Genomic DNA, 55417 nt, shown 5'->3' with positions numbered 1-55417 from the left:
TGGGGCGAGGCATGGGGATGCTTCGCTCCACCGCCCACCCCTTGTCGCGACAGGAATCGAAGCGCGACACGCCCGGGTTTGCGTAAGTGAAATCAGGCATGGCAGAATAGACAGGTTCCACATTCCGCTGGTGCACTATGTGCGCTCGACGGATCACCATCATGGCAGTGCATAGGCGGCGTCCTCTCCTCGGAGAAGGATGCAGGGTTCTAGGCCGCGGGTGGCAGAACAGCTACCACCTCCTCACGGAGGTGCTGTCGTGCGTTGAAAGACGTGCGAAAGGCGTGAACAGCGCCGTCATGCGTCCAATGCCCCTGAGCCACCCGGCCCAGGTTGGTAAGACGCTTTATAGAGAGTGAACAGACAATGGCGGGACAGAAAATCCGCATTCGCCTGAAGTCGTATGACCATGAGGTCATCGACTCGTCGGCACGCAAGATCGTCGACACCGTGACCCGTGCGGGCGCGACTGTCGTCGGACCAGTGCCGCTGCCGACCGAGAAGAACGTCGTGTGCGTTATTCGGTCGCCCCACAAGTACAAGGACAGCCGCGAGCACTTCGAGATGCGCACCCACAAGCGTCTGATCGACATCGTCGACCCGACGCCCAAGGCTGTCGACTCGCTGATGCGTCTCGACCTTCCTGCTGACGTCAACATCGAGATCAAGCTCTAAGGATCGACATGGCTGACATCAACGCAAAGATTTCCAAGGGACTGCTGGGCACCAAGCTCGGTATGACCCAGGTGTGGAACGCGGATGGCAAGATCATCCCCGTCACCGTCATCGAGCTGGCACCCAACGTGGTCACTCAGATCCGTACCCCCGAGAAGGACGGCTACAACGCTGTTCAGATCGCGGCTGGTCAGATCGACCCCCGCAAGGTGAACAAGCCGCTCTCCGCTCACTTCGAGGCTGCCGGCGTTACGCCGCGCCGCCACCTCACCGAGATCCGCACGTCGGATGCTGCTGAGTACTCGCTTGGTCAGGAGCTCACAGTTGACGGTGTGTTCGAAGCAGGCCAGCTGGTCGACGTAGTCGGCACCAGCAAGGGCAAGGGCTTCGCCGGTGTCATGAAGCGTCACAACTTCAAGGGCGCCCCGGCATCGCACGGTGCACACCGCAACCACCGTAAGCCCGGCTCCATCGGCGCATCGTCGACTCCGAGCCGCGTCTTCAAGGGCATGCGCATGGCTGGCCGTATGGGTGGCGAGCGCGTGACCGTCCTCAACCTGACGGTGCACGCCATCGACGCCGAGAAGGGACTCATGCTCGTCAAGGGCGCCGTCCCCGGTGCTCGTGGCCGCCTCGTCTACGTCCGCAACGCAGTGAAGGGTGCCTGAACATGGCTGACTCGACTCTCGCGCTCGACGTTGTCTCGATCGATGGCAAGAAGGCTGGCTCCATCGAGCTGCCCGCCTCGATCTTCGACGTCAAGACGAACATCCCGCTGATCCACCAGGTCGTCGTCGCGCAGCTCGCGGCGGCTCGCCAGGGAACCCACTCGACCAAGCGTCGCGGTGAGGTCTCCGGTGCAGGCCGCAAGCCCTTCAAGCAGAAGGGCACGGGTAACGCCCGTCAGGGTTCTATCCGCGCGCCGCACATGACCGGTGGTGGCATTGTCCACGGCCCGAAGCCTCGCGACTACTCGCAGCGCACACCCAAGAAGATGATCGCCGCAGCCCTCCGGGGTTCGCTCAGCGACCGCTTCCGCGGTGACCGCCTGCACGTCATCGAGTCGTTCGGCATCGACGGCGCACCTTCGACCAAGAACGCCGCGAAGTTCCTCGCGACCGTTGTTACGTCCAAGCGCGTCCTCATCGTGATCGCACGCGATGACAACACGACGGTCAAGAGCATTCGCAACCTTGACCACGTGCACGTCATCACGTACGACCAGCTCAACGCGTACGACGTTCTCGTCTCTGACGACATCGTCTTCATCCAGGCCGCACTCGAGGGCTTCATCGCCTCGAAGACCGGTACAACCGAGGAGGTCTCGGCATGACCGAGCAGGCAAGCGCCCTCCAGCCGGCGTTCAACAAGGACCCCCGCGACATCATCCTGAAGCCGGTCGTCTCTGAGAAGAGCTACTCGCTGATCGACGAAGGCAAGTACACCTTCCTCGTCGACCCGCGTGCTACGAAGACCGAGATCAAGCTCGCCATCGAGAAGATCTTCGGCGTCAAGGTTGCGGGTGTCAACACGATCAACCGCGTCGGCAAGACCCGTCGCACCCGCTTCGGCACGGGAAAGCGCAAGGACACCAAGCGCGCCATCGTGACCCTGAAGACGGGCACAATCGACATCTTCACGGCAATCGGCTGATCCGGGGGATAAGGACAATAATGGCTATTCGCAAGTACAAGCCCACGACCCCCGGTCGCCGTGGCTCGTCAGTGGCTGACTTCGCTGAGATCACACGATCGACGCCTGAGAAGTCGCTGCTGCGCCCACTGTCAAAGACCGGTGGACGTAACAACCAGGGCCGCATCACGACCCGTCACATCGGTGGTGGCCACAAGCGCCAGTACCGCGTCATTGACTTCAAGCGCAATGACAAGGACGGCGTCAACGCCAAGGTCGCTCACATCGAGTACGACCCCAACCGCACCGCACGCATCGCACTGCTGCACTACTTCGACGGCGAGAAGCGATACATCATCGCGCCGAACAAGCTGAACCAGGGCGACGTCATCGAGTCGGGTGCTGGCGCTGACATCAAGCCCGGCAACAACCTGCCTCTGAAGAACATCCCGACCGGAACGGTGATCCACGCGATCGAACTCCGTCCCGGTGGCGGTGCCAAGATGGCTCGTTCTGCTGGTGCATCCGTTCGTCTCGTTGCCAAGGAAGGCATCTACGCGCAGCTTCGTCTGCCGTCTGGTGAAATCCGCAACGTCGACGCACGCTGCCGCGCAACGATCGGCGAGGTCGGCAACGCCGAGCAGTCGAACATCAACTGGGGCAAGGCTGGCCGTAACCGCTGGAAGGGCATCCGCCCGACCGTCCGTGGTGTCGCCATGAACCCGGTTGATCACCCGCACGGTGGTGGTGAGGGTAAGACCTCCGGTGGACGTCACCCTGTTTCCCCTTGGGGTCAGGCAGAGGGTCGTACCCGTCACGCCAACAAGGAAAGCGACAAGTACATCGTTCGTCGTCGCACCGCGTCTAAGAAGCGTAAGTAGGAGTAGAGAAGATGCCACGGAGTCTCAAGAAGGGCCCCTTCGTCGACGAGCACCTGCTTCGCAAGGTTGTCGTGCAGAACGAAGCTGGTTCCAAGAACGTCATCAAGACCTGGTCACGTCGGTCCATGATCATCCCGGCCATGCTGGGTCACACGATCGCGGTCCACGACGGTCGCAAGCACATCCCCGTGTTTGTCACCGAGACCATGGTCGGTCACAAACTGGGCGAGTTCTCGCCCACCCGCACCTTCCGCGGCCATGAGAAGGACGACAAGAAGGGCCGTCGCCGCTAACGCGGGGACGATAGAGGAGAGAGAAATGGTGGAGTCCATCGCACGCGTGCGACACATCCGCGTGACCCCTCAGAAGGCTCGTCGTGTCGTCGCGCTCATCAAGGGAAAGCAGGCCGAAGAGGCCCTCGCAATCCTGAAGTTCGCAGCGCAGAGCGCCAGCGAGCCGATCTACAAGCTTGTCGCGTCGGCCATGGCCAACGCACAGGTGAAGGCAGATCGTGACGGCGAGTACCTCGACGCGGCCGACCTGTACGTGGCTAACGCTTACGTAGACGAGGGTGCAACGCTCAAGCGTTTCCGCCCCCGTGCACAGGGTCGCGCTTTCCAGATCAAGAAGCGCACGAGCCACATCACGGTCGTGCTCTCGACCCCGGAGGTTGCTACGGCAACCGAGGGCGACAGCAAGAAGAAGGCGAGCAAGTAATGGGACAGAAGGTAAACCCGTACGGCTTCCGCCTCGGAATCACTACGGATCACGTGTCACGTTGGTTCTCAGATTCGACGAAGAAGGGCCAGCGCTACTCTGACTACGTCGCAGAAGACATCAAGATTCGTCTTCTGCTGCAGAAGCAGCTTGACCGCGCCGGCGTTTCGAACATCGAGATCGAGCGCACCCGTGACCGCGTCCGCGTCGACATTCACACCGCCCGTCCGGGCATCGTGATCGGTCGTCGTGGCGCCGAAGCAGAGCGCATCCGTACTGACCTCGAGAAGCTCTCAGGTAAGCAGATCCAGCTGAACATCCTCGAGGTCAAGAACCCCGAGGCTGACGCTCAGCTCGTCGCACAGGGCATCGCCGAGCAGCTTTCTGCTCGTGTGGCGTTCCGTCGTGCGATGCGCAAGGGCCTCCAGGGCGCACAGCGCGCTGGAGTCAAGGGCATCCGTATCCAGGTCTCCGGCCGCCTCGGCGGCGCCGAGATGAGCCGTTCGGAGTTCTACCGCGAAGGCCGTGTGCCGCTGCACACGCTTCGCGCGAACATCGACTACGGCTTCTACGAGGCAAAGACCACCTTCGGCCGCATCGGCGTGAAGGTCTGGATCTACAAGGGTGACCTCACCGCTAAGGAGCTTGCTCGCGAGCAGGCTAACGCACCGAAGTCCCGTGGCCGCGATGACCGTGGCGGCGACCGCCGTCGCGCTCCGCGCAACGAGGCTCCTGTTGCAGAAGGAGCGTCGGCATAATGCTCATCCCCCGTAAGGTCAAGTTCCGCAAGCAGCATCACCCGGGTCGTTCCGGTCAGGCTACTGGTGGCACGAAGGTCTCCTTCGGAGAGTTCGGCATCCAGGCACTGACTCCCGCTTATGTGACCAACCGTCAGATCGAGGCAGCTCGTATCGCGGTTACCCGTCACATGAAGCGCGGTGGAAAGGTGTGGATCAACATCTACCCGGACCGTCCGCTCACGAAGAAGCCTGCTGAAACCCGCATGGGTTCCGGTAAGGGTTCGCCCGAGTGGTGGGTCTCGAACGTCAAGCCGGGCCGCGTCCTCTTCGAGGTCGCCGGTGTCTCCGAGGAAATCGCTCGCGAGGCCCTGACCCGAGCAATTCACAAACTGCCGCTCAAGGCACGAATCATCAAGCGCGAGGAGGGCGACGCGTAATGGCGATCGGAACCAAAGAGCTCGCTCCTACGGAGCTAGACACGTATGAAGACCAGCGCCTCGTTGAGGAGCTGCGCAAGGCCAAGGAGGAGCTTTTCAACCTCCGTTTCCAGTCGGCCACCGGCCAGCTGGAAAGCCACGGCCGCATTCGCGCCGTCAAGCGCGACATCGCACGCCTGTACACCGTGATCCGCGAACGTGAGCTGGGCATCCGTGCGACGCCTGCTCCGGTCGAGGCCCCGGCCAAGAAGGCGTCCAAGTCGAAGGCGAAGAAGACCGAGGATGCCTCGGCTGACGCTGAAGGGAAGGCTGAGTAATGGCCACCAAGAAGGAAGCGGAAGCTCCCGTCTCGCACGATGTGCGCGATGAGAACGCTCGCGGTTACCGCAAGACGCAGCGTGGCTACGTCACCAGCGACAAGATGGACAAGACCATCGTCGTTGAGGTCGAAGACCGCGTAAAGCACCCCCTGTACGGCAAGGTCATCCGCCGCACAGAGAAGCGCAAGGTGCACGACGAGACCAACTCGGCGGGCATTGGCGACCTCGTTGTCATCACCGAGACTCGTCCGCTCAGCGCCACGAAGCGCTGGCGTCTGGTCGAAATCGTCGAGAAGGCCAAGTAAGCCTCCCGGCTTACTTAAGGAGCAATAGTGATTCAGCAAGAATCCCGCGTCAAGGTCGCCGACAACACCGGTGCGAAGGAACTCCTCACGATCCGCGTTCTCGGTGGCTCACGCCGCCGTTACGCAGGTCTGGGTGACACCATCGTGGCCACGGTCAAGGACGCGATCCCCGGCGGAAACGTGAAGAAGGGCGACGTCGTCAAGGCGGTCATCGTCCGTACCAAGAAGGAAGTTCGTCGTGCGGACGGCTCCTACATCAAGTTCGACGAGAACGCTGCCGTCCTTCTGAAGACTGACGGGGAGCCTCGCGGCACCCGCATCTTCGGACCGGTCTGCCGCGAACTTCGTGACAAGAAGTTCATGAAGATCGTCTCGCTGGCGCCGGAGGTTATTTAATTATGGCGAACATCAAGAAGGGTGACCTGGTTCAGGTCATCACTGGCCGTAAGCAGGCCAAGGGCGGAGACCGGGGCAAGCAGGGCAAGGTCCTCGAGATCTTCTCTGACCGCAACCGCGTCATCGTCGAAGGCGTGAACTACGTCACCAAGCACAGCCGCGTCGGCCAGACGCAGCGCGGCACCAAGACGGGTGGCATCGAGACGATCGAAGCCCCCATCCACATCTCGAATGTCGCACTTGTCGACCCTTCGACCAAGAAGCCGACTCGCGTCGGTCACCGGGTCGAGGAGCAGACCAAGGACGGCGTCAAGCGCACCGTCCGCGTGCGTTACGCGAAGACGTCAGGTAAGGACCTCTGATGAGCACCGACACTGCCGCGCCGGCTGGCAAGATCCAGCCGCGCTTGAAGCAGAAGTACCGGGCCGAAATCCTGCAGAAGATGCAGGAAGAATTCGGCTACACCAACGTGATGCAGATCCCCCGGCTGGTCAAGGTCGTCGTCAACACCGGTGTCGGTGAAGCGGCTCGCGACAGCAAGGTGATCGACGGCGCGGTTGAGGATCTCACGAAGATCACCGGCCAGAAGCCGATCGTCACGAAGGCCCGCAAGTCCATCGCGCAGTTCAAGCTGCGTGAAGGTCAGCCCATCGGTGCGCACGTCACCCTCCGTGGAGATCGTGCGTGGGAGTTCATCGACCGCCTTGTCTCGCTCGCACTGCCCCGTATCCGCGACTTCCGCGGTCTTTCGGGCACGCAGTTCGACGGTCACGGTAACTACACCTTCGGTATCCAGGAGCAGAGCGTGTTCCACGAGATCGATCAGGACAAGATCGACCGCGTTCGCGGCTTCGACATCACCGTCGTCACCACGGCCAAGACGGATGACGAGGGTCGTGCACTTCTGCGTCACCTCGGCTTCCCGTTCAAGCCCGAAGACGCCAAGGCGTGACACTGTGGACCCCCGCCCGTCGGGCGGGGGTCCTGTGTGCGCTTACAATTGAAGATTGCATCTCATAGAAGGTCGTCTGTCGTGTAACGGCAGCCGAAACCTCGTGAACAAAGGAATATAAATATGACAATGACAGACCCGGTCGCAGATATGCTGACCCGTCTGCGCAACGCGAACTCGGCACACCACGATTCCGTGTCCCTGCCGTCGAGCAAGCTCAAGACGCACATCGCTCAGATCCTCGAGCAGCAGGGTTTCATCGCCGGCTACGAGGTCACCGACGCTCGCGTCGGTGAGACGCTGACCATCACGCTGAAGTACGGCCCCACCCGCGAGCGTTCGATCGTGGGCATCAAGCGCGTATCGAAGCCCGGACTGCGCGTTTACGCAAAGTCCACGGAGCTCCCCACGGTCCTTGGCGGCCTTGGTGTGGCCATCCTGTCCACTTCCTCCGGACTCCTCACGGACCGTCAGGCTTCGCAGAAGGGCGTAGGCGGAGAAGTTCTCGCCTACGTGTGGTAATTCGAAATGTCGCGTATTGGACGACTTCCCATCGAGATTCCTGCGGGCGTGACCATTGCGGTCAACGGCCGTGCAGTCGCGGTGAAGGGCCCCAAGGGTGAGCTCACCCTGAACCTGGCCAGCCCCATCGAGGTCGCGGTCGAGGACAACCAGGTGGTTGTTTCCCGTCCCGACGACGAGCGTGAGTCACGGTCGCTTCACGGCCTGACCCGCACGCTCATCAACAACAACATCATCGGCGTGACCCAGGGTTACACCAAGGGCCTTGAGGTCGTTGGTACCGGTTACCGCGTGCAGCAGAAGGGCGGCTCGGTTGAGTTCGCGCTTGGCTTCTCGCACCCGGTTGTCGTTGCGCCGCCCGCCGGCATCACTTTCGCGGTCGAGGGCAACAACAAGCTCGTCGTGAGTGGTATCGACAAGCAGGCTGTCGGTGAGGCAGCTGCCAACATCCGCAAGATTCGTAAGCCTGAGCCGTACAAGGGCAAGGGTGTGCGTTACGCCGGCGAGATCGTGCGTCGCAAGGCCGGAAAGAGTGGTAAGTAACCATGGCTGTCAAAACAAAATCTGACGCCCGTGCGCGTCGTCACGCCCGCCTTCGCAAGAAGGTCGTCGGCACTGAGGCGCGTCCGCGTCTGGTCGTCAACCGTTCGGCCCGCCACGTCTTCGTCCAGCTGGTCGACGACAGCAAGGGTCTCACCGTTGCATCGGCATCCACACTCGAGACCGAGCTGCGCTCGTTCGACGGTGACAAGACCGCTAAGGCCCGCAAGGTTGGCGAGCTTCTCGCAGACCGTGCGAAGGCTGCCGGATTCTCAGAGGTCGTCTTCGACCGCGGTGGCAACCGTTATGCAGGTCGCGTTGCGGCCATCGCAGACGGCGCCCGCGAAGGAGGGCTCGCACTGTGAGTGACAACAAGGAGAAAGAAGTGACCGAAACGGCTACTGCCGCTCCCGAAACGGCTGCTGCTGAGGTTGCCGCTGTCGTCTCCGAGACGGCTGCCGGCACGACCCAGGCAGAGCCCGCGCGCGAAAACCGCCGCGGCGGTGGCCGTGGCGATGGACGCAACCAGGGTGGACGCGACCGCAACTCGCGCGACCGTGGCGAGAACCAGTTCATGGAGCGCGTTGTCACCATCAACCGCGTCTCGAAGGTCGTGAAGGGTGGTCGTCGCTTCAGCTTCACCGCTCTCGTGGTCGTCGGTGACGGCAACGGTCTGGTCGGCGTTGGCTACGGCAAGGCTCGTGAGGTGCCGCTGGCTATCGCCAAGGGTGTCGAAGAGGCCAAGCGGAACTTCTTCCGCGTGCCCCGCGTCGCCACCACGATCCCGCACCCCGTGCAGGGTGAGGCCGCAGCTGGCGTCGTTCTGCTGCGTCCGGCTGCTGCCGGTACCGGTGTTATCGCCGGTGGTCCGGTTCGCGCCGTACTCGAGTGCGCTGGCATCCACGATGTCCTCTCGAAGTCGCTTGGCTCGTCGAACACGATCAACATCGTGCACGCGACCGTTGCGGCGCTCAAGAGCCTCGAAGAGCCTCGTGCAGTCGCGGCTCGCCGCGGCCTGCCGTACGACGCCGTTGTTCCGGACATCATCCTCCGTAACGAGGCAAAGGCCGCAGCTGCGGCTGCTGCGAAGGTAGGTGCCTGATGGCCGCGCGTCTGAAGGTCACCCAGATCAAGTCCAAGGTGAGCGAGAAGCAGAACCAGCGTGACACGCTGCGCAGCCTCGGTCTTAAGCGGATCGGCGACAGCACCGTCCGCCCCGACGACGCGCAGGTGCGCGGCTACGTCAAGACCGTCGCACACCTCGTCCAGGTTGAGGAGATCGACTAATGGCTGAGAAGAACGACACCGTCGAGGCTGAAAAGGCCCCGAAGAAGGTTGCCGCTCCCAAGGCTGCTGCCGCGAAGAAGGCTCCGGCTAAGGCCGCTGACAAGGCTCCGGCCAAGGCAGCTGCGAAGAAGCCGGCCGCCAAGAAGGCTGCTCCGAAGGCGGACGCTCCGGCATCCCGTCCCGGTGTACTCAAGGTCCACCACCTGCGTCCGACCCCCGGCGCCAACACTGCGAAGACTCGTGTCGGTCGCGGTGAAGGTTCCAAGGGTAAGACTGCTGGTCGCGGTACCAAGGGTACGAGGGCACGCAACACCGTTCGTGTCGGCTTTGAGGGTGGGCAGATGCCTCTGCACATGCGCACCCCGAAGCTGCGCGGGTTCAAGAACCCGTTCCGCGTCGAGTACCAGGTTGTGAACCTGGAAAAGCTCGCGGAACTGTACCCCTCGGGCGGCGACGTCACCATTGTCGACTTGGTCGCCAAGGGTGCTGTTCGCAAGAACGAGAAGGTCAAGGTTCTCGGAAACGGCGACATCGCCGTGAAGCTCACCGTCACGGTTGACAAGGTCTCTGGCTCTGCCGAGCAGAAGATCGTGGCTGCGGGCGGATCCGTCAAGTAACCACGTCAGAGAGGGGTCGGAGATTCTCCGGCCCCTCTCTGCGTTACGCTGGTCTTTCGGCCGCCCATTGCGGGTTGGCAACCCTTTTCAGGAGGAACGCCCTTGTTTAGCGCTATCGCGCGGATCTTCCGCACACCCGACCTGCGTCGGAAGATCGGTTTTACACTGGCGATCATCGCCATTTACCGGCTTGGTTCGCATGTCCCGTCTCCGTTCGTGCATTTTCCGAACGTCGAGGAGTGTCTGCGCGTCAGCGCGGGTACCGACGGACTGCTGAGTCTGGTCAACCTGTTCTCAGGTGGAGCCCTGCTTCAGCTCTCGATCTTCGCGCTGGGCGTCATGCCCTACATCACGGCGACGATCATCACCCAGCTGCTGCGCGTGGTCATCCCGCACTTTGAGGCGCTGCACAAGGAGGGCCAGGCCGGTCAGGGCAAGCTCACCCAGTACACGCGGTACCTCACCATCGCTCTCGCGCTGCTGCAGTCGACGACGCTCGTCACCGTGGCACGCAGCGGTCAACTCTTCGGCACCACAGATGTCGCGGCCTGCCAGCAGCTGCTGACCAATGACGTCTGGTGGGCACAGCTGCTCATCATCATGACGATGACCGCCGGCACCGGCCTGATCATGTGGTTCGCCGAGCTCGTCACCGAGCGTGGCATCGGCAACGGCATGTCGCTGCTGATCTTCACGTCCATCGCTGCGACGTTCCCGTCGGCAATGTGGGCCATCTTCGAGTCGAACGGCTTCGAAGTCTTTCTCTTGGTCCTCGCGGTCGGCATCGTCGTCACTGGGCTTGTGGTCTTCGTCGAGCAATCGCAGCGACGTGTCCCCGTGCAGTACGCCAAGCGCATGGTCGGCAGGCGCACCTACGGCGGCACGAACACCTACATCCCGATCAAGGTGAACATGGCGGGTGTGATCCCGATCATCTTCGCGTCGTCGCTGCTGTACATCCCGATGCTCATCGCGCAGTTCAACACTCCGCAGGACGGCTCAACGCCGGCCGCATGGGTCGTCTGGGTCTCGCAGAACCTCACCACCGGTGACCAGCCGCTCTACATGGCGATCTACTTCTTGCTGATCGTCGGCTTCACCTACTTCTACGTCGCGATCACGTTCAACCCTGTTGAGGTCGCCGACAACATGAAGAAGTACGGCGGGTTCATCCCCGGTATCCGTGCCGGGCGTCCGACGGCCGAGTACCTCGACTTCGTCATCACCCGCATCACGTTCCCAGGGTCCATCTACCTGGGTCTGGTTGCGCTCATCCCGCTCATCGCTCTCGCGACTGTCGGAGCGAACCAGAACTTCCCGTTCGGTGGTGCCTCAATCCTCATCATCGTCGGTGTGGGTCTTGAGACCGTCAAGCAGATCGACGCACAGCTTCAGCAACGTCACTACGAAGGGCTTCTCCGTTGACAGCATCCGCACGACTCCTCATCGTTGGCCCGCAGGGCTCCGGCAAAGGCACGCAGGGCGTGCGCATTGCTTCGGCCTTCGGCATCCCGGTGGTTTCCACTGGTGACATCTTCCGCGCGAACATCAAGGGCGGCACTGAACTGGGCCGCCAGGTCACCGAGATCCTCGATCGCGGCGACCTCGTGCCGGACGAGCTGACGAGTGAGATCGTGCGCGACCGGCTGTCGCAGGACGATGCGGCGAAGGGCTTCCTGCTCGACGGATACCCGCGTAACGCTGTCCAGGTCGGACACCTCGACGAGTTCCTCACCGCTCGCGGCGAGGCTCTGGACGCAGTCATCCTGCTGGATGTTCCGCGTGCGGAGAGCATGACGCGTCTGACGCTGCGTGCCGAGGAGCAGGGCCGCTCGGACGACACCGAGGAAGCCATCGCGCACCGCCTCGACATCTACGAGAACGAGACCGCTCCGATCCTCGCTGTGTACCGTGAGCGCGGCATCGTCGATGCCGTCAACGGTGTGGGCTCGCTCGACGAGATCACCGTGCGCATTTCCGCGGCGCTGGGCGCCCGCGGACTGCACGCTGCGCTCTGACATGTTCCGCCGCTCTATCTACAAGACGCCAGCGCAGCTGCGGTCGATGGTCGAACCCGGCCTCATCACCGCTGCATCGTTGGATGCTGCTGCCGCTGTCATTCGGGCTGGAGTGACGACGGCTGAGGTGGATGCTGCGGCATTCGCCGCTGTGGTTGCTCGCGGCGCGGAGTCGAACTTTAAGCTCGTGCGTGGATACCACCACACCACCTGCATCTCCGTGAACGACGAGGTTGTCCACGGCATCCCCGGCTCCCGCGTGCTGGAGGCCGGGGACATTGTCTCGGTCGACAGTGGTGCGCAGTTCCAGGGGTGGAACGGCGACAGTGCTCGGACATTTATTGTGCCTGGTTCTGACTCTGTCGATTCTGTGGTTCTCGCGCGGCGCGAGGAGCTTTCGCGAGTGACCGAGGGCTCGATGTGGGCGGGAATTGCCGCCATGGCATCCGTTGGTTATATCGGCGATATCGGCGCAGCGATCCAGGAATACATCGAAGCGCAGGGGCCCTCTGAGGTTTCTGGGCAGCACTACGGCATTCTGCGTGAGTACGTCGGCCACGGCATCGGACGCAAGATGCACGAGGCGCCCAGCGTCTTCAACTACCGCACTCCCGACCCGGGCGCCGCAGTCAAGGCAGGTCTGGTGCTCGCGATCGAGCCGATGGTCACCGCCGGGGGAGAAGAGACCCTGGTCGAGGACGATGACTGGACCGTTTCGACGGTCGACGGCACCGACGGCTCGCACTGGGAGCACAGCGTCGCCCGCCACGAGGGTGGCATCTGGGTGCTCACTGCTCCGGATGGCGGCGCCGCCGGCCTCGCTCCCTTCGGCGTGACCCCCGTCCCCCTGGCTTAGGCCCTCCCCGGTCGGCCTAGCCCCTTCGGACTAGGCCCTTCGGCCTGGGCCCTCCGGCCTGGGCCCTCCGGACCCTTCGGCCTAACTCCTCCGGCCCGCCCGGCCCCTCCGAGTTTCGGCATCCGCTCGCGCGACACCTTCGTCGTGAGACAACATGCCCGGTGCCCGGCATCCGCTCGCGCGACATGTTCGTCGTGAGACACCATGCTGGGCTTGGTGTCTCACGCTGAGCATGTCGCGGACGCGTGAGCGGTGACTCAGGGGCGGGATGTTGGAGGCGGAACAGCGCGCGGATTGATTGAGAGCGTCTTGAGCATTCGCATCTGAGGGGGCGCGATGCGGCGGACCTTCGCCGCGAGCAGTGCCTCCACCAGCGGCTTCACCTTTCGCGCGCCGGCGAACTCCCATCTGGCGAATGGATGCCCGTTGCGCCGGAGCCGATCCTCTCGTCGTTTCTCATCGGCGAGTAACACTGCAGCCTTCTTGGGATCCTTCAGCTGATATTTCTCCCACCCGTCGGCCTCGCCGATCGCGCCATTTGAGGGGAAGAAGAAATCGGTACGATCGAGCTCGCCCTCATAGTGGAACTTCCGCTGCAGTTCGGGCTGCTCGAACCCGCTCCACTCGATCACGGCGCGACTCACACTCTCGGACGGCGACTCCGACAGGCCATCTGCACGAGCCCACACCCAACGCAGCAGCGACCGTCCCCGCCGATTCTCCTGAGTCTCGGATTCCGCGCGCAACTGGTCGAGAGTGAGTAGCCCTCCCTGCACCGGGGAGATCGCACTGTCCGCGATGGTCAACGCATGCGCGGGCGGAAGCACACGGCATAGATCGATCACGGTATCCAGGAAGCTGGTGGTGAGAACCCCGCCGATCCGACCGACCTCCCTCTGCTCGATGCTGGTGTGCACGAAGACGTCGCCGAACTTCCGAGATCTCGAGCGGTGAGGATCATAGACATGGATGTACTCCGTCTGTCCGAAATGCGGCAAGCCGTGCGGGACTGCCGCAGACTCCAGACAGAGGGCGGCGTCGGGATGAAGCCGAGCGAAGGCATGGACGCGAACGGAATACTTCGTCCACGGCAGGAGCTTCTCGTACGCCGCGCGGTTGACGTAGATGCCTCGACGCAGGCGACGCCAGACCGTCGGCGTCAGTGCGATATGGAGCATCCGCGCCTCGGCGGTGGTGACGAGAGCGAGAGGCGAGACGACGACGGCGCGATCTTTGAGGAGCAGAGGCATTCCAGCATCCTTGCGCAGCGACACCCGCGATTACGCGTTCGGTGGATAGCATCCGTTTTGGCGTACCTGTGCAGAACAAGTCGGGGGCCGGAGGAAGGTGGACACCACCCGCAGCCGCCCGCGAGGCACCACCCGCCGCCCGCGACACGTTCGGCCGATGGCGACACGCTCAGCGTGAGCCACCATCGCCAGCGTGGTGTCTCACGCAGAAGATGGTCGGGCACGCGAAGAGGATGCTTCACACGCCGCCGCCAGCGACACCACCCGCCCGCCGCCGTCACCACCCACCGCCGCCGACACCACCCGCAGCCGCCCGCGAGGCACCACCACCCACCGCCGCCCGCGACACGTTCGGCCGATGGCGACATGCTCGGCGTGAGCCACCATCGCGTGCGTGGTGTCTCACGCAGAAGATGGTCGGGCACGCGGAAGAGGATGCCTCACACCTCGGTGCGGGCGGGTTCACAACGGGCGCATAGAAAATACCGGCAGGATTGATCAAGTACGGGTGCGCACAGCACCCCTCATACTCCCGGACTCGCGCGCGACGTGAGCCTCGATAGATCGGAATGAAATGGCTGCTGCTGCCAAGAGCAACACCAACTGGTTCGCCGTCGGAATCTCGATTGCGGTTGTTGTCGTCCTCGTCGTTCTCGGCGGCCTGGTCGTGTTCCTGAACAACCAGGCCAGTGCTCCCGGTACCGCGCCGGACAGTGCGATCGTCAACGAAGAGACCGGCGCCCTGAGCTTCGGCGAGGGCGACACCGAGATCGACACGTTCTTCGATTTCATGTGCCCGATCTGCGGCGACTTTGAAGACGCCTACGGCGAGCAGCTGCAGGAAGCGGCCGCGGACGACAAGATCACTCTCAACCTGCACCCGATCTCGATCCTGGACCGCTACTCGCAGAACACCGAGTACTCCACCCGCGCCGCTGCAGCCGTGTATTGCGTTGCCGCCGAGTCGCCGGAAGCCACCATGGACTACTTCAACCTGCTATTCGAGAACCAGCCGGCTGAGAACTCTACCGGTCTCACCGACGATGAGCTCGCAGCTCTCGCCGAGCAGGCCGGCGCAGCAGACGTCTCCGAGTGCATCGCCGACGGCACCTACAAGCGCTTTGTGACCTCGCAGACCAAGCAGCACGACATCGCTGGCACACCGACCGTCGAGATCGATGGCGAGCGGATCGACAACTCCGAGATCGCCACTCGATTCGCCGAGATCCTCGGCTGAGGCACTCGAACTGCAGCCTTCAGAAAGCGGGTCGTTCCTTCGGGAGCGGCCCGCTTTCGCGCTCAAGTTGCCGGATGGCATCCGGGCGGATAAGATAGAGCGTTGGTGCCTCTGTGCCCGGTTTCGGCGTGTCCGTCCGGTGCGGCACCGCAATCATCTATCCACCGCAGATCGACCGGTCTGCAAAAGCGTCAGCGAGGCTATGGCTAAGAAAGACGGTGTCATCGAGATCGAGGGCGTGATCTCGGAGGCTTTGCCCAACGCGATGTTCCGCGTTGAGCTCAGCAACGGGCACAAAGTCCTGGCAACGATCTCCGGCAAGATGCGGCAGAACTACATCCGCATCATCCCCGAAGACCGCGTGGTCGTGGAGCTCAGCCCCTACGACCTGACTCGCGGCCGTATCGTCTACCGCTACCGCTGATCGGTCGAGAAGTAACGATCGTCTTCGCCCATTGACTTGTTCAGCGGGCGAAGAAGACACGAAGACAGCGAACAGGAAACATCATGAAGGTCAAGCCCAGCGTCAAGGCCATGTGCGATCACTGCAAGGTGATCCGTCGTCACGGCCGCGTCATGGTGATCTGCAAGAGCAACCCGCGCCACAAGCAGCGCCAGGGCTGAACCCCCGGCGTCAGGGCCATTCTTCAGGTCTGACTCACAACTCAATACGCAACTAGGCAGGATCAAGAACCCACGCACGTGGGGGACACCTCGGGACTGAGGCCCGGGTCCACATCCTGCTCCACACCTCTACTCATCCAGGAGAAACCGCATGGCACGTCTTGCCGGCGTTGACATCCCGCGCGATAAGCGCGTGGTGATCGCCCTTACCTACATTTACGGCGTTGGCCGTACCCGCTCTGTCGAGATCCTCAAGGCGGCCGAGATCGACGAGTCGATCCGCGTCAAGGACCTCAGCGACGACCAGCTGATCATCCTTCGTGACTACATCGAAGGCAACTACAAGGTGGAGGGTGACCTGCGCCGCGAGGTTGCAGCCGACATCCGCCGCAAGGTTGAGATTGGCTCCTACCAGGGCATCCGCCACCGTCGCGGCCTGCCCGTGCACGGTCAGCGCACCAAGACCAACGCACGTACCCGCAAGGGCCCGAAGCGCACCGTCGCCGGCAAGAAGAAGGCCCGCTAAGTAGCGGCCAGGAAATAGGAGAAGAATTTCATGGCTGCACCTAAGGCCGCCGCGCGCAAGCCGCGCCGCAAGGAAAAGAAGAACATCGCATTGGGCCAGGCCCACATTAAGTCGACGTTCAACAACACGATCGTCTCGATCACCGACCCGTCTGGCGCTGTCATCAGCTGGGCATCCTCCGGTGGCGTGGGCTTCAAGGGCTCGCGCAAGTCGACCCCGTACGCCGCTGGTATGGCTGCCGAGTCGGCCGCCCGCCAGGCTCAGGAGCACGGTGTCAAGAAGGTTGACGTCTTCGTGAAGGGTCCGGGCTCCGGCCGCGAGACCGCGATCCGCTCACTCACGGCCGCTGGCCTCGAGGTGGGTTCGATTCAGGACGTCACTCCGCAGGCGCACAACGGATGCCGCCCGCCGAAGCGCCGTCGCGTCTGATCTGGCTGCTGCGAGGGATGCTTCGGCATCCCTCGCTCCGCCCGTTACCGGGCACCTGACTTCCAAAACTCAAAACCTCACCCACCACATGTCATATAGCGGATATGTGATCGAAAGGAACACAGAGTGCTTATTGCACAGCGTCCCACACTGACCGAGGAAAAGATCGCCGAGGACCGCAGCCGGTTCATCATCGAGCCGCTCGAGCCCGGTTTCGGTTACACGATCGGTAACTCGCTGCGTCGTAGCTTGCTCTCGTCGATTCCCGGCGCTGCTGTCACCAGCATCCGCCTCGACGGTGTGCTGCACGAATTCAGCACCATCCCCGGTGTGAAGGAGGATGTCACTGAGATCATCCTTAACATCAAGAAGCTTGTCGTCTCGAGCGAGCGCGACGAGCCCATCACCGCTTACCTGCGTAAGACCGGTGCGGGCGAAGTGACCGCCGCTGACATTTCGGCTCCGGCCGGTGTCGAGGTGCACAACCCCGAGCTCGTCATCGCAACGCTCAACGACACCGCCAAGTTCGAGCTCGAGCTCACCATCGAGCGTGGACGTGGCTACGTGTCTGCGACCCAGAACCGTAACGAGTACGCCGAGGCCGGTCAGATTCCTGTCGACTCGATCTACTCGCCGGTCCTCAAGGTCAGCTACCGCGTCGAGGCAACTCGTGCCGGTGAGCGTACCGACTTCGACAAGCTCATTCTCGACGTCGAGACGAAGAACAACATCGCCCCGCGCGATGCTGTCGCTTCGGCTGCGAAGACCCTGATCGAGCTGTTCGGCCTCGCACACGAGCTGAACGTCGAAGCAGAGGGCATCGAGATCGGCCCGGCACCTGTGGAGCCTGTGCTCTCCAGTGAGCTGTCCATGCCGATCGAGGACCTCGACCTGTCGGTTCGTTCCTACAACTGCCTGAAGCGCGAGGGCATCAACTCGGTGTCTGAGCTCGTGGCACTGTCGGAGACGCAGCTCATGAACATCCGTAACTTCGGCCAGAAGTCGGTCGACGAGGTGCGCGACAAGCTCATCTCGCTCGGTCTGTCGCTCAAGGATTCGGTGCCCGGTTTTGATGGCGCCCACTTCTACAGCGGCAACGAAGACGAGTCCTTCTGACCTCCCCGAAATTCTGACCAGGAGTTAGATCAATATGCCTAAGCCCACTAAGGGTCCCCGCCTCGGAGGCGGCCCCGCACACGAGCGTCTGATGCTTGCCAACCTGGCAGCATCGCTCTTCACCCACAAGTCGATCAAGACGACGGAGACCAAGGCCAAGCGCCTGCGTCCCTACGCCGAGCGACTGGTTACCTTCGCCAAGCGCGGAGACCTGCACGCGCGTCGTCGCGTTCTGGCCGTCATCGGTGACAAGAGTGTCGTGCACACTCTGTTCACCGAGATTGCCCCGCTGGTCGCCGAGCGTGAGGGTGGCTACACCCGCATCACGAAGGTTGGCTTCCGTAAGGGCGACAACGCCCCGATGGCAGTGATCGAGCTCGTTCTCGAGCCCGTCACGCCGAAGGTCAAGAAGTCTGCCAAGGCTGCCACGAAGGCTGCTCCGGCCGCCGAGAAGGCTGCCCCGGCTACCGAGGCTGCCGATGTCGAGTCGCAGGAGGAGGGTGCAGCTGTTGAGGCTGCCGCCCCCGCTGCACTCGTCGACGGCGACTTCGGTGCGGATTCCGCTGCTCCCAACGAGGACGGCTCCGCACCCGAGGGCTTCGACATCAAGGGCAACAAGGACTCGATGAAGTTCCACCGTCCCGATGGCCAGTGGTACGACGCGACCGTTGCTGAGGTCTGGTTCCGCACCGCTGAAGCCGCTGAAGCCGCAGGCTTCGTCGAGGCCGGCAAGTAATACCGCTTAAAAGAAGGCCCGCCATCCCGATTTAGGGAGGGCGGGCCTTCTTCGTGCGCTAGAGTTGGTCCGTAGATGGGACACTGTCCCAAACTACGGGACACGTACTTTTCCATCACCCTCACACTGGAGTCCAAAGGTGAACTCAAAATCTGCAACTGTGACACCGCAGCAGCGCAACACCGTCTTCGCGAGCGTTTTCGGGTCGGTGATCGAGTGGTACGACTTCTTCCTCTACGCCACCATGGCCGCGCTCGTCTTCAACTCGCAGTTCTTCCCGGAGTTCGACCCGCTGATGGGTACTCTCGTGGCGTTCGGTACGTTCGCAGCCGGCTTCATCACCCGCCCCATCGGCGGTCTCATCTTCGGCCACTTCGGTGACCGTATCGGCCGCAAGAAGATCCTGGTCATCACGATGCTCATCATGGGCATCTCGACATTCCTGATGGGCTGCCTGCCTACCTACGAGCAGATCGGCGTCGCGGCGCCCATCCTGCTCCTGATCCTCCGGATGCTGCAGGGCATCGGTCTCGGCGGAGAGTGGGGCGGCGCTGCCATCCTCACCTTCGAGCACGCGCCACGCGGCAAGCGCGGCCTGTTCTCCTCCTGGCCGCAGACCGGCGTGCCCTTGGGCCTGCTGCTGTCGACCGTCGCGGTCAACCTCGCCTCGATGCCCGGCGATGACGCTCTGCTCGCATGGACCTGGCGCATCCCGTTCCTCGCCAGCATCCTGCTCGTCGTCGTTGGTCTCATCGTGCGTCTGCAGGTCAGCGAGCCGAAGGCATTCACTGACATGGTCAAGACCGGTGAGCGCGTCAAGGTTCCTGTATTCGAGGTCATCCGCCACTACCCGAAGCAGATCCTCATCGGCATCGGCGCGCGTTTCAGCGAGAGCATCACCTTCAACGTCTACAACGCGTTCATCCTCACCTACACGACCACGGTGCTCGGCCTGTCCAGTACTTACGCGCTCAATGGTCTGCTTATCTCCAGCGTGATCGGATTCTTCGTGATTCCCTTCGCCGGGAAGCTCTCCGACAAGTACGGTCGCCGTCCGGTCTTCGCTGCCGGTGCGGCCGTGGCGTTCGTCACCGCCTTCCCCGTGTTCGCACTGATCGACAGCGGTGTGGAGCAACTCATTTGGCTCGCGATCATGTTGGGCTGGGCGCTCGGCGCCTGCACGATGTTCGGTGCAGAGGCCGCGTTCTTCGCAGAGCTCTTCCCCGCTCGCATCCGCTACACGGGCATGTCGCTCGTCTACCAGCTCGGCGTGCTGCCCTCCGGTGCGATCGCGCCGATCATCGCGATCTGGCTGGTGTCGATCTCCGGATCCTCGTGGCCTGTCGCCGTCTACATCATGGTCGCCGCGGCCATCGCCCTGGTGTCGTTGTACTTCGCCAAGGAGACCGCCCACGATGACGTCGATGCCGACCTGCGCGAGCGCGCTGCGCGTGCTGAGCGTGCCGAGCGGCAGACCGAAACCGTTTCGCAGTGACGAACGACTCAGAACCGGAAGAGAAGATCATGACCAGCCCCGTACCAAAAGCCCCGAACGTCGTCCTCGTCCTCGTCGACGACATGGGATTCTCTGACATCGGATGCTTCGGCGGAGAGGTCCAGACGCCGAACATCGACGCTCTTGCCGGTGGGGGAGCGACGCTCACGCAGTTCTACAACACCGCGCGGTGCAGCCCGTCGCGCGCGTCGCTGCTGACCGGACTGCACCCGCATCAGACCGGCATCGGCATCCTGAACTACGACGACTCACCCGAGGGTTATGCGGGCAATCTCAACAAGGACTGCCTGACCATCGCCGAGGCGCTCAAGCCCGCCGGGTACCGCAGCTACATCTCCGGCAAGTGGCACATGGCCGGCAGTATCCATCACCCCACGGATGCCTGGCCTACGCGCCGCGGATTCGACGAGTTCTTCGGCACGCTGGAGGGGGCGGGCAGCTTCTTCCAGCCGCGCACGCTGACCCGTGGTGAGGAGAACGTCGAGGCAGAGACCGAGGCGGAAGACTTCTACTACACCGACGCGATCAGCGATAACGCCGTCACGTTCCTGCAGGATCACCACCGCGATCACGAGGACGACCCGTTCTTCCTCTATGTCGCATACACCGCACCGCACTGGCCGCTGCATGCCCTCGAAGAGGACATCGCCAAGTACGCCGGACGCTTCGACGCAGGCTGGGACACGCTGCGCGCCGAGCGGCTGGCACGCCTCGTGGCATCCGGCATCATCGACGGCCAGTGGGCACTCACCGAACGTGACGCACGCATCCCGGCATGGGACGACGTCACCGACAAGGAGTGGGAAGCCATGCGCATGGCGGTGTATGCCGCACAGATCGATCGCATGGACCAGGGCGTCGGCCGGGTCGTCGACGAGCTCAAGCGTCAGGGGACGTTCGATGACACCCTCGTCATCTTCCTCTCCGACAACGGCGGATGCGCAGAGGAGATGCCGCTGGAGACGGCGAAGGAGTTCGTCACGACGTACGTCACCTTCGACGCCATCACCCGTGACGGCCGAGAGGTGCGCCCCGGCAATGACCCGAGCATCGTCCCCGGCGGCGAGGACACCTATGCGACTTACGGGCGGGCCTGGGCGAACCTGTCCAATACGCCGTTCCGTGAGTACAAGCACTGGATCCACGAGGGCGGGATCTCCACTCCGCTGATCGTCAGCTGGCCGAACTCGATCGATGCGGGCGTCATGCGCACGCAGCCGCACCAGCTGACCGACGTCATGTCGACCGTGCTGGAGGCAGCCGGCGTTGAATACCCGGACATCTACCCGGACCGCACGCCGCTGCCGCTGGAAGGTACGAGCATGCTGTCCACGCTGCGCGACGACGCGAAGGACGAGCAGCGCTTCCTGTACTGGGAGCACGAGGGCAACTGCGGTGTGCGCCGGGACAAGTGGAAACTGGTGAAGAAGTACAGCCAGCAGTGGGAACTGTACGACATGGTCGCAGACCGCACCGAGCTGCACGATGTCGCGGCGGATCATCCCCGGCTGGTCGAGACGCTGTCCGCGGCATACGACGACTGGGCGATTCGCTGCGGCGTGATTCCCCGCGAACGTGTGCTCGCGCTGTATGAAGCGCGCGGCAAGGGACTGCCGTCCGAATGAGCGGTGCTGAGGGCGGTAGTCTGACGTGATGGAGGGAACTCAGGACAACGCCATTTCCAAGGCGATCCAGATTCTTTCCGCCCTCCGCGCGAGTGGTGACGGGGCGAGCGCGCGCGAGCTCGCCCCCACCACCGGCTTCGCTCGCAGTACGGTGCAGCGCATCCTCGCGACGCTCTCCGCGAGCGGAATGGTGATCCAGGATCCCGCGACGCAGAGATACCGGATCGGCCCGCAGGCGCTGGTGATCGGCCTCGGCTACAACGGCGGCAACGTGCTCGTGAATGAGGCGCGGCCGTACATGTTCACGCTGCGTGACGAGAGTCTCGAGACGGTCGGGTTGTCCGTTGCCGTCGGGAACGCCCGCGTGTTCCTCGAAGAAGTGCAGAGCAACGCGCAGATCCGATTCGCCTCCGAGATGGGGCGGTTGTACCCCCTCTGGTCGGGTGCCAACGGTCGCGTACTTATGAGCGGTCTTACGGATGCCGAAATCGATCGCGTGCTCGCCGATCATGAGCACGATGCGACGTTGCACGAATCGTTGACACCGGATGAGATCAGAGCGCGTATCTCCGAAGTGCGAGCGCACACCTTCGCTATGGCATCCAATGAGACGATCGCCAACGTGAGTTCGGTCGCGGTCGGAGTGCGTGACGGATCGGGGCAGACCGTGGCGGCATTGTCGGTGTCTGGGCCTGCCGATCGGTTCACCTCAGCGCGCATGGACGAAGTGGTGCCACGACTGCAAGACGCCGCATCGGCGATCAGCGCGCGACTGGGCGCGAGACGAGGAACGAAGTGACAGACTCCGCCACTGCGAGGATCCGCGGCCCGCGGGCCTACGTGACCTTCGTTCTCATCGGTCTCATCGCAGGCCTGCTCTCTGGACTCTTCGGTGTCGGCGGCGGAACGGTCATCGTGCCCCTGCTCGTCCTGCTACTCAGCTTTGACCAGCGCATCTCCGCCGGAACCTCGCTCGCGGCGATCGTTCCGACCGCGAGCGTCGGCGTGATCTCGTACGCCGTCTCCGGAGCGGTGGCGTGGATCCCCGCGATCATCCTCGCCGCCGGCGCGGTGATCGGCGCGCAGATCGGTACGCGACTGCTGCCGAAGATCTCACAGAGCGCGCTGCGCTGGGGTTTCGTCGGCTTCCTCGTCATCGTGATCGTCACACTGTTCCTTGTGGTGCCTTCACGCACGGCAGAGCTTGAACTCGGATGGCTGAACGGCACGGGCCTGGCGCTGGTCGGCGTCGGCACCGGCATCATTGCCGGGCTCATCGGCGTCGGCGGCGGGGTCATCGTCGTGCCGGTGCTGATGCTCATCTTCGGCACGAGTGACCTTGAAGCCAAGGGCACGTCGCTGATGATGATGGTTCCGACGGCGATCTCCGGCACGATCGGAAACCTCCGCCATCGCAACGTCGATTTGCTCGCCGCCGGCATCATCGGCCTCTCGGCCTGCACCATGACCGCGCTCGGAGCGTGGCTGGCCACGCTCATCGACCCGTTCCTCGGCAACATGCTGTTTGCCGCATATCTCGTCGTGATCGCCGTGCAGATGGCGATCAAGGCGCTGCGGTCGCGCAAACGCCGAGGGTGAGGCATCCGGTCGGTAGACTCGACGGGTGCCTGTGAACTCCGAATTGGTCGGCCGGGAATTCCCGCCGACGCCGCCATACCTGGTCGGCCGTGAGAAGGTGCGCGAGTTCGCGCGTGCCGTCTTCGCCGATGCTCCGCTGCATGTCGATGTGGATGCCGCCCGTGCTCTGGGCTACGCCGATGTCGTGGCGCCGCCGACTTTCGCGATGGTCATCCAAGACCTCACGCTGCAGCAGTTGCTCGGCGAGCCGGACTCCGGCATCGTGCTGGCCCGCACCATCCACGCCGAGCAGCGCTTCGCGTATACCCGCCCCATCGTCGCGGGCGATGAGCTCACCGCGCGGCTCAAGGTCACCAGCATCCGCATGATGGCAGGCAACGCAATGATCAACAGCGAAGCCGAGATCACGGATGCGTCGGGCAGCCACGTCGTGACCGCGACGAGCGTGCTGCTGGTCGGCTCCGATGAGGAGGATGCAGCATGACCGGTTTCTCTGACCTCTCCGCCCTGTCGGTCGGCGACGTGATCGCTGAGCGCACCATTCACCTCACCCGCGAATCGCTGGTCCGCTATGCGGGCGCTTCCGGCGACTTCAACCCGATCCATTACCGTGATGATGTCGCGACATCCGTCGGCCTTCCCGGCGTGCTCGCGCACGGCATGCTCACGATGGGAATCGCCTCGTCGGTCGTCGTGTCGGCGCTAGGTGACGTCGCGAAGATCACCGATTACGGCGTGCGCTTCACGCGGCCCGTCCTGGTCGACCCCGAGGCAGGAGCGGATGTATCCGTGCTGGCGAAGGTCGGCGCGGTCGACGAGACCACTGTGCGCATCGACCTCACCGTGAAGCACGCGGACGCGACCGTGCTCGTCAAGGCGCAGCTGCGCGCCGCGCTCTGAGTGCGCATGACTGAGATCACCCCGATCCCGCTCGCGCAGCTGACGACGCTGCGCACCGGCGCCGCACCCGAGCGCATGCTGGATGCCACGACCACTCCGGAGCTCGTCGACGCACTGCGTGAGACGTGGGCTCGAGGCGACGAGTGGTTTGTGCTCGGCGGCGGATCGAACCTGTTCGTCGGCGACGAGCCGTTCGAAGGTACAGTCATCCGCGTGCTGACCTCGGGGATCTCGCTGATCCCGTCACCGCACCCGGGGCGCATGCGCGTGCGAGTGCAGGCCGGACACAACTGGGATGACCTGGTCGCGTACACGGTCGAGCGGGGGCTCGCCGGCATCGAGGCGATGAGCGGTATTCCGGGAACGGTCGGCGCTGCCCCGGTGCAGAACGTCGGCGCGTACGGTCAGGAGATCCAGGAGACGCTGGTCGAGGTCGAGTTGATCGACGAGTCCACCGGCGAGGTCTCCACGGTTCCGGCATCCGAACTCGGACTCGGTTTCCGCACCTCCGTGCTCAAGCATCACTATGACGGTGTGCCGCTGCGTCGCGGCGTCATCCTGTCGGTCACCCTTGATCTCGCCGAGGTCGGCGAAGTCGGACGCGTGGTGCGTGGCGAGCAGCTACGCCGTGCGTTGGCTCTCACCGGCGAGGACGCTGTGCCGATGAGCTGGGTGCGTGAGCAGATCCTCCGCATCCGAGCATCCAAGGGCATGCTGCTGGACCCGTCGGATCACGACACTCACAGCGCTGGCTCGTTCTTCCAGAACCTGATCGTGCCGGAATCGGTGGCGCTGCAGCTGCCGCCGGAGTGCCCGCGGTGGCAGGTCGCGCCCGACCTCGACACGGTGACGGTCATTCCGCTTGCGACATATGACGGCTACGTGCCGCAGACGCCCACCGTGCGCCCGGAGGTCAAGGTCAGTGCGGGGTGGCTCATCGAGCATGCCGGAATCTCAAAGGGATTCAAGCTGCCGCGATCGCGTGCTGGAATTTCGACCAAACACGCCCTGGCCCTCACGAACAGGGGAGGGGCAACCGCGGCTGAGCTGGCCGAGCTCGCCCGGTACATTCAGGCGCGCGTGCACTCCGAATTCGGCCTGCTACTGCAGCCAGAGCCGGTGCTGGTGGGCGTCGGGCTGTAGGCGGGCTCTGGTTCGGCTCTGATTCACCCGCCCGAAATCAGGACCTTGTCCTCAGCGCAGGACGAATCTCAGCATCCGTCCTGATCTGGGGACGTCCTCCTGTTTTCGGACGGTGCGCGGGAGTACACTCGCTCGCATGTCTGGACTCGTCCCATACCTCTTCTTCCCTGGCAACGCCGCTGAGGCGCTGACCTTCTACAGTGGTGTCTTCGGCGGTGAGCTGACGCTGTTCACGTACGAGCAGTTCAGCCGCACCGACGGGCCGGGCGATGCGATCGCGCATGGCATGGTTTCCGGCGCGGTCGAGCTGTTCGGCGCGGATGCCGGACCGAATCAGGATGCCGTGCACATCGTCGGTGCGACCTTCTCGCTGCTCGGCACGGCCGAGCCGGACGTACTGCGGGAATGGTTCGATGCGCTCGCTGTCGGGGGTCGCATCGTCGATCCGCTGCAAAAGCGCCCATGGGGCGACTTCGACGGCCAGGTCACTGACCGCTATGGCATCCGCTGGCTGATCGGGTACCAGGAACCCGCCGACTGAGCGCGCGCCCAGCGTGCCGAAATCAGGACGTTGCCCCCAGATCAGGACGGATGCTGAGATTCCTCCTGCCCTGGGGACAGGTTCCTGATTTCGGGCGGGCGGGCGGGCGGGCAGGCGGGTGGGGCAGGCTGCGCGCGCCGACCTAGCCGAACAGGCGCTGCAGCCGCTGCACGCCCTCGAGCAGCTGGTCATCGCCCAGCGCGTACGACAGGCGCAGGTAGCCGGAGGGGCCGAAGGCCTCGCCAGGAACCACTGCGACCTCGGCCTCGTCCAGGATGAAGTCGGCGAGCTCGAGCGACGTCGTCGGAGTGACGCCGCCCCCTGCTCGAGTGGGCCAGGTGCGGCCGAGTAGGCCCTGCACATCGGGGTACACGTAGAAGGCGCCGAGCGGGTTCGGTACCCGAACGCCGTCGATCTTCGACAATTCGGACACGATCAGGCGGCGACGACGGTCGAAGGCCTCGCGGAACTGCTCCGACTCGGTCTGCGGTCCGGTGAGGGCGGCGATCGCCCCGTACTGCGCGACGTTGTTCACGTTGCTCGACAGGTGCGACTGCAGGTTGCCGGCGACCTTGATGGCGTCGGCGGGGCCGACCATCCAGCCCACGCGCCAGCCGGTCATGGCATAGGTCTTGGCGACACCGTTGACGAGGATCGTCTGGCCAGCGAGCGCAGGAACAGCCTCGACGATCGAGGTCGCCTTGACGCCCTCGTAGGTCAGGTTCTGGTAGATCTCATCAGAGATGACCCAGATTCCGTGCTCGAGCGCCCATTCGCCGATGGCCTTGGTCTCCTCGAGCGTGTACACCGAGCCGGTCGGGTTGGAGGGCGAGACGAAGACCAGGGTCGTCGTGCGCGCGGTGCGCGCGGCCTCGAGCTGTTCGACGGTGACCTTGTAGTCCTGGTCTGCGTCGGCGAACACCTCGACCGGGACGCCGTCGGCAAGAGCGATCGCTTCGGGATAAGTGGTCCAATACGGCGCGGGCAGCAGCACCTCGTCGCCGGGATTCAGCACAGTCTGGAACGCCTGGTACACGGCCTGCTTGCCACCGTTGGTCACGATGATCTGGCTCGGTGACACCTCAAGACCCGAGTCACGGAGCGTCTTCGCCGCAATAGCCTCGCGCAGCGCCGGGAGTCCGGCCGCCGGCGTGTAGCGGTAGTTGGCGGGGTCGGCGAGGGCAATGGCCGCGGCATCCACAATGAACTGCGGGGTCGCGAAATCGGGCTCACCAGCGGCATACGAGATGACGGGTTTGCCCGCGGCCTTCAGCGCCTTGGCCTTGGCGTCGACCTTGAGGGTCGCCGATTCGGCAATGGCGGACAACTTGCGAGAGAGAGGAGCGCGTTCGGTCACGCCTCAAATGCTACTCGGCTGCGTCACGCTCCGTAACTCGATGGCAATGGTCACGCTCCGTAACTCGATGGCAACGCGCAGTAGTCCGCGAAGCGCCGCGTCGGGTTCGCGGGATCCGTGACATCCACCAGATCGGATGCCGCGGCGTGCGGCGGCTCGTCGCCGGCGAGCTGCCACAGCGTGAAGTGCCACATTCCACGCGCGCTCTTGCTGAGTAGTTCGGCGGGACCTGACACCACCAGTACGGCATCCGTTGCCGCAGCCGCCCGGAAAGGCGCGATGACCGCGTCACGCAGTTCGCCCTCATCGCCATCGGCGCTGTGCGCACGTTCGACTGTTTCCCCGGCATCCGTCAGCGCGATCGCGAGGGAATCGGCGACCTGACGGGAGCGCTCGGCATCTACCCCGGCGACGGCCAGCAGCCTGCGGCCCTTCTTGTAGTGCTGCAGGAACTGCTCGGCGATGTCATCCCAGACTCCGGTCATGCCCACAGCGTACGCCCGGTCAGTCGAAGGCACAGCGCGCAGACTCTAGTCGTGGCACTCAGTCTCAGATATGATGACTCGGAGTGTCTAAACCTTCGGGAGTGAATGATGTCTGCTGCAGTTCCTTACACGCCGCCCGTCGCGGACTACGCCTTCCTCTACGGTGAGGTCTTCGGCCGCGATATCGTCGCCACGGCATCCGACGGAGCGCTCAGCGCCGAAGATGCCGCCGAGATCCTCGCCGGCGCTGGCGAGTTCGCAGCCGAAGTGCTCGCGCCTCTCGATCGTGTGGGCGATGAGGTCGGCGCGCGACTCATCGACGGGCAGGTCCACCTTCCCGAGGGCTTCGCCGACGCGTACCAGGCGCTGGTCGAAGCGGGCTGGGTGAGCGCGACCGCTCCGGAATCCGCCGGTGGCGACGGCCTGCCTGAGTCCGTTGCCGCAGGACTCGGTGAGATCTGGAACGCCTCGAATGCGGCGTTCGCGCTGTGCTGGATGCTCGGATCCGGCGCCATCCACGCGCTCGACGCCGCGGCATCCGATGAGCTGCGCGAGACGTACCTGACCAAACTTGTCAGTGGTGAGTGGACCGGCACGATGAACCTCACCGAGCCGGAGGCCGGCACAGATCTCGGCGCGATCCGCACGATGGCGACCCCGCGCGAGGACGGCACGTACGCGATTCGCGGCCAGAAGATCTTCATCACTTGGGGTGACCACGACGTCGCGGAGAACATCGTGCATCTCGTGCTCGCCCGCACTCCGGATGCTCCGGACGGAGCCAAAGGACTGTCGCTGTTTGTCGCGCCGCGCCTGCTGGTCGGCGCCGACGGGGCACTAGGTGCGCGCAACCAGATTGAAACCGTCGCGATCGAGCACAAGCTCGGCATCCACGCCAGCCCCACCTGCGTGCTCTCTTATGAGGACGCGACCGGATACCTTGTCGGTGAGCTGCACGGCGGACTGGCCGGCATGTTCGTCATGATGAATTCCGCCCGCGTCGGCATGGGCCATCAGTCCACCGGCATCTCGGACCGTGCCTACCAGGGTGCCGCTTCGTATGCTGCCGGACGCCTGCAGGGACGCGTTCTTGACCACCCCGCAGGCGCGTCGATCGCAGAGCATCCCGATGTGCGTCGCATCCTGCGCTCCATGTCGAGCCAGGTCTTCGCGATGCGTGCGCTGTCGGTGTACGTCGGCGACCTGTTCGACCGCGCGTCCGCCGACGCAGAGGCGCTGCGGATGGCCGAGCTTTTCGTCCCGATCCTCAAGGGCTGGGCGAGCGAAGAGGCACTGCGCGTCACGAGTGACGGCATCCAGGTCTATGGCGGCATGGGCTTCATTGAAGAGACCGGCGCAGCCCAGCACTACAGAGACGCCCGCATCGTGCCGATCTATGAGGGAACGACGGCTATTCAGTCGAACGACCTCATCGGACGCAAGGTGCTGCGCGATCGGGGTGCGACCGTCGCCGAGCTGTTCACGCAGATCGAGCAGACCGTCGCAGCGCTCGGGTCCATCGACTCGGACGTCGCCGCGGATGTCGCCGCGCGCATGGCGGACCGGCTGACCCGCGCGATTGCCGCTGCGCGCAGTGCGACCGACAGCATCCTCGGCTTCGCCGATTCGGCACGTGACGCCTACGCCGTCAGCGTTCCCTATCTCATGCTGCTCGGCACGCTCGCCGGCGGTTGGATGCACGCGCTCGCCGTGGTCGCGGTGTCCGCACATGCCGCGCCGGCCGAGGCGGATGCCGCGCGTCTGACTGACGCCGACTTCTACACCGCCCACCACCTGCCCCGCGTGCACGCCCTGTCCGAGACGGTCGCCGCCGGCGAGATCCCCTGAGCCGAAACGCCATCCGCTGCGTTGTGCGACATCCGCTGCGTGAGACACCACGGCGTGGGTGGTGTCTCACGCAGAACATGTTGCGGATGCCGGAAACGGTGCCGCGCACGATGGAGGGCCGGATGCCTCAGCATCCGGCCCTCCAATGTGCCTGAGGTCTAGTCGGCCTCAACCAAGAACTTCGAGTACGCCGACAGGGTCAGGAACGCCGGGAACTCTTTACCGAGCGACACCTCGCGGAACACCTCGGCCGCATCGTCGAAGCGGTCGCCCGCGGAACGGGTGGCCTGGGCCAGCACCTCGCCGATCAGGCCTTCGATGTACTCGGCTGTGATGCGGGTGCCGTCCTCGGTGGAGCGATCCTGGTGGATCCACTGCCACACCTGCGAACGCGAGATCTCGGCGGTCGCGGCATCCTCCATCAGGTTGTCGATGGCCACTGCGCCGAGCCCGCGCAGCCAGGCTTCGATGTAGCGAATCGCGACTGACACGTTGCCGCGGACGCCGGCCGCAGTGATCGGGCGTCCGATGCGCAGATCGAGCAGGTCGCTTGCGCTCACGTTCACGTCGTCGCGCTGACGGTCGATCTGGTTGGGGCGGTCGCCCAGCACGGCGTCGAACTCTGCCTGAGCCGTGGGGATCAGATCGGGGTGCGCCACCCAGGTGCCGTCGAATCCATCTCCGGCCTCGCGCTTCTTGTCTGCGGAGACCTTCTCGATCGCGGCCGCCGTTACCTCTGGATCGCGGCGGCTCGGGATGAACGCGCTCATGCCGCCGATCGCAAAAGCGCCGCGCTTGTGGCACGTCTTCACGAGCAGCTCGGTGTAGGACCGCATGAACGGGACCGTCATCGTGATCTCGCTGCGGTCCGGCAGCACGAAGCGTGCGCCGCGGCCGCGGTAGTTCTTGATGATCGAGAAGATGTAGTCCCAGCGTCCAGCGTTGAGTCCTGCGCAGTGATCGCGCAGCTCGTACAGGATCTCGTCCATCTCGAACGCGGCAGGCAGCGTCTCGATGAGGACGGTCGCGCGGATCGTGCCGTGTTCGATGCCGATGTAGTCCTCGGAGAAGGTGAACACGTCGTCCCACAGCTTCGCCTCTTCGCTCGATTCGAGCTTGGCGATGTAGAAGTAGGGGCCACGACCGTTTTCGATGAGGGCCTGGGCGTTGTGGAAGAAGTAGAGCCCGAAGTCCACCAGCGATGCGGATGCCGCCATGCTGCGGCCCGTGCGATCGATGAAGGTCAGGTGCTTCTCAACGAGGTGCCACCCGCGCGGACGCATCACGATCGTCGGGGTCTGCTCTGCAGTGACCTCGTACACCTTGCCGGGGCCTGAATCAGAAGGGGGGCTCGTGAAGCTGAGCTCGCCGCGGATGGCATCGCGCAGTGACAGCTGGCCGCCGATCACGTTCTGCCAGGTGGGGCTCGTGGCATCCTCTTGGTCGGCAAGCCAGACCTTCGCACCGGAGTTCAGCGCGTTGATGGTCATCTTCGGGTCGGTCGGTCCGGTGATCTCGACGCGGCGGTCTTCGAGACCGGGGCCGGCGCCGGCAACGCGCCAGTCGGCGTCGTCGCGGATGTGCCGGGTGTCGTCGCGGAAGCTCGGATCGTGGCCGCTGCCGATCTCGAAGCGGCGACGCATGCGGTCGGCGAGCCGGTCGTGGCGGCGTGAGGCGAAGCGGTGGTGCAACTCGGTGAGGAACGCGATCGCCTCGGGTGTGAGGATCTCATCGAACCGTTCGCGCACAGGCCCGGTGATGTGGAGGGCCGGCCCCTGCTGGATTGTCTGGGTGGGTGCGGTGGTAGGTGTTGAAGTGTTCACGATGAGGTCCTTTCTTGAGGTGCGTCTCGGAAGATGCGGGTGCGGCTGGAGCGGAGCCGCGTGGTGTGCTGAGTGGCTTGACACCTACTCTGCGTGAAGTTCTGGCATCCAACTGCACATTCTTGAGGTGAAGAAACGCTGAACTTCTGTTTTTGTGACAGAATCAGCCGAATGAGCACCACTGACGTTGCAGAAGACACCGACGCTCTCACAATCGGACGGCGCATCCGCCAGCTCCGCACGGCCCGAGGGATGACGCTCGAAGACCTGGCGACTGCCGTCGATCGCGCACCCAGCCAGCTGTCGATGATCGAGACCGGCAAGCGCGAGCCGAAGCTCACGCAGCTGCAGGCCATCGCGAAGGCGCTCGGCACCGGCATCGATGCGCTGCTGGAGGGCGAGCCGCTCGATGAGCGCAGCGCCGTCGAGATCGCGCTGGAGCGTGCCATGAAAGGGCAGACTTTTCAGGCGCTCGGGATCGACCCGTTCCGCATCGCGAAGAGCGTGCCGACGGATGCTCTGAAAGCTCTTCTCGCGCTGCACGGTGAGATCGACCGGCTGAAAGACGAGCGGGCTGCGACGCCGGAGGAAGCCCGTCGCGCAAACGTCGAACTGCGACACCTCATGCGCCGGCAGGACAATCACTTCGCAGATCTCGAGGCGAAGGCGGCCGAGATCCTCGCGGCGGTCGGGCATCCTGGTGGTCCGCTGACTCAGCGCACGGCATCCGAGATCGCCGCCTATCTGGGATTCACGCTGCACTACGCGCCAGACCTGCCGCAGACCACGCGCAGTGTCGCCGATCTCGCGAATGGCCGGCTGTACCTGTCGAGTCGCGTGCCGGCCAAGGGGGATGCGCGAACCGCCGTGCTGCAGGCGCTTTCTTCTCGGATGCTCGGGCACGCCGAGCCGCGCAGCTATGCCGAGTTCCTGCGCCAGCGGGTAGAGACGAACTACCTGACCGGCGCGCTGCTCATCCCGGAGGCGCACATCGTGCCGGCGCTGAAGGCCGCGAAGGAGCGGCGGGCGATCTCGATCGAAGACCTGCGCGATGCCTACTCGGTGTCATACGAGACCGCGGCGCACCGGTTCACGAACCTCGCCACCCGGCATCTGGATATTCCGGTGCACTTCCTCAAGGTGCATGAATCGGGCACGATCACCAAGGCATACGAGAACGACGACGTGAACTTCCCGACCGACCGGCTCGGCTCTATCGAGGGGCAGATGTGCTGCCGCCGGTGGACCAGTCGCGTCGTGTTCGATGAGGACGACCGCTTCAATCCGTACTACCAATACACCGACACCGGCAACGGCACCTATTGGTGCACGGCCAGGGTGGAGTCCTCGAGCGAGGGACTGCACTCGGTGAGTGTCGGGGTGCGCTTCGACGACACGAAATGGTTCGTCGGACGGGACACCACAAACCGCGGCGTCTCGAAGCACTCGGTCGAGGTGTGCTGCAGGCGGGCACCCGCTGACCTGGAGGAACGCTGGCGCGAGCACTCCTGGCCGAACGTGAAGACTCCGCGCACGCTACTCGCGACCCTGCCGACCGGTGCGTTCCCCGGGGTGGACACGACGGACGTGTACGAGTTCCTGGAGGCGCACGCGCCGAGGTGAGGCTGGCCCCGCCGGATGGCGCTCCGCGCGTCGTCGCCGCGACGCCGAGAATGGGTTTGTGGGATGAGACTGGCGCTGCGCGGGCCTTTGTCGTGCGGGAAAGTCATTCTCGACGGCTGGGGCCGAGCCCGCGCGGCCGGGGCCAGCCCCGACCCCGGCTCCGGACCCCCGCCCCGCGTCAGGTCACGCGGCCGGGATCCAGGATGCGGCGGTGGCGGCGCAGCGCCGTGATGATCAATGCCATGCCGACAGCGGCATGGACTCCGCCAATCACGAGCCAGGAGAGCGCAGCATCCACCTGTGGAAGCCCGATCACCGCGGCCGCATAGCCGAGATGAAAGCCACCGTGCACGCCGATGGCTGCCCAGAGCGACTGCGTCCACAGCAGCATCCCCATCGCCAGCAGTGAGAATCCGAACGGGAGCGCGAGATAGAGCACGTACTCGAGCGGCGACTGCTGCCCGCCGTTGGAAATGAGGTGGATGACGGTGAACACGAGTGTGGTCACGGCGATCGCCAGCACGGGGCGGGCGCGCAGTGCTGACAGCAGCCACCCGCGAAATAGCAGTTCCTCTGGGATCGCCTGCAACAGGAATGACTGACACAGCAGCGCGACGATGCTGAACCAGACCGGTGCCGTGGACCCGAGATCGGCCTCGGTGAGGTTGGGGCCGGTTGACGGCAGCACAGCGACCGCTGCGAATACCAGGCCGCCCGACACGGCGATCGACAGCGTCAACCAGAGGGCCGACCACCTGGTCCACACCCAGCCGGCATCGCGCAGGCGCCGGCCTTCGACGAACCGCATCCAGAGCCAGACGGCCATGACGACGAAGGCGAGCATTGCCCCTTGCAGGAGGATGAACACGATCAGCGACGTGAGGTCAGCGCCGTTCATCAACTCGGATCCACCCGGCACGAGCATCAGTAACGCAGAAAGCGCGCCAACGATCAGGTTGCCACCCATCAGGATGGCGACGGCGATGACGGCGCGCATTGCGATGCCCAGCGGGCCGAGGCCCAAACGAGACCGCGAGGCAGGGGCAGTGCCATCGGCAGAGGCAGGCGAATGAGGCTGTTTGGTATGCATACTTCGCAGATTATGTTCGCGAGCACGAGAGATCGGCACGCCAGAGTAATCGGATGCGGTGACCGCAGTCACTGTGTCAGGTGGAGAGACATGACCCGAGTCACGTCTCTCCTGGCGGGATCATGAATACGCTGGAGGCATGCCCGATTCTTCTTCTCGTCGTGCCGCGTTGATGGATTGGGCGGCCATCGTCGGGTTGGCCGGTCCCGCTCTCGTGTTGTTGTCGTCGTTCTTCGAACGCCCCGCCGCGATCACATGGGCGTTGTGTGCAGCGCTCGCATTCAGCATCGCGGCGTGGATGGTGTGGCGATGGATGCCGCGATTCGCGCGCACAGCGGCTGTCGTGTTCGCCTTCGGAGCGTCCGCCGTCATCTTCTTTGGTGATGGACCGCTCACATTCGGTGCCGCGTGGGTGGCGTGCCTCGTCCTCGCGCGAGTGTTCCGTGCGGCCGTGACGGTGGCGTACGCGGTGCTGCTCTGCCTGATGGCGGCAGGCATCCACCTCATCGCCGGAAACGGTTGGGAGATTGCAGCGATGGAATCGGTGAGCACCGCAGTTCTCGCTGGGTTCGGTGCTGCGTTCGCACTGCTGATGAAGGATGCTGATCGCGTCGATGCCGAGCGGGCGCAGCTGAGCGAAATCCAGAGTGACACGCTGGCGCAGCTTTCTGAAGCCAACGGCGAGTTGCAGCGCCGGCTCGGTTCCGAACAGGATCTTGTGCTCGCCGAGGAGCGCGCACGCGTCGCGCGTGAATTGCACGACGAACTGGGGCATCGACTCACTGTCATCGGCCTGTCCCTGGATTACGTCGAGCGGATGCGGGGCAGAGACGCGCAACGTGCTGACGCGGAGCTCGTTCGGGCGCGCTCCACGGTGAGCGATGCGCTCGCGGCCATGCGCAAGGTCGTGCGGGCGATGCATCCGGTCGAACTGGGGTCCCTGCGCGGTGCGGCGGCATTCCTCGCGGTCGCGGAGGCGTTCCGATCGACGGGACTCGATGTCAGGGTGGACGTCGACGGCGGCGAGGAACTCTCCCACGAGCACTCGTTACTGATCCTGCGGTTTGTGCAGGAAGGTCTGACCAACGTCGTGCGTCATGCCGACGCGACCCAGGTCAATATGTGCATCCGCACCGGTAACCAGGGGGTTCGCGCAGTGATCGAGGATGTCGGCGGCGCAGGTGGCGTGTCGATCGTGGAGGGGTTCGGGCTGCGGTCGCTGCGCGCTCGTGCGGAGTCGGTCGGCGGGTCGCTCGTGGGCGAAGCGGTGCCGCGAGGCTTTCGGCTGGAGATCGTGCTTCCACTCGACGCGCGGGTGGCGGCATGAGCGATATTCGGGTACTGATCGTCGATGATCAGGAGCTGCTGCGCCGGGGACTGCGCATGCTGTTGGAGACGGAAGACGGCATCGAAGTCGTCGGAGAAGCGGATCACGGGGCGCATGCGCTCGCCCTCATTCCGCAGGCGAAACCGGACGTCGTCCTGGCGGATGCGCGGATGCCGGTGCTGGATGGACTGGGGCTGGTCGAGCGCTGCCGGCGTGAGCATCCGACGCTTCCCGTGTTGGTGCTCACCACGTTCGATGACGCGCTTCTCGTGCGGTCATTGCTCGACGCGGGAGCAGCCGGCTTCCTGCTGAAGGACATCTCCACGGACGCGCTCAGCGAGGCCATCCGGCAGGTTACGGCGGGCGGGCTCGTCATCGATCCGAGAATCGCGCGGCAAGCCGTCAGCGCCGTGGCGCAGATTTCGGAAGCGCCCACACTGTCGGATGCGGAGACCGCCGTGGCCGAGCTGGTTGCAGACGGATTGACGAACGCAGAGATCGCCGCGCGGCTGATGCTCGCGCACGGGACGGTGAAGAACACGGTGTCTGCGCTGCTGCGCAAATTCGCAGTGCGCGACCGCACGGCCCTCGCGCTGCGCCTCATTCGTTAGGCCGGCCGCCCTCGAGATTGGCGCTTCCACATGAGACGGATGCTCGGCTGCCACCGCTGTGCGTGAACCACCATCTAGGGCATGGTGTCTCACGTAGCGGATGTCGCGGGATGGCCGGGATGATGCCTAGCGGTAACCTGACGCCATGATGGCGACGGATACCGAGCGGGACAAGACCTGGCTCGGGATGCGCATGTCGGATCGGGTGCTGCTCGTGGCATCCGTCCTGATCGGCGCATTGTCGCTGGTGCTGGCGGCGCAATCCCCGGACAGCGGCGCATGGTTCTGGATGACGATGTTCGCCCCGGCGATCTTCGCCGTATGGTGTGCGCTCGCGGCAATCTGGCGGCTGCGTGAGGAGCGCAACCCTGTGGCGATCATGGTGTTCAGCGCGCTCATCGCTCCCGCCTTCGTCGCCGTGCCGCTTGGGGTCGTTGCAATGTTCCTCCGGCCGACGCGCGCCGTCGGGATCTGGGAGGACGGCACGCTCCTCGCATCCATCGGCGTCGTCACCGGCGGATGGGGATACGGGATGCTCGTCGCGCTGGTGGTCTGGATCGTGATCGTGATGCCGGGGACCTGGTTCGTGTCCCGGGGAATGCATTCCCGCTAGCCTGGCTGCGGAATGGGGAGGGCATATGACGGAACTGAGCGACGACGCAACTGACGATGCGCATCTGTGGCGTGAGGAGATCCGGTCGCTGGTCAGCGGGGCGAACCTGGTGGTGCTGATCGCGGTGATCGCTCTGGGAGTCTGGGGCGTCTTCGATTCGATGACGGATGCTGATGGCGACCGCGTGTGGGGGACTTTAGTGGTCGTCGCACCGGGCATCTATGCGGGATGGTGCATGCTCGAGGCTTCGTGGCGCAGCGGCGATATGACCTCGCTGCTGCTGAGGCTCGTCTCTGCGTGCTTGATCGCTCCGCTGCTCGCGCTCATCCCCATCGCCGTCGTCCAGGCGATCGCCGTGGCGTTCCCCGGCGTGCGCGACACGATCGCGCAGGCAGCCGCGCAGAACACCGGCTTCCACTATTTCTGGGATGAGGGTGTGGTCAGCCAGCTGTATCTGGTGCCCATCGCTGGCTATGCGATTGGGGCCTGCATCGGCTTGGGCGTCGCACTGATCATCACGCTTCCCGTCCTCTCGATCCGCAGCCCCGGTGTGGTGAGCGCCGGCTCGCACATCGAAAAGGTCGACGGGGCCAGACGCAGCTCGACCACCGCCTTCGTCTTCGTCGGACTCGGCATCACAGTGCTCGGCATCGCACTGTGGGCCTTCGGCGAAGGTGGCAGCATCCTCGAATTTCCGGAGGACTTCGGGCGCCTGATGAACACACTTTCACACGGATACTTCCACTGGGATCAGGCGATGTGGCTGATCGGCGCGGTCCTCGTCGTCACTGGTGTGCTGTCGATGGGCTGGGGCTGCGTGCGGGTGCTCACGGCGAGGGTCCGCGAGAATGGCTTTGCAGCATGAGACAAGGGTTGTGAAGGTCCGTCTCATACGGGAAACGCATTCTCGTGGCTTAGTGGCTGGCTGCGCGTAGCAGCGCCCACAGTTCCGCTCGGGCCGGGAAGGTGCTCAGGTCCAGGCCCAGTAGCCGCGCGGCCTTCGCTACGCGCGAGCGGAGCGTATGGCGATGGATGCCGAGAGCCGACGCGGCGGATTCGAACCGGGCGTCGTGCTCCAGCCAGACCCGCAGCGACTGTTCGAGATCCGCATCGCCCGAGCGCAGCGGTGCAAGCCGTGACTCGGCGATCAGGCGCGCATCGTCGGTAGTGAGGGCAGACAGGATGCCGGAGGCCGCCGTATCGGCGAAGCGAATCGCCCCGCCCGCGCCACCCGCAACCGCACCTCGACGCAGCGCACTGAGCGCCTGCGCATGCGCGCGGGAGAACGCCGAGTACGAGGTCGCTTCCGAGACCCCGATGCGGATGCCGAAGCGTTCCGCTGCCTCGTCGAGCAACACAGCATCCGCCTCCGGCAGGCAGATCACCATGCCGTTCGTAGAGCCCGAGCCGTCATCCGACACCGCGAGGAACGACCGCGATCCGCGCTCTGCGCGCCGTCGTTCCCACCATTCCTCGAGCGCTTCGGGGAGGGCATCCACTGCCACCGCCACGATGACCGGCCCGGTCGGCAGCGACGACAGCACGCGCTGGGCGAGCGTCTCATCGTCGAGCAAGAGGGACTGAAGCAGCTGTGCGTGCAGGCGGCGGCGTTCGCTGACGAGCCGATCGGTCTGCTCGAGGGCCAGCCCCGCCATCGCGATGACCGACGTGACAACGGCGCGCGCCTCGGCATCCAGCGAAGCCGCGGCGATCGCGATGACGCCACGCAGACCTCGCGGGCGGCCGAGCGTGAACAGCTGCATCGTCTGCTCGTCGACCACGATCGAGCGCCCGGTCTCTGCTCCTCGTGTCAGCACTTCCGCGACGTGTCCTGCAACGACCTCTCGCGTCGTGGCGGAGACCCCGCCCGGCGGATGCTCGATCGTGAGCGTGCCGGATGCGTCGAACATCGCCACCCACGCGTCGAGCCGGCGACCGAGTTCACTGATGATCGCGGCCAGTCCGTGCCTGCGAAGGGCCGCCACGGCCAGCGCCCGCTGTGTGTCCAGCGCCCAGCTCCGTCGGGCGTATGCCTGCGCAGCAATCGCTTCGGCGTGCGCACGGGCAACGGCGATGAACGGCGTACGGTACGGCACCTCGAACAGCGGCAGCCCTGATTCGGTGCATGCGGCGACTAGGTCGGCAGGAACTTCAGGATACTGAACCCCGGTGCCGAACCCGAGGCCGACAACACCCCGCGCAGTCAACTGCGCGACATACGCAGATGCCGTTACGGATCCGTCGAGCTGGCTTCCGGTCGTGAGCAGTGCCAGATCATCCGCAAGAAATGGCGTCGGATCGGTGAGGTCGGTGGAGTGCACCCAGCGCAGCGGTCGGTCCAGGGCATCCGGATCTCCCGAGACCAATCGCAACCCAAGTCCGGAATCGCGCAGCAGTCCGCGTAGCGTCGGCTGATCCATCGGGCCTCCCCATCGAGCTGTTATACGAACCGGTTAAGTCGTATCAAAGATTGTACGAGCAGGCGAATGCTTTCCGCACGTCACAGGCATACGCTCACGAGCATGACCCTCATCGATGTCACCTCGGTCGGCGGACCCGCCCTCGCCCAGGAGCGCCGCCTCGTCACGGCGCTGCCCGGCCCCCGCTCGGCAGAGATCCTCGCGCGCAAGGCGGATGCGGTGCCCACGGGCGTCGCACACACCGTGCCGATCGCCGCCGTGGCCGCGGGCGGGGGAGTCGTGGTGGATGCCGACGGCAACTCCCTCATCGACCTCGGCAGTGGCATCGCCGTCACGACGATCGGCAACGCGCATCCGAAGGTTGCAGCCGCGATCGCAGCCCAAGCCGCGCGCTTCACGCACACGTGTTTCATGATCTCCCCCTACGAGGAGTACATCGCCGTCGCCGAGGCACTCAACCGCCTCACACCCGGAAGCTTCGCGAAGAAGACCGCGCTGTTCAACTCCGGCGCCGAGGCCGTCGAGAACGCCGTCAAGATCGCCCGTAAGCACACCGGACGCCCCGCCATCATTGCCTTCGAGCACGGATACCACGGCCGCACCAACCTGACGATGGCGCTCACGGCGAAGGCCATGCCGTACAAGAGCGGCTTCGGCCCGTTCGCCCCCGAGGTCTACCGTGCGCCCCTGTCTTACCCGTTCCGTGACGGGCTCTCCGGCGCTGAGGCCGCCGCCCGCGCGATCGCCGTGATCGAGAAGCAGGTGGGCGCCGACAGCACTGCTGCCGTACTGATCGAGCCGATCCAGGGGGAGGGCGGCTTCATCGTCCCCGCAGACGGATTCCTCCCCGCCATCGTCGAATGGTGCCGCGCGAACGGCGTCGTCTTCATCGCCGACGAGGTGCAGACCGGCTTCGCCCGCACCGGCACGATGTTCGCCAGCGAGCAGTTCGGCATCGAACCAGACCTCATCGCCACCGCGAAGGGCATCGCGGGTGGACTCCCGCTCGCCGCCGTCACCGGGCGTGCCGAGATCATGGATGCCACCCACGCCGGCGGACTCGGCGGCACCTACGGCGGCAACCCGATCGCGTGCGCTGCCGCCCTTGCCGCGATCGACGTCTTCGAAAACGACGGGATGCTGCAACGCGCACAGCAGATCGGCACACTGCTGCACCTGCGACTGAACGCCCTGCAGGTTGCAGATTCGCGCATCGGCGACGTCCGTGGGCGCGGGGCAATGACGGCGATCGAGTTCGTCGATCCCACCACGAATGCCCCGGATGCTGCGCTCACCGCCGCTATCGCGAAGGCGTGCATTGCCCAGGGCGTGATCGTCCTCACCTGCGGGACGTTCGGCAACGTCATCCGCTTCCTTCCCCCGCTGGCCATCAGCGACGATCTGCTGAACGAGGGCCTCGACGTCGTCGCCGCCGCGCTCGCCGCACACTGAAGACACACCGCCCCACCCGAGGAGTGACCATGAGTACCATCGCACCGAACGAGCACGCACTGCTCGACAGCATCCCGACCGGCCTCTTCATCGGCGGAGAGTGGGTCGAAGCCGAAGGTGGTCGCACTTTCGACGTGCACGACCCGGCGACCAATGCCGTGATTCGCTCGATTGCCGATGCGACCCCGGCCGACGGCATCCGCGCCCTTGACGCAGCCGTCGCCGCGCAAGAGGGGTGGGCGCTGACCCCGGCACGGGAGCGCAGCAACATCCTGCGCCGCGCATTCGATCTCGTGCAGGCGCACAAGGAAGACCTCGCGCTGCTGATGACGCTCGAGATGGGCAAGCCGCTCGCCGAGGCGCGCGGAGAAGTTGTCTACGGTGGCGAGTTCCTGCGCTGGTTCAGCGAAGAAGCCGTGCGCATCTCGGGCCGCTACGGCAGCAACCCCGAGGGCACGGGGCAGATGATCGTCTCGCAGCGTCCGGTCGGGCCGTCATTCTTCATCACGCCGTGGAACTTCCCCTTCGCGATGGCGACGCGCAAGATCGCACCCGCGCTCGCCGCCGGCTGCACCGTCGTGATCAAGCCACCGGCGCTCACGCCGCTGACGACGATCTTCTTCACCAAGCTGCTCCAAGAGGCGGGGCTCCCCAAGGGCGTCGTCAATGTCGTGCAGACGTCGACGTCATCGAAGGTATCGGCGCCGATCATCGCCGACCCGCGGCTGCGCAAGCTCTCATTCACCGGATCGACCGAGGTCGGCCGCAAGTTGATCGCGCAGGCGGCCGAGGGCGTGCTGCGCGTCTCGATGGAGCTCGGTGGCAACGCGCCGTTCGTCGTCTTCGAGGATGCCGATCTCGACAAGGCAGTCGACGGTGCGATGGCGGCGAAGTTCCGCAACATCGGCCAGGCCTGCACGGCGGCGAATCGCTTCATCGTGCACGCATCCGTCGCTGCGGAGTTTGCGGATCGGGTCTCCGAGCGGGTCAAGGCCATGACGATCGGACGCGGCACTGAGGACGGTGTCACGATCGGTCCGCTGATCGATGCGGATGCTGTGGCCAAGGCATCCGCTCTTGTGGATGACGCTGTCAAGCGGGGTGCCCGCCTGCTTGCCGGCGGATATGCCATCGAGGGAGAAGGTACCTTCTTCCAGCCGACCGTGATCACCGATGTCGTCGCGGGCAGTGACATCCTGCGTGAGGAGATCTTCGGCCCGGTGCTGGCGATCGCCACCTTCGAGACCGAAGAGGAAGGTGTGCGCCTGGCGAATGACACCGAGTATGGCCTGGTCTCGTACGTCTTCACCGAGGATCTCGCCCGCGGTCACCGCATGATCGACGCGCTCGAGACCGGCATGATGGGCCTCAACGTCGGGGTCGTCTCGAACGCGGCCGCGCCCTTCGGCGGGGTCAAGCAATCCGGCATCGGCCGCGAGGGCGGTGCCGAGGGCATCCACGAGTACCTGTCCACGAAATACACGCTCATCCCGAACAGCTGAGGGAGAACGCCATGACCGAATACGCCGTTGTGAACCCGGCGACGGGGGAGACCCTCGCCACGTATGACACCTTCTCGGATGCTCAGATTGAGGATGCTGTCGCGCGCGCGCATGCGGCAGCATCCGTCTGGGGTGCCAGGTCGCCCGCAGAGCGCGCCGTCGTGATTCGTCGGATCTCCGCGCTGCACCGCGAACGCAGCGCGGAGCTCTCCGCAATCATCGTGCGCGAGATGGGCAAGCCCATTGCCGCGGCCGAGGGCGAGGTCGACTTCGCCGCCGACATCATCGAGTACTACGCCGACAACATCGAGCAGATCACCGCCGATCAGCCGCTGCAGATCCTCGGCGACGGCACGGCGGTGATCCGCCGCTCGCCGCTGGGCGCGCTGCTGGGCATCATGCCGTGGAACTTCCCGGCCTACCAGGTGGCACGCTTCGCGGCGCCGAACCTCGCGCTCGGCAACACGATCATCCTCAAGCATGCGCCGCAGTGCCCGGAGTCGTCGGCCGCGCTCGAGGCGATCTATCGGGATGCCGGTCTCCCCGACGGTGCCTACATCAACGTCTACGCGAGCAACGAGCAGGCGGCGACGATCATCGCTGACCCGCGCGTGCGAGGAGTGTCGGTCACCGGATCCGAGCGCGCCGGCGCCGCCGTCGCCGAGGTCGCCGGACGCCACCTGAAGAAGGTCGCGCTCGAACTCGGCGGATCAGACCCGTTCATCCTGCTTTCCACAGACGATCTGGATGCCGTGGTGCAAGCCGCCGTGGATGCGCGGCTCGACAACAACGGACAGTCCTGCAACGGTGCCAAGCGCTTCATCATCATCGACGGGCTATATGACGCCTTCGTGGAAAAGTTCGTCGCCGCGCTCGCCGCAGTGCGCCCCTCGGACCCGATGGAGGAAGACACCGTGCTCGGTCCGCTGTCGTCGCTTGCCGCGGCCGAACGGTTGCAGTCGCAGATCGGTCGTGCGCTCGTGCAGGGGGCGACGTTGCTCACCGGCGGTACCCGCAGGGGTGCGTTTTTCGACCCGACCGTGCTCGCAGATGTCACGCCCGAGATGGACGTATATCGCGAGGAATTGTTCGGCCCGGCGGGCGTCGTATATCGCGCGGCAGATGAGGACGCGGCCGTCGCGATCGCGAACGACACGCCCTTCGGACTCGGCTCCTACGTCTTCACGACCGACGCCGCACAGGCCGAGCGCGTGGCAGACCGCATCGAGGCGGGCATGGTCTACGTCAACCTCGTACTCGCCGACAGCCCGGAGCTGCCCTTCGGCGGCGTGAAGCGCAGCGGTACCTCGCGCGAGCTGGGGATGCTGGCCGCCGACGAGTTCGTGAACAAGAAGCTCATCCGCACGGCGTGAGCTCCTGAAACCTGAAACCTGAAACCTGAAACCTGAAACCTGAAACCTGAAACCTGCACACCTGCAGGGCGATCGAACGGATGCAGGGCCAAAACGCGGCGTGTCGCCCTGCATCCGTGCATCCGCCCTGCAAGTGTGCGGCGCGCGAGAACCCCGCCCGCCGCGCTACCTTGGATGCATGAAGCCCGAACGCGTCTCCCGCACGCAGTCCGTCGTGGACGGCTTGCTCGATGCGATCATCGCCGGGCGCCTCGTGGCGGGTGAAACGCTGCCCGCCGAAGCAGACCTCGCCACCCTGCTCGGGGTCTCGCGGCTGACACTGCGTGAAGGCGTGCGGCTGCTGCAGGCGCAGGGTGTCATCGTGCCAGTGCCAGGCAGTCGGCACCGGGTAGCTCCGGTGGATGAATGGACAGGGCTCGAAGCCGTCGTCCGGTACTCGCGCAGCGGGGGAGCACGTCGGCGCTCCTCGCTCGACCTCATCGACATGCGCGTGATGTTCGAGACGGGCGCAGCAGAGCTCGCCGCGCCCAAGTGCACTCCCGCGCACCTCGCACAGTTGACGACCCACCTGGAGAAGATGCGCTCGGCGCACGCGCACGGCGATGTCCCCGGATTTGTTGACGCGGACCTCGCCTTTCACGACGTGATCTTCGCGGCCGCAGACAACCGCATCCTTGTGGCATCCGTTCGTCCGCTGACCGCGATGCTGGAGGACTCGCGCAGCGAGACCAGTTCGGTGCGCGATATCCGCGAGCACGCGATCGTCGAGCACGCCGCCGTGTTGGACGCCATGCGCACCGGTTCTGCGGATGCTGCGCGAGAGGCGATGGCCAGCCACATGCGCCAGACCAGGGCTGATCTGCTGCACTACGTACTCGGCGAGTAGAAGGCGAACAGCCGAAGTGTCAGGCGAACAGCCAGGCACGCCCGGTTGCCAGGGAGCAGATTTAGGCGTAACCTCGTTATCTGATATCGGATAGCCCCGCCGAATCCGGCCAAATCCGGCCAAATCTCGTCGAATCCCGCCGAATCCCGCCGAATCATCAGAATCATCTCTGAACGAAGGAGTTCCTGTGCACGTCGATGCGCTTCTCGCCTCGCTGCCGGCACCTGTCGAGATCGACGCCGCCGAGGTGCGCGCTTCTCTTGATCCGCGCGGAGTGCTCGTCGTCCTGGACGATGACCCCACCGGCACGCAGTCGGTCGCGAATCTCCCGGTGCTCACCCGCTGGGAACACGAGGACCTCGCCGGCGCATTCGCCACGAGCGCTCCCGCCGTCTACGTGCTCACCAACACTCGCTCCCTTGATGAGGAGACCGCCGCACAGCGCAACCGCGAGGTCGTCGCCGTCGCGCTGGCCGCGGCATCCGAGGCGGGGCGAAACGTGACCTTCGTTTCGCGGGGTGACTCGACGCTGCGCGGTCACTTCCCGCTCGAGACCGACGTCCTCTCGGCAGAGATCGTCGCCCACGGCGGCGCCGCCCCCGAGCTCACGCTGATCGTCCCCGCCTTCCCCGACGCCGGTCGCATCACGGTCGACTCCGTGCACTACTGGGTCGTCGGAGACGAAGCGACGCCGGTCGGGGAGACCCCGTTCGCAAAGGATGCGACCTTCGGTTTCGCATCGTCCAACCTGCGTGATTGGGTCGCGGAGAAGACCGGAGGGCGCATACCGGCAGGTCAGGTCGCCGCCCTCACGATCGACATCATCCGTGCCGGCGTCGACGCCGTGGCATCCTTTCTGCGAGACGTGCCGTCCGGCTCTGTCATCGCGGTCGATGTCGTGGAGGAATCCGACATGCGTGTCGTCGCGCTCGCGCTGCACCGGATGCAGGATCGCGCAGTGCTGCTGCGCGTGGGCCCGCCGTATGTGCGCGCCCACATCGGCCAGGACATCGCCGAGCCAGTGCGCGCTGAGGACATCCCGTTCGCCTACGACCGCGGCGGACTCGTCGTGGTCGGCAGCCACGTGCCGCTCACCACCCAGCAGCTCGATGAGCTGCGCCGGCAGCGTCCAGACACGGCGACGATCGAACTCGACGTGCGCAGCCTCATCGACGACCGTCGTGAGGCACATCTCGATGCACAGGCGGATGCCGTCGCGGCAGCCCTCGCGAACGGATCGGTCATCGTGCACACCACGCGCGAACTCGTGACCGGCGCCGATGGCGATGAGAGCCTCGAGATCGCCCGCAAGGTCTCCAGCGGCGTCGTCGAACTGGTCCGCCGCGTGCTGGCGATCGCGCCGCCGCGGTTCGTGATCGCCAAGGGCGGCATCACTTCGAGTGACGTCGCCAGTGAGGCGCTCGAGATTCGCCGTGCCACCGTGCTCGGCCCGATGCTCCCCGGCCTCGTCTCGCTCTGGCAGCCCCAGACCGGACCTGCCGTCGGCATCCCGTACATCGTCTTTGCCGGCAACGTCGGCGATCCTGACTCGTTGGCCCGCGTCGTCGCGACGCTCGCCGATGCCAAGTGAGAATCGCGAACTGAGAATCGCGAAGTGAGAATTGCGAACCGAAGAATTGAAAGGAACTGAAATGACCTCTACTGTCGCCGTTATCGGCCTCGGAGCCATGGGCCTGCCGATGGCAACCCGCCTCGCCGAGCGCTTTGAGGTGCGCGGTTTCGACATCGCAGCCGAGCGCATCACTCTCGCCGCTGAGAAGGGCGTGAAGCCGGCGTCATCTGCAGCCGAAGCCGTGGCAGACGCCCAGGCAGTGCTCGTCGCCGTGCGCAACGGGTCGCAGCTGAATGATCTGCTCTTCGGCGAGACAGCACTCGCTTCGCACCTTGCGGAGGGTGCAGTGGTCATCCTCACCAGCACCGTCGGCACCGACGGCATCGGCGAGATCGCCGATCGCCTCGCCGAGCATGGCGCCGAGCTGGTGGATGCTCCGCTTTCCGGCGGTCCCGTACGCGCTGGTGAAGGCGACCTGCTGATCGTGGTCGGCGCGACCCCGGCAGCCCTCGCGGTTGCACGCCCGGTGCTCGACCAGCTCGCCTCGACGCTGTCGATCGTTGGCGAGAAGCCGGGCGACGGCCAGGCGCTGAAGACTGTCAACCAGCTGCTGTGCGGTGTGCACATCGCCGCCGCAGCCGAGGCACTTGCCCTCGCAGATGCTCTCGGCCTTGACCGTGAGAAGACCCTCGAGGCGCTCACCGCGGGTGCGGCGAACTCGTTCATGCTCGGCAACCGTGGCCCGCGCTCCCTGCAGGCCTACGACGAAGAAGGTGCCGAGGTGCTCAGCCGCCTGGACATCTTCGTCAAGGACATGGGCATCGTCGGAAACGCGGCACGCGCCGCGCACCTGTCGACTCCTGTCGCAAACGCCGCCGAGCAGCTGTTCCTGCTCGGTGAGGCCCAGGGCCTCGGCGCATACGATGACTCCGCTGTGATCCGCGTGATCGCCCCCAACCGTCTTTCCTGAACCAACCCGACCCTGGCGCGACCGCGCCACAGACAAACTCGGCGCACTCACGCCGGATTAACTGAAAGAAGAGACCCAGTGACGCTCCCTCTTCCCGCGCTGATCGCGATCGGAATCGCAGGCCTTGCCCTGCTGCTCCTGCTGATCATCCGCTTCAAGATGCAGGCCTTCTACGCCCTGATCCTCGTCTCGATCGTGGTCGGCCTCGCAGCCGGTCTGCCGATGACGACGATCGCCGCGACGGAAAGCGACCCCGAACAGCTCGGCATCATCCAGGCGATCATCGCCGGTGTTGGCGGAACGCTCGGCTCTGTCGCCGTGCTCGTCGCTCTCGGTTCGATGCTCGGCAAGATCATCGAACTCTCCGGCGGCGCAGACTCGCTCGCCGGCAAGTTCACGAAGTGGCTGGGCCCGAAGCGGGTCGGTGTTGCGCTCGTCGCAGCCGCCGCCATCCTGGCGATCCCGGTGTTCTTCGATGCCGGATTCATCATCCTCGTGCCGATCATCTTCGCCTTCTCGAAGGTTGCGGGGCTCAACCCGATCAAGTTCGGCCTCCCCGTGGCCGGCATCATGCTCGCCGTGCACGTGGCTGTGCCGCCGCACCCCGGCATCGTCGGAGGCGCGACGATCCTCGGCGCCGACGTCGGCTGGGTCACGATCTTCTCGCTGCTGATCTCGATCCCGCTCGCCGTGCTGGCGTTCTGGGCTGGCAAGTTCCTCAACCGTCGCGAGTTCGCGATGATCGAGGCGACGAAAGAGATGTTCGACAACTTCGGTACCGAGAAGACCTCCGTCAACGCCGGTCTCCGCGACGGTGAGAAGGCGCCGAGTGCCTACACCGTGCTCGCGCTCATTCTGCTGCCGCTCGTGCTGATCATGCTCGGTACTGCCGTCGCCCCGGCGTTCGAGTCGGGCACCTTCTGGAACAGCTTCCTGTCGATGATCGGTCAGCCGATCTTCGCGCTCATGGTTGCCATCGCCGCCGCGATGTTCTTCCTCGGTGTTCGTCGTGGCTGGTCCACGGCAAAGCTCGGCGAGGTCATGGAGTCGGCGCTGCCCGCAGCTGCCGTCATCATCCTCATCACGGGTGCCGGTGGTGCCTTCGGCAAGATCCTCACCGAGACCGGGATCGGCGGCGCTGTTGCGCAGCTGCTCGCCGGTAGTGGCATGCCGCTGTTGCTCGCCGCGTTCCTCATCTCGCTCATCATGCGCGCAGCTCAGGGCTCGGCGACTGTGGCCATCACGACCACCGCGGGCCTGCTGCTGCCGTCGGTTGCGGTGCTCGGCCTTGACACGATCCACGTCGCGCTCGTCGCGATCGCCATCGGTTACGGCGCGCTGGGTCTCAGCCACGTGAACGACTCCGGCTTCTGGGTGGTCACCCGGTACCTCGGACTGTCGGTCAAGGATGGTCTACGTACCTGGACGCCGCTGACGACCGTGCTCGGCATCGCCGGGTTTGTGATCACCTGGATCCTGTACGCAGCGATCCCGATGAGCTGACACCACCCCGACCCGAGAGGCCCCGGCATCCGCCCCAGACGGATGTCGGGGTCTCTCGCTCTTTTTCAGGGTCGAGTCCGCGGGTTGTCGCTGAGACGACCCGTGCCGATGTGGTCGAGGGTAGCCTCGAGGCATGGTCACCGTTGCCGAGAACATCGTCCATACTCTTCGCGCCAACAACATCGATCGGGTCTACGGTCTCCCCGGTGATTCCCTGAACGGGTTCACCGACGCTCTCCGTAAGGACGGCACCATCCGATGGCTGCATGTGCGGCACGAGGAATCAGCCGCGTTCGCGGCGGCAGCGGATGCGGCGATCACCGGCGACCTCGCCGTCGTCGCCGGCTCCTGCGGCCCCGGAAACCTGCACCTGATCAACGGCCTGTTCGACGCCAATCGCTCCCGCGTTCCTGTGCTGGCGATCGCCGCGCACATCCCGACGCAGGAGATCGGCACCGGCTACTTCCAAGAGACCCACCCGCAGGAGCTGTTCCGCGAGTGCAGCGTGTACGTCGAGTTCGTGTCCGACCCCATTCAGATGCCGCGCATCCTGGAGATCGCGATGCGCGCAGCCATCGAGCAGCGCGGCGTCGCCGTGATCGTGATCCCCGGCGAAGTCGCCCTCGCCGAGGTGCCGGTCGATCGCGCATCGGTGATCCGGCGCACTCAACCCGTGGTCGTGCCCAGTGGCGCGGAACTGGACGAAGCCGCGCAGTTGCTGAATGCGGCGAAGAAGATCACGATCCTTGCCGGTGCGGGCGTCGAAGGCGCGCATGACGAAGTGCTCGCTCTGGCAGACCGGCTCGGCGCGCCGATCGTGCATTCTCTCCGCGGCAAGGAATTCATCGAGCACGACAACCCCTTTGACGTCGGGATGACCGGACTTTTGGGCTTCGCCTCCGGCTATCGGGCGATGGAGGCCGCGGACACCGTGCTGCTGCTGGGCACCGACTTCCCCTATGCGCAGTTCTACCCCGATCACGCCACCACCATCCAGGTTGATATCCGCGGATCGCAGCTCGGCAGGCGGCATCCGCTCGATCTCGGCCTCGTTGGAGACGTGAAGGCGACCGCAGAGGCCCTGCTCCCGCGTCTCGCGGAGAAGAGCGATCGCGCACATCTCGATGACGCAGTGGCGCACTACCGGAAGACGCGCACCAAGCTCGATGAGCTGGCTGTGCCTTCCAGGGGGAAGAACCCGATCCATCCGCAGTATCTCGCGCGCCTGCTCGACGAAGCAGCGAGCGATGACGCGATCTTCACTGCGGATGTCGGCTCGCCGACGGTATGGGCCGCGCGCTATCTCACCATGAATGGTCGGCGCCGACTGATCGGCTCCTTCGTACACGGATCGATGGCGAACGCGCTCATGCACGGGATCGGCGCGCAGACGGCGCAGCCGGACCGTCAGGTGGTCGCATTGGCCGGGGATGGCGGCCTGTCGATGATGCTGGGCGAGCTCATCACACTGACGCAGAACAAGCTGCCGGTGAAGACGATCGTGGTGAATAACTCCTCGCTCAACTTCGTCGAGCTCGAGATGAAGGCGGCCGGGTTCGTCACCTACGCGACAGACCTCGATAACCCCAACTTCGCGGCGGTGGCCGAGGCGCTCGGCATCTTCGCCAGGAGAGTGGAGCGCAGTGAGGATCTGCCGGATGCCGTGCGCGAGGTGCTCGCCCACGATGGCCCGGCGATACTCGACGTCGTCACCGAACGGCAGGAGCTCTCGATGCCGCCAGCGATCACGGCCGAGCAGGTCAAGGGCTTCGCCCTGTTCGCCATTCGCACGGTGATGTCCGGCCGTGGCGATGAGCTTGTCGATCTTGCCAAAGCCAACTGGCGCCAGCTGTTCTGACCCGCGGCGCCCCGTGTGAAGCCTGCTTTGTTCGCCGGGGCGCGCGGCATGCCCTACACTGGAGGAGCAGTTATCTGCATTCTTTTCCTGTGCCTTTGGGCGCGGGGCTGATGCAGATCCAGGGGCCCCAGGTCTCTAGGGCGGTAGCTCAATTGGCAGAGCAGCGGTCTCCAAAACCGCAGGTTGCAGGTTCGATTCCTGTCCGCCCTGCGCGTCAGCGCAAAGCTGACACACGAAAGGTACATTCAGGATGGATCAGGACGACCCGCGCGGCGATATCGTCGCGTCAGGCGGTGCCGCAGGCGTGAAGAGGCTTGGCTTCTTCGGCCGGCTCGCGCTGTTCTTCCGTCAGGTCATGGGCGAGCTGCGCAAGGTCGTCACACCCACACGCAAGGAACTGTTCAAGTTCACCCTGGTCGTGTTGGTGTTCGTGGCTATCATGATGGCCATGGTCTACGGCCTTGACGCCGCCTTCTCGTGGCTGACAGCTCAGGTCTTCGGAGTGCCGCAGTAAGCGTCTCTCCCGCGGGTTACACCGCAATGAATGGAAAGAAATAACGTGTCTGAACGATATTCCGACGACGCCGACATGGCGACCGCCGCGGAGCAGTCCAGCGAGGACGACGAAGCTCAGGAAGGCAACATGCTTGCCGCCGAGGAGCAGTCGTCTGCGCCGGCCGAGCAGGTCGCGCTGCACATCGAAGGCGACGCGGATGACGCGGACGAAGAAGGCACGGAAGACATCGACATCGACGACCCGGAGGCTGACGCGATCGTGAACGACGCTCTCAACCTGGACGAGGCTGCAGAAACTGAAGCTGCCGCTGAGGTCCTCAACGACGCAGTGGCAGAAGAAACTGCTGACCTCGAGGCTGCAGCCGCACATGAAGTGGCTCCCTACGACGGCCCAGACGTGAACGGCGATGAGGATGCCGCGACCGACGAGGACGCCGACGACGAGGACGAAGAAGAAGAAGAAGACCCGTATGAGGCCTTCCGTATGGATCTGCGGATGCTCCCGGGCAAGTGGTACGTCATCCACTCCTACGCTGGTTTCGAGCGCAAGGTGAAGGCCAACATCGAGCAGCGCAAGTCGACGCTCGAGGTCGAGGACGACATCTACCAGATCGAGGTCCCGATGGAGGACGTCGTCGAGATCAAGAACGGTCAGCGCAAGATGGTCACGCGCGTCCGGATCCCCGGCTACGTGCTTGTGCGCATGGAACTCACCGAGGACACCTGGTCCGTCGTTCGTCACACTCCTGGCGTCACCGGCTTCGTGGGCAACGCCCACAACCCGACGCCGCTGCGCTTCGAAGAGGCCTTCAACATGCTGAAGGCTCTCGTCGAGGTCAAGGACATCCCGACCGCGAAGAACGTGCAGTCCAAGGGTGGCATGGCTATTGCACGCTCGCTCCCGGCTGAGGTCGACTTCGAGGTCGGCGAGACCATCACGATCAAGGAAGGCTCGTTCGCTGGCCTTCCCGGTTCGATCAGCGAGATCAAGCCGGAGAGCGGCAAGCTCACCGTGCTCGTCTCCCTCTTCGAGCGCGAGACCCCGGTTGAACTGTCGTTCGAACAGGTCACAAAGATGCTCTGAGACCGATTACGGTCTCCACGCATAGTCGTCACAGACGCCCCGCTCGGCTCCAGCCGGCGGGGCGTCTTTGTCGTTGGTCTCAGCGCTTGCTCTGGCCTGCGTGCTTGCTCGCCCAATGCGGGCTCTGGATCAGCCCGATCAGGTTCCCGAACGGGTCGCTCACGGATGCTGACCACCAGCCTTCACCCCGCTGGGTCACCGGGTCGAAGGTGCTGGCGCCGAGCGCGAGCAGGCGGGCGAAGGACGTTTCGACGTCGTCGACGTGCAGATTGACCAATGCACCTCCCGGTTGTGCGAGCGCGGGGCGGAACCGGGCATCCATGAGTGCCAGCTCGTCCTCGTCATCCCCGAAGCGCCACTCTGCATATTGGGCGGGCCCGCCTTCCGGTCGGGTGAAGTACGGCGGCGTTCCCATGACCGTTGAGTACCAGTCGATGGCTGCTGGCATGTCGTCGGCGACGAGATTGAGATTCGCGATTCCGCGGAACATGTGGATCCTCTCCTGTTGGATGGCTTCCTCTATGCTTCTGCGTGAAGTGATCACCTACTGATCACTTTAGAAAAGAGTTCGGAAATCCGCGCAGATCGACTCATTCAGGCTCTGCTGCTGCTCCAGGGTCGACCTCGGATCACGGCCGCGGAGCTCGCCGCTGCGCTCGAGGTCTCGGTTCCCACCGCGCGACGAGACCTTGAGGCACTGTCGGCGTCGGGTGTTCCGGTGTATCCATCTCGGGGAAAGGGTGGCGGCTGGAGCCTGGTCGGAGGATCGCGCACAGACCTCACCGGACTCAACGCATCTGAAGTGACGGCGCTGTTGGCAAGTCTCACCCAGAGCAGTGGATCCTCGCCCGCACGTGAGGCTGCCATGCGCAAGGTGCTGCGCGCGATGCCGCAACCGTTCCGGGAGAGCGCGCAGCGGATCGTGTCGGCCACGATGCGGGGTGCCGCGTGGGGGATCGCCGACCTAGCAGAAATTCCGGATGCTGTTGAGGCGCTGCAACGAGCGATCGCAGAAGACCGCCGCATCACCGTCACGTACGCCGGACGTCTCGGCGACAGCACCTCCGAACTCGTGCCGTTGATCATCGGGAGCAGAGGGGAGCGGTGGTACTTGATCGCCGCGCCGACTCTCGATGGCCAGGACACCGCAGACCCCGTGCGGGTGCGTACCTATCGCGTCGATCGTATTCTCGCCGTGGAGGTGCTTCGCGCTCGAGGAGTGGCGCCGGACGAGTTCGACCGGACACGGGTGTGGGCCCAGATGGTGGCTCGGGTGGAGGACAAGCGCGGGGCCGCGCGCGCCGTTGTGCGGGTGGCAACCTCTTCGGCCGCCGCGATGCAGGACAAGTTTGGCACTCTGTGCCGCGTGGTTGATAGCGATGTTGTGATTGATGGCGAGATCAGCGTTGACCGCGCCCCGGGGGATGGAACGGTCAGACTCGAAGTGCGCGCGCAGAACATCGGCGCTCTCGCGGAGCAGCTGGCCGGATGGTCGAATGTCGCCGAGGTGATCGAACCGCCCGAGGTCCGCAGCGCACTGCGCGAGCTGGGAGCAGTGATCACCGCCACCTACGCGGACGACAGCGGTGAAAGAGAGCAGCAGTCGGATGAGGTAGACTGACGTGGTTTGTGCGCGCTTTTGCGTGCGCAGAACACACCACAGTCCGGAATCGCCGGATTCGTGGGAGAACACTGCTGGTCCCTGATGCACTCGACATGCTCAGTGTGTCAAAGGTCCAGCATCCGTTCGATGAAAGGAAGAGGAAATGGCACCTAAGAAGAAGGTGACCGGCCTGATCAAGCTTCAGATCAACGCCGGCGCAGCCAACCCAGCACCGCCGATCGGCCCCGCGCTCGGTCAGCACGGCGTGAACATCATGGAATTCTGCAAGGCGTACAACGCCGCGACCGAGTCGCAGCGCGGCAACGTCGTCCCCGTCGAGATCACTGTCTACGAGGACCGCAGCTTCACGTTCATCCTGAAGACCCCGCCGGCAGCAGAGCTCATCAAGAAGGCGGCAGGCGTCGCCAAGGGCTCGGCTACACCGCACACGGTCAAGGTCGCAAAGATCACCAAGGACCAGGTCCGCCAGATCGCTGAGACCAAGCAGGCTGACCTGAACGCGAACGACATCGAGGCTGCCTCGAAGATCATCGCCGGAACAGCCCGCTCCATGGGCATCACGGTCGAGGGCTAAGGGGAATAATCATGGCAAAGTCCAAGGCTTACAAGGCTGCTGTCGACAAGATCGAGGCAGACCGTTTCTACACTCCGACCGAGGCTGTTGCTCTCGCGAAGGAGACCGGCTCGGCGAAGTTCAACTCGACCGTTGAGGTCGCGCTGAAGCTCGCTGTTGACCCGCGCAAGGCGGACCAGATGGTGCGTGGCACCGTCATCCTCCCGCACGGCACCGGCAAGACCGCTCGCGTCATCGTGTTCGCCACGGGCCCCGCGGCTGAGGCAGCAATTGCCGCAGGTGCAGATGAGGTCGGCGGCGCCGAGCTCATCGAGAAGGTCGCCGCAGGTTGGACCGACTTCGACTCCGCTGTCTCGACCCCTGAGCTCATGGGCCAGGTTGGTCGTCTCGGTAAGGTTCTTGGCCCCCGTGGTCTTATGCCGAACCCGAAGACCGGCACTGTGACTCCGAACACGGCTAAGGCCGTCGAGGAGATCAAGGGCGGCAAGATCGAGTTCCGCGTCGACAAGCACTCCAACGTGCACTTCGTCGTCGGCAAGGCCTCCTTCACCGCTGAGCAGCTTGATGAGAACATCAGCACAGCGCTTGAGGAGATCGTTCGCCTCAAGCCGTCGAGTGCAAAGGGTCGCTACATCCAGAAGGGTGCAGTGTCGACCACGTTCGGCCCCGGCATCCCGCTGGACGTCAACGCCATCTGAGCATGACTCGAGAAGGGCCCCTGCTGTTGCGGCAGGGGCCCTTCTGCGTACCCAGGGGGCGGCGCAGACCGTGCGACACGCCAGGGATACCGGCCCGATTTGCCCCTCTCCCGGATCCCGCGTAAGTTATTACTTGTTCGCCCCACAGGGAAGCGGAAAGGCCGAAAAGCCTTACCCCCCTCAAGCGGAGAAACACCTCGAATCTCTCACTTGAGAGACCTGGTCGCTTGCGACTAGGCTGAGGATCCCACCTCGTGGATGCAGTTATCGGCTGCACATCGGATCTTAGATCCGAAAGCGCCGATTTGACAGCCTCTGCGGGAGGGATATACTAGAGAAGTTGTCCTGAAGCTTTCTAAGCTTCGAACAATTACTCGAATTTGGGTCTGACGGCGTGTCGGTTTGACATGCTGAATGGCTCAGATAAGATAGAGAAGTTGCCCTGCGGGCCTGGTTGTGATGACTGGGTC

Annotated in this window: 64 protein-coding genes and 1 tRNA gene; 58 read left to right on the top strand and 7 right to left on the bottom strand. The window is 64.6% G+C overall.

From position 1 onward, the window contains the following. The first annotated feature begins 366 nt into the window (after positions 1–366). The 23 genes from rpsJ to map all read left to right on the top strand — a co-directional run bounded on the left by rpsJ (position 367) and on the right by map (position 12895). Entirely contained in the window at positions 367–675 is a 309-nt protein-coding gene (rpsJ, locus tag ACSU1G_RS34010; protein ID WP_030147986.1) for a 30S ribosomal protein S10, read from the top strand. An 8-nt stretch (positions 676–683) separates the two neighbouring features. Next, positions 684–1343: a 50S ribosomal protein L3 gene (gene rplC, locus ACSU1G_RS34005; protein ID WP_439285989.1), complete on the top strand. Its 660-nt coding sequence runs from the start codon at positions 684–686 to the stop codon at positions 1341–1343. A gap of 2 nt (positions 1344–1345) precedes the next feature. Continuing rightward, the gene (gene rplD, locus ACSU1G_RS34000) at positions 1346–2008 is read left to right on the top strand and encodes a 50S ribosomal protein L4 (protein ID WP_439285988.1); all 663 of its coding nucleotides are present in this window, start codon (positions 1346–1348) and stop codon (positions 2006–2008) included. Beyond that, complete coding sequence (gene rplW / locus ACSU1G_RS33995; RefSeq protein WP_439285987.1) at positions 2005–2328, top strand: 50S ribosomal protein L23; 324 nt, start codon at positions 2005–2007, stop codon at positions 2326–2328. Before rplD ends, rplW begins: the two co-directional genes overlap by 4 nt. Before the next feature lie 20 nt (positions 2329–2348). Next, a complete protein-coding gene (gene rplB / locus ACSU1G_RS33990) occupies positions 2349–3188 on the top strand; it encodes a 50S ribosomal protein L2 (RefSeq protein WP_439285986.1) in 840 nt (279 codons plus the stop codon). A gap of 11 nt (positions 3189–3199) precedes the next feature. Beyond that, complete coding sequence (rpsS, locus tag ACSU1G_RS33985; protein WP_439285984.1) at positions 3200–3481, top strand: 30S ribosomal protein S19; 282 nt, start codon at positions 3200–3202, stop codon at positions 3479–3481. A gap of 25 nt (positions 3482–3506) precedes the next feature. After that, the gene (gene rplV / locus ACSU1G_RS33980) at positions 3507–3905 is read left to right on the top strand and encodes a 50S ribosomal protein L22 (RefSeq protein WP_439285982.1); all 399 of its coding nucleotides are present in this window, start codon (positions 3507–3509) and stop codon (positions 3903–3905) included. Next, a complete protein-coding gene (gene rpsC / locus ACSU1G_RS33975) occupies positions 3905–4663 on the top strand; it encodes a 30S ribosomal protein S3 (RefSeq protein ID WP_439285980.1) in 759 nt (252 codons plus the stop codon). The genes rplV and rpsC overlap by 1 nt, the downstream gene beginning before the upstream one ends. Further along, positions 4663–5082, top strand: a complete 420-nt coding sequence (gene rplP, locus ACSU1G_RS33970) for a 50S ribosomal protein L16 (RefSeq protein ID WP_439285978.1) — start codon at positions 4663–4665, stop codon at positions 5080–5082. Before rpsC ends, rplP begins: the two co-directional genes overlap by 1 nt. Continuing rightward, positions 5082–5399, top strand: a complete 318-nt coding sequence (gene rpmC / locus ACSU1G_RS33965) for a 50S ribosomal protein L29 (protein ID WP_439285976.1) — start codon at positions 5082–5084, stop codon at positions 5397–5399. Before rplP ends, rpmC begins: the two co-directional genes overlap by 1 nt. Continuing rightward, entirely contained in the window at positions 5399–5707 is a 309-nt protein-coding gene (gene rpsQ, locus ACSU1G_RS33960) for a 30S ribosomal protein S17 (RefSeq protein ID WP_439285974.1), read from the top strand. The genes rpmC and rpsQ overlap by 1 nt, the downstream gene beginning before the upstream one ends. A 27-nt stretch (positions 5708–5734) precedes the next feature. Beyond that, the gene (gene rplN / locus ACSU1G_RS33955; protein WP_439285972.1) at positions 5735–6103 is read left to right on the top strand and encodes a 50S ribosomal protein L14; all 369 of its coding nucleotides are present in this window, start codon (positions 5735–5737) and stop codon (positions 6101–6103) included. A gap of 2 nt (positions 6104–6105) precedes the next feature. After that, positions 6106–6465, top strand: coding sequence for a 50S ribosomal protein L24 (gene rplX / locus ACSU1G_RS33950; protein ID WP_439285970.1), 360 nt, complete (start codon positions 6106–6108; stop codon positions 6463–6465). Continuing rightward, positions 6465–7055, top strand: coding sequence for a 50S ribosomal protein L5 (gene rplE / locus ACSU1G_RS33945; protein ID WP_439285968.1), 591 nt, complete (start codon positions 6465–6467; stop codon positions 7053–7055). Before rplX ends, rplE begins: the two co-directional genes overlap by 1 nt. Before the next feature lie 123 nt (positions 7056–7178). Further along, entirely contained in the window at positions 7179–7577 is a 399-nt protein-coding gene (gene rpsH, locus ACSU1G_RS33940; protein WP_439285966.1) for a 30S ribosomal protein S8, read from the top strand. Positions 7578–7583: 6 nt separating this feature from the next. After that, positions 7584–8120 (top strand): 50S ribosomal protein L6, encoded by a 537-nt coding sequence (gene rplF, locus ACSU1G_RS33935; RefSeq protein ID WP_439285964.1) that lies wholly within the window; start codon positions 7584–7586, stop codon positions 8118–8120. 2 nt (positions 8121–8122) lie between these two features. Next, positions 8123–8482, top strand: a complete 360-nt coding sequence (gene rplR, locus ACSU1G_RS33930) for a 50S ribosomal protein L18 (protein WP_439285962.1) — start codon at positions 8123–8125, stop codon at positions 8480–8482. Continuing rightward, positions 8479–9219, top strand: coding sequence for a 30S ribosomal protein S5 (gene rpsE, locus ACSU1G_RS33925; protein ID WP_439285960.1), 741 nt, complete (start codon positions 8479–8481; stop codon positions 9217–9219). The genes rplR and rpsE overlap by 4 nt, the downstream gene beginning before the upstream one ends. Continuing rightward, complete coding sequence (gene rpmD, locus ACSU1G_RS33920) at positions 9219–9404, top strand: 50S ribosomal protein L30 (RefSeq protein WP_439285958.1); 186 nt, start codon at positions 9219–9221, stop codon at positions 9402–9404. The genes rpsE and rpmD overlap by 1 nt, the downstream gene beginning before the upstream one ends. Then, on the top strand, positions 9404–10021 hold the full coding sequence (rplO, locus tag ACSU1G_RS33915) for a 50S ribosomal protein L15 (RefSeq protein ID WP_439285956.1): 618 nt from the start codon (positions 9404–9406) through the stop codon (positions 10019–10021). The genes rpmD and rplO overlap by 1 nt, the downstream gene beginning before the upstream one ends. A gap of 102 nt (positions 10022–10123) precedes the next feature. Further along, positions 10124–11446: a preprotein translocase subunit SecY gene (gene secY, locus ACSU1G_RS33910; RefSeq protein WP_439285954.1), complete on the top strand. Its 1323-nt coding sequence runs from the start codon at positions 10124–10126 to the stop codon at positions 11444–11446. Beyond that, positions 11443–12039, top strand: coding sequence for an adenylate kinase (locus ACSU1G_RS33905; protein WP_439285952.1), 597 nt, complete (start codon positions 11443–11445; stop codon positions 12037–12039). The genes secY and ACSU1G_RS33905 overlap by 4 nt, the downstream gene beginning before the upstream one ends. Position 12040: 1 nt before the next feature. Beyond that, the gene (gene map / locus ACSU1G_RS33900; RefSeq protein WP_439285950.1) at positions 12041–12895 is read left to right on the top strand and encodes a type I methionyl aminopeptidase; all 855 of its coding nucleotides are present in this window, start codon (positions 12041–12043) and stop codon (positions 12893–12895) included. A 257-nt stretch (positions 12896–13152) separates the two neighbouring features. Here the strand turns inward: map and ACSU1G_RS33895 are convergent, their stop codons facing one another. After that, positions 13153–14145, bottom strand: a complete 993-nt coding sequence (locus ACSU1G_RS33895; protein ID WP_439285948.1) for a hypothetical protein — start codon at positions 14143–14145, stop codon at positions 13153–13155. 574 nt (positions 14146–14719) lie between these two features. Between ACSU1G_RS33895 and ACSU1G_RS33890 the strand changes: the two genes are divergently transcribed. The 15 genes from ACSU1G_RS33890 (at position 14720) to ACSU1G_RS33820 (ending at position 26137) form a co-directional block, all read left to right on the top strand. Beyond that, a complete protein-coding gene (locus ACSU1G_RS33890; protein ID WP_439285946.1) occupies positions 14720–15382 on the top strand; it encodes a DsbA family protein in 663 nt (220 codons plus the stop codon). Between the two features lie 202 nt (positions 15383–15584). Continuing rightward, positions 15585–15806 (top strand): translation initiation factor IF-1, encoded by a 222-nt coding sequence (infA, locus tag ACSU1G_RS33885; RefSeq protein ID WP_017201569.1) that lies wholly within the window; start codon positions 15585–15587, stop codon positions 15804–15806. Between the two features lie 83 nt (positions 15807–15889). Further along, positions 15890–16006, top strand: a complete 117-nt coding sequence (rpmJ, locus tag ACSU1G_RS33880) for a 50S ribosomal protein L36 (RefSeq protein ID WP_439285944.1) — start codon at positions 15890–15892, stop codon at positions 16004–16006. Positions 16007–16157: 151 nt separating this feature from the next. Then, positions 16158–16532: a 30S ribosomal protein S13 gene (gene rpsM / locus ACSU1G_RS33875; RefSeq protein ID WP_439285942.1), complete on the top strand. Its 375-nt coding sequence runs from the start codon at positions 16158–16160 to the stop codon at positions 16530–16532. 30 nt (positions 16533–16562) lie between these two features. Continuing rightward, positions 16563–16961, top strand: a complete 399-nt coding sequence (gene rpsK / locus ACSU1G_RS33870; RefSeq protein WP_033106075.1) for a 30S ribosomal protein S11 — start codon at positions 16563–16565, stop codon at positions 16959–16961. Positions 16962–17087: 126 nt separating this feature from the next. After that, on the top strand, positions 17088–18077 hold the full coding sequence (locus tag ACSU1G_RS33865; RefSeq protein WP_439285939.1) for a DNA-directed RNA polymerase subunit alpha: 990 nt from the start codon (positions 17088–17090) through the stop codon (positions 18075–18077). Positions 18078–18111: 34 nt separating this feature from the next. Further along, on the top strand, positions 18112–18813 hold the full coding sequence (rplQ, locus tag ACSU1G_RS33860) for a 50S ribosomal protein L17, sunset domain variant (protein ID WP_439285937.1): 702 nt from the start codon (positions 18112–18114) through the stop codon (positions 18811–18813). Between the two features lie 160 nt (positions 18814–18973). After that, positions 18974–20308, top strand: a complete 1335-nt coding sequence (locus ACSU1G_RS33855) for an MFS transporter (RefSeq protein WP_439285935.1) — start codon at positions 18974–18976, stop codon at positions 20306–20308. Next, positions 20305–21954: an arylsulfatase gene (locus ACSU1G_RS33850; protein WP_439285933.1), complete on the top strand. Its 1650-nt coding sequence runs from the start codon at positions 20305–20307 to the stop codon at positions 21952–21954. The genes ACSU1G_RS33855 and ACSU1G_RS33850 overlap by 4 nt, the downstream gene beginning before the upstream one ends. A 28-nt stretch (positions 21955–21982) precedes the next feature. Next, the gene (locus tag ACSU1G_RS33845; RefSeq protein WP_439285931.1) at positions 21983–22753 is read left to right on the top strand and encodes an IclR family transcriptional regulator; all 771 of its coding nucleotides are present in this window, start codon (positions 21983–21985) and stop codon (positions 22751–22753) included. Continuing rightward, complete coding sequence (locus tag ACSU1G_RS33840) at positions 22750–23553, top strand: sulfite exporter TauE/SafE family protein (RefSeq protein ID WP_439285930.1); 804 nt, start codon at positions 22750–22752, stop codon at positions 23551–23553. The genes ACSU1G_RS33845 and ACSU1G_RS33840 overlap by 4 nt, the downstream gene beginning before the upstream one ends. 25 nt (positions 23554–23578) lie before the next feature. Continuing rightward, positions 23579–24037, top strand: a complete 459-nt coding sequence (locus ACSU1G_RS33835) for an FAS1-like dehydratase domain-containing protein (protein WP_439285928.1) — start codon at positions 23579–23581, stop codon at positions 24035–24037. Then, positions 24034–24453 (top strand): MaoC/PaaZ C-terminal domain-containing protein, encoded by a 420-nt coding sequence (locus ACSU1G_RS33830; protein ID WP_439285926.1) that lies wholly within the window; start codon positions 24034–24036, stop codon positions 24451–24453. Before ACSU1G_RS33835 ends, ACSU1G_RS33830 begins: the two co-directional genes overlap by 4 nt. Before the next feature lie 6 nt (positions 24454–24459). Next, positions 24460–25596, top strand: a complete 1137-nt coding sequence (locus ACSU1G_RS33825) for a UDP-N-acetylmuramate dehydrogenase (protein WP_439285924.1) — start codon at positions 24460–24462, stop codon at positions 25594–25596. 136 nt (positions 25597–25732) lie between these two features. Next, positions 25733–26137 (top strand): VOC family protein, encoded by a 405-nt coding sequence (locus ACSU1G_RS33820; protein WP_439285922.1) that lies wholly within the window; start codon positions 25733–25735, stop codon positions 26135–26137. 142 nt (positions 26138–26279) lie between these two features. Here ACSU1G_RS33820 and ACSU1G_RS33815 read toward each other — a convergent pair whose 3' ends face one another. After that, complete coding sequence (locus ACSU1G_RS33815; protein WP_439285920.1) at positions 26280–27494, bottom strand: pyridoxal phosphate-dependent aminotransferase; 1215 nt, start codon at positions 27492–27494, stop codon at positions 26280–26282. Positions 27495–27544: 50 nt separating this feature from the next. Then, complete coding sequence (locus ACSU1G_RS33810) at positions 27545–27979, bottom strand: hypothetical protein (protein WP_439285919.1); 435 nt, start codon at positions 27977–27979, stop codon at positions 27545–27547. Positions 27980–28087: 108 nt separating this feature from the next. Between ACSU1G_RS33810 and ACSU1G_RS33805 the strand changes: the two genes are divergently transcribed. After that, a complete protein-coding gene (locus ACSU1G_RS33805) occupies positions 28088–29827 on the top strand; it encodes an acyl-CoA dehydrogenase (RefSeq protein WP_439285917.1) in 1740 nt (579 codons plus the stop codon). Positions 29828–29985: 158 nt separating this feature from the next. Here ACSU1G_RS33805 and aceB read toward each other — a convergent pair whose 3' ends face one another. Beyond that, complete coding sequence (aceB, locus tag ACSU1G_RS33800; protein WP_439286042.1) at positions 29986–31653, bottom strand: malate synthase A; 1668 nt, start codon at positions 31651–31653, stop codon at positions 29986–29988. Positions 31654–31821: 168 nt separating this feature from the next. On the opposite strand from aceB, the gene ACSU1G_RS33795 reads away from it, so the two are divergent. Further along, on the top strand, positions 31822–33273 hold the full coding sequence (locus tag ACSU1G_RS33795; protein WP_439285915.1) for a helix-turn-helix domain-containing protein: 1452 nt from the start codon (positions 31822–31824) through the stop codon (positions 33271–33273). A gap of 178 nt (positions 33274–33451) precedes the next feature. Here ACSU1G_RS33795 and ACSU1G_RS33790 read toward each other — a convergent pair whose 3' ends face one another. Further along, a complete protein-coding gene (locus ACSU1G_RS33790; RefSeq protein ID WP_439285914.1) occupies positions 33452–34363 on the bottom strand; it encodes a lysostaphin resistance A-like protein in 912 nt (303 codons plus the stop codon). 139 nt (positions 34364–34502) lie between these two features. Between ACSU1G_RS33790 and ACSU1G_RS33785 the strand changes: the two genes are divergently transcribed. From ACSU1G_RS33785 to ACSU1G_RS33770, 4 genes are all read left to right on the top strand, one after another. Then, positions 34503–35690, top strand: a complete 1188-nt coding sequence (locus tag ACSU1G_RS33785; protein ID WP_439285912.1) for a sensor histidine kinase — start codon at positions 34503–34505, stop codon at positions 35688–35690. Further along, positions 35687–36301, top strand: a complete 615-nt coding sequence (locus ACSU1G_RS33780; protein ID WP_439285910.1) for a response regulator — start codon at positions 35687–35689, stop codon at positions 36299–36301. The genes ACSU1G_RS33785 and ACSU1G_RS33780 overlap by 4 nt, the downstream gene beginning before the upstream one ends. A gap of 145 nt (positions 36302–36446) precedes the next feature. Next, positions 36447–36914 (top strand): hypothetical protein, encoded by a 468-nt coding sequence (locus ACSU1G_RS33775; RefSeq protein WP_439285908.1) that lies wholly within the window; start codon positions 36447–36449, stop codon positions 36912–36914. 25 nt (positions 36915–36939) lie between these two features. Further along, positions 36940–37779: a hypothetical protein gene (locus ACSU1G_RS33770; protein WP_439285906.1), complete on the top strand. Its 840-nt coding sequence runs from the start codon at positions 36940–36942 to the stop codon at positions 37777–37779. Positions 37780–37828: 49 nt separating this feature from the next. Here ACSU1G_RS33770 and ACSU1G_RS33765 read toward each other — a convergent pair whose 3' ends face one another. Continuing rightward, positions 37829–39334 carry a PucR family transcriptional regulator gene (locus ACSU1G_RS33765; protein WP_439285905.1) on the bottom strand — a complete coding sequence of 502 codons (1506 nt, stop codon included), beginning with the start codon at positions 39332–39334 and terminating at the stop codon, positions 37829–37831. A gap of 102 nt (positions 39335–39436) precedes the next feature. Between ACSU1G_RS33765 and gabT the strand changes: the two genes are divergently transcribed. From gabT to nusG, 11 genes are all read left to right on the top strand, one after another. Further along, on the top strand, positions 39437–40786 hold the full coding sequence (gene gabT / locus ACSU1G_RS33760; RefSeq protein ID WP_439285903.1) for a 4-aminobutyrate--2-oxoglutarate transaminase: 1350 nt from the start codon (positions 39437–39439) through the stop codon (positions 40784–40786). Positions 40787–40815: 29 nt separating this feature from the next. Beyond that, positions 40816–42288, top strand: a complete 1473-nt coding sequence (locus ACSU1G_RS33755) for an NAD-dependent succinate-semialdehyde dehydrogenase (protein WP_439285901.1) — start codon at positions 40816–40818, stop codon at positions 42286–42288. A gap of 11 nt (positions 42289–42299) precedes the next feature. Further along, the gene (locus tag ACSU1G_RS33750; protein ID WP_439285899.1) at positions 42300–43661 is read left to right on the top strand and encodes an NAD-dependent succinate-semialdehyde dehydrogenase; all 1362 of its coding nucleotides are present in this window, start codon (positions 42300–42302) and stop codon (positions 43659–43661) included. Between the two features lie 178 nt (positions 43662–43839). Then, complete coding sequence (locus tag ACSU1G_RS33745) at positions 43840–44547, top strand: FadR/GntR family transcriptional regulator (protein WP_439285897.1); 708 nt, start codon at positions 43840–43842, stop codon at positions 44545–44547. 187 nt (positions 44548–44734) lie between these two features. Next, on the top strand, positions 44735–46138 hold the full coding sequence (locus ACSU1G_RS33740) for a four-carbon acid sugar kinase family protein (protein WP_439285895.1): 1404 nt from the start codon (positions 44735–44737) through the stop codon (positions 46136–46138). Between the two features lie 61 nt (positions 46139–46199). Next, the gene (locus tag ACSU1G_RS33735; RefSeq protein ID WP_439285893.1) at positions 46200–47090 is read left to right on the top strand and encodes an NAD(P)-dependent oxidoreductase; all 891 of its coding nucleotides are present in this window, start codon (positions 46200–46202) and stop codon (positions 47088–47090) included. A gap of 78 nt (positions 47091–47168) precedes the next feature. Next, a complete protein-coding gene (locus ACSU1G_RS33730; RefSeq protein ID WP_439285891.1) occupies positions 47169–48593 on the top strand; it encodes a GntP family transporter in 1425 nt (474 codons plus the stop codon). A 133-nt stretch (positions 48594–48726) separates the two neighbouring features. Continuing rightward, positions 48727–50451 carry a ubiquinone-dependent pyruvate dehydrogenase gene (poxB, locus tag ACSU1G_RS33725; RefSeq protein WP_439285889.1) on the top strand — a complete coding sequence of 575 codons (1725 nt, stop codon included), beginning with the start codon at positions 48727–48729 and terminating at the stop codon, positions 50449–50451. A 137-nt stretch (positions 50452–50588) separates the two neighbouring features. Beyond that, a tRNA-Trp gene (locus ACSU1G_RS33720) sits at positions 50589–50661 on the top strand. 40 nt (positions 50662–50701) lie between these two features. Next, positions 50702–50965 carry a preprotein translocase subunit SecE gene (secE, locus tag ACSU1G_RS33715; protein WP_439285888.1) on the top strand — a complete coding sequence of 88 codons (264 nt, stop codon included), beginning with the start codon at positions 50702–50704 and terminating at the stop codon, positions 50963–50965. 45 nt (positions 50966–51010) lie between these two features. Continuing rightward, positions 51011–52051 (top strand): transcription termination/antitermination protein NusG, encoded by a 1041-nt coding sequence (gene nusG, locus ACSU1G_RS33710; RefSeq protein ID WP_439285886.1) that lies wholly within the window; start codon positions 51011–51013, stop codon positions 52049–52051. 79 nt (positions 52052–52130) lie between these two features. Here nusG and ACSU1G_RS33705 read toward each other — a convergent pair whose 3' ends face one another. Further along, entirely contained in the window at positions 52131–52541 is a 411-nt protein-coding gene (locus tag ACSU1G_RS33705) for a VOC family protein (RefSeq protein WP_439285884.1), read from the bottom strand. A 57-nt stretch (positions 52542–52598) separates the two neighbouring features. On the opposite strand from ACSU1G_RS33705, the gene ACSU1G_RS33700 reads away from it, so the two are divergent. The 3 genes from ACSU1G_RS33700 to rplA all read left to right on the top strand — a co-directional run bounded on the left by ACSU1G_RS33700 (position 52599) and on the right by rplA (position 54947). Then, positions 52599–53672, top strand: a complete 1074-nt coding sequence (locus ACSU1G_RS33700) for a helix-turn-helix transcriptional regulator (RefSeq protein WP_439286040.1) — start codon at positions 52599–52601, stop codon at positions 53670–53672. 145 nt (positions 53673–53817) lie between these two features. Continuing rightward, on the top strand, positions 53818–54249 hold the full coding sequence (gene rplK, locus ACSU1G_RS33695; protein ID WP_439285883.1) for a 50S ribosomal protein L11: 432 nt from the start codon (positions 53818–53820) through the stop codon (positions 54247–54249). 8 nt (positions 54250–54257) lie between these two features. After that, positions 54258–54947: a 50S ribosomal protein L1 gene (gene rplA / locus ACSU1G_RS33690; protein WP_439286038.1), complete on the top strand. Its 690-nt coding sequence runs from the start codon at positions 54258–54260 to the stop codon at positions 54945–54947. The last annotated feature ends 470 nt before the right edge of the window (positions 54948–55417 follow it).

The organism is Microbacterium sp. A93 (assembly GCF_051842835.1).
The sequence above is the reverse complement of the archived record's forward strand: the minus strand, read 5'-3'. Positions and strand labels throughout refer to the sequence as shown.

Coding starts and splice junctions, on each gene's coding strand:
- poxB (WP_439285889.1), top strand. CDS start 48,727: ATGGTCACCGTTGCCGAGAACATCGTCCATACTCTTCGCGCCAACAAC.
- ACSU1G_RS33895 (WP_439285948.1), bottom strand. CDS start 14,145: ATGCCTCTGCTCCTCAAAGATCGCGCCGTCGTCGTCTCGCCTCTCGCT.
- ACSU1G_RS33845 (WP_439285931.1), top strand. CDS start 21,983: ATGGAGGGAACTCAGGACAACGCCATTTCCAAGGCGATCCAGATTCTT.
- rplV (WP_439285982.1), top strand. CDS start 3,507: ATGGTGGAGTCCATCGCACGCGTGCGACACATCCGCGTGACCCCTCAG.
- rpsM (WP_439285942.1), top strand. CDS start 16,158: ATGGCACGTCTTGCCGGCGTTGACATCCCGCGCGATAAGCGCGTGGTG.
- rplP (WP_439285978.1), top strand. CDS start 4,663: ATGCTCATCCCCCGTAAGGTCAAGTTCCGCAAGCAGCATCACCCGGGT.
- ACSU1G_RS33785 (WP_439285912.1), top strand. CDS start 34,503: ATGCCCGATTCTTCTTCTCGTCGTGCCGCGTTGATGGATTGGGCGGCC.
- rpmJ (WP_439285944.1), top strand. CDS start 15,890: ATGAAGGTCAAGCCCAGCGTCAAGGCCATGTGCGATCACTGCAAGGTG.
- ACSU1G_RS33825 (WP_439285924.1), top strand. CDS start 24,460: ATGACTGAGATCACCCCGATCCCGCTCGCGCAGCTGACGACGCTGCGC.
- ACSU1G_RS33805 (WP_439285917.1), top strand. CDS start 28,088: ATGTCTGCTGCAGTTCCTTACACGCCGCCCGTCGCGGACTACGCCTTC.
- ACSU1G_RS33735 (WP_439285893.1), top strand. CDS start 46,200: ATGACCTCTACTGTCGCCGTTATCGGCCTCGGAGCCATGGGCCTGCCG.
- rplD (WP_439285988.1), top strand. CDS start 1,346: ATGGCTGACTCGACTCTCGCGCTCGACGTTGTCTCGATCGATGGCAAG.
- ACSU1G_RS33810 (WP_439285919.1), bottom strand. CDS start 27,979: ATGACCGGAGTCTGGGATGACATCGCCGAGCAGTTCCTGCAGCACTAC.
- ACSU1G_RS33775 (WP_439285908.1), top strand. CDS start 36,447: ATGATGGCGACGGATACCGAGCGGGACAAGACCTGGCTCGGGATGCGC.
- secE (WP_439285888.1), top strand. CDS start 50,702: ATGGATCAGGACGACCCGCGCGGCGATATCGTCGCGTCAGGCGGTGCC.
- ACSU1G_RS33795 (WP_439285915.1), top strand. CDS start 31,822: ATGAGCACCACTGACGTTGCAGAAGACACCGACGCTCTCACAATCGGA.
- ACSU1G_RS33745 (WP_439285897.1), top strand. CDS start 43,840: ATGAAGCCCGAACGCGTCTCCCGCACGCAGTCCGTCGTGGACGGCTTG.
- rplW (WP_439285987.1), top strand. CDS start 2,005: ATGACCGAGCAGGCAAGCGCCCTCCAGCCGGCGTTCAACAAGGACCCC.
- rpmC (WP_439285976.1), top strand. CDS start 5,082: ATGGCGATCGGAACCAAAGAGCTCGCTCCTACGGAGCTAGACACGTAT.
- rplE (WP_439285968.1), top strand. CDS start 6,465: ATGAGCACCGACACTGCCGCGCCGGCTGGCAAGATCCAGCCGCGCTTG.
- rpsH (WP_439285966.1), top strand. CDS start 7,179: ATGACAATGACAGACCCGGTCGCAGATATGCTGACCCGTCTGCGCAAC.
- map (WP_439285950.1), top strand. CDS start 12,041: ATGTTCCGCCGCTCTATCTACAAGACGCCAGCGCAGCTGCGGTCGATG.
- ACSU1G_RS33820 (WP_439285922.1), top strand. CDS start 25,733: ATGTCTGGACTCGTCCCATACCTCTTCTTCCCTGGCAACGCCGCTGAG.
- ACSU1G_RS33770 (WP_439285906.1), top strand. CDS start 36,940: ATGACGGAACTGAGCGACGACGCAACTGACGATGCGCATCTGTGGCGT.
- gabT (WP_439285903.1), top strand. CDS start 39,437: ATGACCCTCATCGATGTCACCTCGGTCGGCGGACCCGCCCTCGCCCAG.
- ACSU1G_RS33830 (WP_439285926.1), top strand. CDS start 24,034: ATGACCGGTTTCTCTGACCTCTCCGCCCTGTCGGTCGGCGACGTGATC.
- rplB (WP_439285986.1), top strand. CDS start 2,349: ATGGCTATTCGCAAGTACAAGCCCACGACCCCCGGTCGCCGTGGCTCG.
- ACSU1G_RS33765 (WP_439285905.1), bottom strand. CDS start 39,334: ATGGATCAGCCGACGCTACGCGGACTGCTGCGCGATTCCGGACTTGGG.
- rpsJ (WP_030147986.1), top strand. CDS start 367: ATGGCGGGACAGAAAATCCGCATTCGCCTGAAGTCGTATGACCATGAG.
- rpsC (WP_439285980.1), top strand. CDS start 3,905: ATGGGACAGAAGGTAAACCCGTACGGCTTCCGCCTCGGAATCACTACG.
- ACSU1G_RS33780 (WP_439285910.1), top strand. CDS start 35,687: ATGAGCGATATTCGGGTACTGATCGTCGATGATCAGGAGCTGCTGCGC.
- rplK (WP_439285883.1), top strand. CDS start 53,818: ATGGCACCTAAGAAGAAGGTGACCGGCCTGATCAAGCTTCAGATCAAC.
- rplO (WP_439285956.1), top strand. CDS start 9,404: ATGGCTGAGAAGAACGACACCGTCGAGGCTGAAAAGGCCCCGAAGAAG.
- rplX (WP_439285970.1), top strand. CDS start 6,106: ATGGCGAACATCAAGAAGGGTGACCTGGTTCAGGTCATCACTGGCCGT.
- rplC (WP_439285989.1), top strand. CDS start 684: ATGGCTGACATCAACGCAAAGATTTCCAAGGGACTGCTGGGCACCAAG.
- ACSU1G_RS33755 (WP_439285901.1), top strand. CDS start 40,816: ATGAGTACCATCGCACCGAACGAGCACGCACTGCTCGACAGCATCCCG.
- rpsQ (WP_439285974.1), top strand. CDS start 5,399: ATGGCCACCAAGAAGGAAGCGGAAGCTCCCGTCTCGCACGATGTGCGC.
- rplF (WP_439285964.1), top strand. CDS start 7,584: ATGTCGCGTATTGGACGACTTCCCATCGAGATTCCTGCGGGCGTGACC.
- rplR (WP_439285962.1), top strand. CDS start 8,123: ATGGCTGTCAAAACAAAATCTGACGCCCGTGCGCGTCGTCACGCCCGC.
- rpsK (WP_033106075.1), top strand. CDS start 16,563: ATGGCTGCACCTAAGGCCGCCGCGCGCAAGCCGCGCCGCAAGGAAAAG.
- ACSU1G_RS33750 (WP_439285899.1), top strand. CDS start 42,300: ATGACCGAATACGCCGTTGTGAACCCGGCGACGGGGGAGACCCTCGCC.
- ACSU1G_RS33705 (WP_439285884.1), bottom strand. CDS start 52,541: ATGTTCCGCGGAATCGCGAATCTCAATCTCGTCGCCGACGACATGCCA.
- infA (WP_017201569.1), top strand. CDS start 15,585: ATGGCTAAGAAAGACGGTGTCATCGAGATCGAGGGCGTGATCTCGGAG.
- ACSU1G_RS33890 (WP_439285946.1), top strand. CDS start 14,720: ATGGCTGCTGCTGCCAAGAGCAACACCAACTGGTTCGCCGTCGGAATC.
- rpsS (WP_439285984.1), top strand. CDS start 3,200: ATGCCACGGAGTCTCAAGAAGGGCCCCTTCGTCGACGAGCACCTGCTT.
- ACSU1G_RS33790 (WP_439285914.1), bottom strand. CDS start 34,363: ATGCATACCAAACAGCCTCATTCGCCTGCCTCTGCCGATGGCACTGCC.
- rplQ (WP_439285937.1), top strand. CDS start 18,112: ATGCCTAAGCCCACTAAGGGTCCCCGCCTCGGAGGCGGCCCCGCACAC.
- rpmD (WP_439285958.1), top strand. CDS start 9,219: ATGGCCGCGCGTCTGAAGGTCACCCAGATCAAGTCCAAGGTGAGCGAG.